Genomic DNA, 57,671 nt, shown 5'->3' with positions numbered 1-57,671 from the left:
TCCGCAACCGATAGTTGATCACAAAAAGGCAAGGCTGCGAACGCTGGCAACGTATGAAGAAGCGAAGAAAGGAGCCTGATAAAACGCAGCGAGCGTCTTATCAGGCATCGGTGCTGGCCTGTTAAGACTCCAGCGCCAGCGCGCGGTTTCTGAACTTAAGCGCCTGATACAGCCAAATCATCAGTACCAGTCCTACACACGCCAGTGCACCCCAGGTGATTTGATCAAACACTTCAATATATGCATTGATGGAGTAGTTGATCGCCCCGGAAGCATCAAACGAAGCTTGCGATGTCTGATCGGCAATCACGCCCGCCAGATAGTTCGCAATCGCGCCAGAAAGCAGCATATAAATACCGGTTAATACGCCGGTCACGCCGGGGATTTCAATGCGCGTAATTTGCGACATGGCAACCGGGTCGATAAACAGTTCGGCAAAGCCCATCACCGCCAGACCTAACACCATCAGTGGCAGAGAAGAGTGACCATACATTGCGGACCAGCGGGCGCTTAAGGTCAGAATGCAGAATCCGGCGCTCATCAGGCCAAGACCAAGAGCAAATTTTCCCCAGATGCGCACGGTACGATTACCCGCGACGCTCTCTTTGACCACCCATGCCAGGAACACACCGCACAGCATGACCGCGAAGGCATTAATCGACTGGAACATAGCGGTCGGAACGGTATAACCAAACATATCGCGGTTAACGAAGCGGTCAATATAAAGGCTAATCGAGCTACCCCCCTGTTGTGCGAAGGCCCAGAACAACATGCTGAAGAAGGTGAGCGTCACAATCAGCCCCAGCTCCTTACGCTGTTTCTGGTTTTCTGCTTTGCGATAAATTTTTGCCAAAACGCCAAGGCCAATGATAGTCGCGACAATCAAGGCGTATACCGACCACTCTTTCCAGAACAGTACGGTAATCAGCGCAGGCGTTGCCACCAGCAGAACCAGCAGCCATCCCCAGTTAGGCAGGAGAAAGTTTGTCGCACGCAGTACGTCTTTGTTAACGCCACGGGTATGAGCAAAATGACGATTGCCACATAAGAAGATAACCAGACCCGCGATCATGCCAACCGCCGCCAGGCCAAAGCCCATCGCCCAACTGTACTCTTCCTGGGCGTAGCCACACGCGATAGGTGCGATAATAGACCCCACGTTACCCGCCGCATACATCAGCGAGAAACCGCCATCACGACGCGGATCGGTTGGCTCATACAGCTCGCCGAGCAGGCAACTGACGTTGGATTTAAACAGACCATAGCCGCAGACGATAATCGCCAGGGACAGATAGAGGAATGACGGATGGATCTCACTGGCACCCAGCACCACATGTCCGATCGCCATCAATAACGCCCCCAGCATCACCGCCATGCGATTGCCGAGAACTTTATCCGCCAAAAAGCCACCGAGGATTGGCGTGACATACACCAGCGAACAGTAGGCGCTAAATAACGCGTACGCGTGGGTGTCGTTGTATTTCAGTTGATTGGTGAGATAGAGAATCAGCAGGGCACGCATGCCGTAAAAGCTAAAATATTCCCAGATTTGCAGCGCAACGACATAGTAAATAGCGCGCGGTTGTGATGCGTGTTTATTCATAATAATTCCACAATTGACTGCAACGTCACGTAATAGTTGCGCGGCGTGCTTGTGTTTCCTTAAAGTTAAAACTTTGATACAGATCTGATTATTTGTGCAATATGCTGTCTGATTGCATAAATATACATTAGCTGAAGCGTGATGATATAAACAATTTGCGTCTTTTGGCGTCGGGTTTGTTTCTTAATATGTCAAAAGATTGGCTATCGACGAACAGGCGAGGTAACGCTATGTTAACGGTATAGCTATCAGAATACGGAAGGCGCGAAGATGAAAAACACCGAACTGGAACAACTGATTAACGAGAAACTGAACAGCGCGGCGATAAGTGATTACGCGCCGAATGGTTTGCAGGTAGAAGGCAAAGAGACGGTGCAAAAAATTGTTACCGGTGTCACCGCCAGCCAGGCGCTGCTCGATGAAGCGGTGCGTCTGGGCGCGGATGCGGTCATTGTGCATCATGGCTACTTCTGGAAAGGCGAATCTCCGGTCATTCGCGGCATGAAGCGTAACCGTTTAAAAACGTTGCTGGCAAATGATATCAACCTGTATGGCTGGCATCTGCCGTTGGACGCGCATCCGGAGCTGGGCAATAACGCACAGCTGGCGGCGTTACTTGGGATTACGGTCTTGGGTGAAATTGAGCCGTTGGTGCCGTGGGGCGAACTGACCATGCCTGTGCCGGGACTGGAGCTGGCTTCCTGGATTGAAGCGCGTCTGGGACGTAAGCCGTTATGGTGTGGCGATACCGGACCTGAGGTGATTCAGCGCGTTGCCTGGTGCACGGGCGGCGGGCAAAGTTTTATCGATAGCGCCGCGCGTTTTGGCGTGGATGCTTTTATTACTGGCGAAGTTTCTGAACAGACCATTCATTCAGCCCGCGAGCAGGGATTGCATTTTTATGCTGCGGGTCACCATGCCACTGAACGCGGTGGTATTCGCGCATTGAGCGAGTGGCTGAATGAAAATACCGATCTTGATGTGACCTTTATTGATATTCCTAATCCTGCATAACGAATAATCAGAGGGATCGAAAGTGCAACGAGCGCGTTGTTATCTGATAGGTGAAACGGCGGTAGTGCTGGAGCTGGAACCGCCGGTGACGCTGGCTAGCCAGAAACGTATCTGGCGACTGGCGCAGCGTCTGGTGGATATGCCGAATGTGGTTGAAGCCATTCCCGGCATGAACAATATCACGGTGATTTTACGTAATCCTGAGTCGCTGGCGCTGGATGCCATAGAGCGTTTGCAACGCTGGTGGGAGGAGAGTGAGGCGCTGGAGCCGGAGTCTCGTTTTATTGAAATTCCGGTGGTTTACGGTGGCGCAGGCGGACCGGATTTGGCGGTGGTCGCGGCGCATTGTGGATTGAGCGAAAAACAGGTTGTTGAATTGCACTCCTCTGTGGAATACGTGGTCTGGTTTTTAGGTTTTCAACCGGGCTTCCCGTATCTCGGGAGTTTGCCGGAACAACTACACACGCCACGGCGCGCTGAACCGCGCTTGCTCGTTCCGGCAGGTTCTGTCGGGATCGGCGGGCCGCAGACCGGTGTTTATCCGCTGGCAACGCCGGGCGGCTGGCAGTTGATTGGTCATACCTCACTCAGCCTGTTTGATCCGGCGCGTGACGAACCCATCTTATTACGTCCGGGAGACAGCGTGCGCTTTGTACCGCAGAAGGAGGGAGTATGCTGAAGATTATTCGTGCGGGCATGTATACCACTGTGCAGGATGGCGGTCGTCACGGTTTTCGCCAGTCGGGTATCAGCCACTGCGGCGCACTGGATATGCCTGCGTTACGCATTGCTAACCTGCTGGTGGGTAATGACGCCAATGCCCCCGCGCTGGAGATAACGCTCGGTCAGTTAACGGTAGAGTTCGAAACTGATGGTTGGTTTGCCCTGACGGGGGCAGGTTGCGAAGCGCGGCTGGATGATAATGCCGTCTGGACTGGCTGGCGATTGCCGATGAAAGCAGGCCAGCGTTTAACGCTTAAACGCCCGCAGCACGGGATGCGCAGTTATCTGGCGGTCGCGGGTGGTATTGATGTTCCGCCGGTAATGGGGTCATGCAGTACCGATCTCAAAGTGGGGATTGGTGGGCTGGAAGGCCGTTTACTGAAGGATGGTGACCGACTCCCGATGGGTAAATCGAAGCGTGATTTTATGGAAGCACAGGGCGTTAAACAGCTGCTGTGGGGCAACCGCATTCGCGCCTTGCCGGGGCCGGAATATCATGAGTTCGATCGCGCCTCGCAGGATGCATTCTGGCGTTCGCCCTGGCAGCTTAGCCCGCAAAGTAACCGGATGGGCTATCGCCTACAGGGGCAAATCTTAAAACGCACCACCGATCGCGAACTGCTATCTCACGGTTTGCTGCCGGGCGTGGTGCAGGTGCCGCATAACGGGCAGCCGATTGTATTGATGAATGATGCGCAAACTACCGGCGGTTATCCGCGTATTGCCTGTATCATTGAGGCTGATATGTACCATCTGGCGCAAATTCCGCTCGGTCAGCCGATTCATTTTGTCCAGTGTTCACTGGAAGAGGCACTGAAAGCGCGGCAAGATCAGCAACGTTATTTCGAACAATTAGCGTGGCGGCTGCACAATGAAAATTGACCTGAACGCCGATCTGGGCGAAGGCTGTGCCAGCGACGCAGAGCTATTATCGCTGGTTTCCTCTGCCAATATTGCTTGTGGATTTCATGCAGGCGATGCACAAACCATGCAGGCTTGCGTGCGTGACGCCATACAAAATGGTGTCGCGATTGGCGCTCATCCGAGTTTTCCCGACAGGGAAAATTTTGGTCGCAGCGCCATGCAATTGCCGCCGGAAACCGTTTACGCCCAGACGCTGTATCAAATTGGCGCGCTGGCCGCTATTGCTCGCGCGCAAGGCGGCGTGATGCGTCACGTCAAACCGCACGGCATGTTATACAACCAGGCGGCGAAAGACGCACAACTGGCAGACGCCATTGCCAGAGCAGTTTACGCTTGCGATCCGGCGTTGATTCTCGTTGGGCTGGCGGGAAGCGAGCTGATTCGTGCAGGCAAGCAATATGGCCTGACAACGCGCGAGGAAGTATTTGCCGATCGCGGATATCAGGCTGACGGCTCACTGGTACCGCGAAGTCAACCTGGCTCGTTGATTGAAAACGAAGAACAGGCGCTGGCACAGACGCTGGAGATGGTGCAACACGGCAGAGTCAAAAGTATCACCGGCGAATGGGCGGCGGTCACGGCGCAGACTGTCTGTCTGCATGGCGACGGCGAGCACGCACTGGCGTTCGCCCGACGACTACGCTCTACATTTGCCGAAAAGGGGATTGTTGTCGCAGCATAACCCCGCTTAATAAAGAATGAAAAAAGGATATCACCATGCCTGAAGGCCCGGAGATCCGCCGTGCAGCGGATAACCTGGAGGCGGCGATCAAGGGCAAACTCCTGACGGATGTCTGGTTTGCCTTCCCGCAGTTAAAACCGTATCAATCACAACTTATCGGTCAACACGTTACCCATGTGGAAACGCGAGGTAAGGCGTTGTTAACTCATTTTTCCAACGGGTTAACGCTCTACAGCCATAATCAGCTTTACGGCGTCTGGCGCGTGGTTGATACCGGCGAAGAGCCGCAGACCACGCGAGTATTGCGGGTAAAACTGCAAACGGCTGACAAAACCATTCTACTTTATAGCGCCTCGGATATTGAGATGTTGACTCCGGAACAACTGACCACGCATCCGTTTTTACAACGCGTTGGCCCCGATGTACTCGACCCGAATCTGACGCCGGAAATGGTGAAAGAACGGTTATTGTCGCCGCGCTTTCGTAACCGTCAGTTTGCTGGATTACTGCTCGATCAGGCATTTCTGGCTGGGCTTGGCAATTATTTGCGGGTGGAGATCCTTTGGCAGGTGGGGTTGACCGGAAATCATAAAGCGAAAGATCTCAATGCGGCGCAACTGGATGCACTCGCACACGCGTTACTGGAGATTCCTCGACTTTCTTACGCTACGCGGGGGCAGGTGGATGAGAATAAACATCATGGGGCGCTGTTTCGCTTTAAGGTTTTTCATCGTGATGGCGAACCGTGCGAACGTTGTGGCAGCATCATTGAGAAAACCACGTTGTCCTCGCGCCCGTTTTACTGGTGTCCAGGCTGCCAGCACTAGGCCGACCGCTTCGGCGCATAGGTTGAAATAAACCGCGCAATGGCTGGCCCCGTCAGCAAAATACTGAACAGGCGTAGGGTTTGCATCGCCATAATAAGCGCCATATCGGCATTGCTCCCTGCGGCGATGACCGCCACGGTATCAAGCCCGCCGGGACTGGTGGCGAGGTAGGCAGTCATAAAATCAATATGCATAAACCGGGTCAGCCCCCACGCCATACCCGCACAAATAGCCAGCAGAGCAAAAATCGACAGCAGGATTTGTGGCAGTGGACGCAATGCTCGCAGTAATATTTGTTTATCGAAACCAAGACCAATCCGCCAGCCAATTGCCATATAGGCTATCGCCAGAAGCCATTCCGGTAGTTCGATGGTTATGTACTCACCAGACTGGAGCAGCGCGCCTGCCAGCATCGGGATGAGCATCGTGCCGGAAGGAAGACGTAGCAAGCATCCCGCCGTACCGGCAGCGACCGCGAGCAAAATCGTAAGCAGGAGATTAATGCTCACTGGCGGGAACCAGACGATCTGCTGGTTAACCGCTTCAGCGTTATCGCCCAGCATCATGCGGGTGACCAGAACAGCGGCCCCCGCGACGAACAGCACTCGCAGATATTGCATAAATGCCACCAGGCGAATATCTGCGCCGTAATCTTGCGCCATAGCGACCATTGCCGCCGCGCCGCCAGGAGAAGAACCCCAGGCACCGGTATTTCCAGGCAGTGAGCTATAGCGCACCAATAACCAACCCACGACGGCGCTGGAAAGCAGCGTCACGAGTAAAATGGCTAGCACAATCGGCCAGTTAACGGCTAGCGTGGTGAGAATCGAACCAGTGAGGTTTTGCGCAATCATGCAGCCAAGAATGGCTTGGGCGGCGAGAAAAGCGGATCGGGGAAGTTGCAGAGTAATTCCGCGCATACTAAAGATGATTCCGGCGATCATTGGCCCAAGTAATAGTGCCGCCGGAAGATGTACCGCGAGGAAGCCAATAGAAAGGAGAAGTGAAAGCACACATAACATTCCCCACTGCAAAACTGGCATCCTTCGCTTCCTCATTATTTTCTCTTTGGTGTATCGATACAGCATAAAGAAAGCCGGGCCAGGAAAAAATAACAGCAATCAAGGAAAAGGGGAAAATCAGCAATTTTCTGAAAGAGATGCCCTTTCGATTGCAAAGGGCATCATGGGAAATTAGTTATAGTTAATCTTAAAAAGCACCACGGTATCGAAGGAGCCAGCCTCAATGGGAGTGCCGGGAATAGACGAAAGTTCAGCCGTATAGGTTTTTTCGTAGATCAGCATGTCACTGGTGAAGTCGGCATATTCGCTGTATTTGTTGAAGGTATAGGGCGAGGCGTTTTCATCCAGTAAACGTAGCTTCAGACCATTACCAATCAGCAATGCTTTATCTTCTTCAACCAACGTTTCTTCGGTATAAAACGAGGAGCTGACTTTGAATCCGTCGGTACATTGATCGTTTTGTGATTTTGTCGTTTTAATACCGAATGTTTTTGTCATGTTGTGTCGCCGGATATCCAGTACATTAAATTTACCAAAATCAATGACCTGGTTGGCTGGGGTAATAGAAAAATTGACGCTGCAATCCAATACCCGAATGTTTTCCAGACCGGTAATATGATATTTCAGGTTTTGGGCGGTTGGGTCCTCATTAACGCTTCCTTCGCCATCAAATTGCACCACAATGTAATCGCTGAGCGTGCTTTGATAATCATGCGGCGGTATCTCTCGTATCTTGACGTATAACCGCATGCGAGCGAGAAACGTACGCGACATATGAATATTATTGGGATCACCAGAGCAAATTTTGTTCTGCCATCCCATCGCGATGATCTGCTCAGGGGTATAAATATTAATGTTTTTGCTGTCGATGCACTGGTTAGTGTCGATGCGGCTTTTTCCCTGGTTAGCATCATAATCAACACCATTGTAAGTTACGCCGAGTTGATAATAGCGATCCTGAATTCCCGGGTACGGGTTTACCCAGGCGTAGACATGCTCGCTCTCAAAGTTGCCGTTGGTATTGTTGTCACAATAGACGGGAATTTTAATATCGTCAGACTCCCAGATCTTATCGCCGGGTTTGGCATTCCCTGGTACAGCAAATGGTTGAATAGATTCCGATTTTTCTACCGAACCACCGGATGAACCAAAGTAACAGTTCAGGGCAAGCGCAGATTTTAACGGTAGAAATAACAAACAGATGATGAGCAACAATCCCTTGCCAGCACTCATTTCTTCGCCTCCACCGCCTGTAAACGGCATTGCCCGTTACAGTTGAGCGTTGTCATGCGTAATGCGCCATAATCATCCATATAACCGAGATAAAACTGGCTGCCACTATAATTTCCAGTGGTTGTGCTTACTGTACTAAAAGGCGCAATCATCACAGTTTTGAAGCCCGGGAGAACGCTTTGCTCATTTCGCCCAAGATACGCGATGGTCAGATAATAGCCAGTAGGGTTTTTTAAGCTAAGCTGATTGCCCTGCTGGCTGACCTGTAACTGCAGTTCGACCTTTTCTCCTGCTTTCTTGCGCAATGCAGACGGTCGCCAGAACACCTTGATACGGCTCTGGATGGCGACTTGCAGAACGGCATGGTCGCTGTTTTTTTCCGGGGCGGGAGGAATTTCACGCATATTGTAGAAAAATAGCGTTTCGCGATCGCCCGGTAATTTCGCGGTCGAGGCTTGCTTGACTATTCGCACCTGCGTTGTTGCTTTCGGTTCCAGACGTTGTATCGGTGGCAGGGCGACCAGAAGATCGTCGCTTTTCTCCCCTTTTTCATTTTCGAGCCAGGAATAAGCGAGGTAGGGGAGTTTATCGCTACGATTATCTACTCGCAGACTGGTAGCTTTATCATTAGCGTTAAACACAATGCGAGTGCGGTCGGGTTGTAGTGCAGCGTGGCTACACAGACTGGTAACCAACAACAAAAGGGGAAGTCCTTTCATAAATGTCATTTTCATTTCCTTAATTAATGACAAGGTAAAATCAGGCGATTTGCGGTGTCTTCCATATGTTCAGGAAGATGGATCGAGCAACGCTGACTATCACCCCAGACCACGGTAAGCTTTTGATTTTCATCGACTCCGCTTAACCAGGCGTGTCCTTCCTCGCCAACCATCCCCACGCTAATGCTGCTGCCATCCTGACGGATATCCGCACCGAGGGGAGGGAACTGACCGCTGGCGTTGCGAATGATGACGTTAATGTCTTTACCGGAACGGGATGCCAGTGATTTGTAACCTATTGCGCCTTCAATCCACGTTTCTTTGATGACGTTTTCTGTCACCGTCACGCCGTCGGGTAAGTCGTTCATGTTCACGGCCACGGTGGAAGGTTGATAACTGGAAACCAGCGGTACCACTGCAATGCCAAAATGGTTGGTGTAGTCGAGATTGCCCTGAATCGGAATATCTGCCACGCCATCGGTGCTGACCATCAGGCGTGGTTCATTGGTGGAGCTGCGGCGATGGAAGGCTGCACCATATTGCGTCGCCGTGAAAGAACCACTCCAGCTGCTGCTAACAGAACTGTAGTCATTGGCAGCATAAGTACCAGAAAGATCCCACTCACCCGCTGAACTCAGGTGCTGATAGTTACCGCTCACCTGGACTCCATTGTCCGGACGGTCGGATTGTAGTCCAGCAGACATCCCCCAGCTATTTCGTTCATCCAGCGTATCGTTCCACGACATGCGGTGTGTGGTGATGTGGCTACTGTTTTGCATGTCATAACCGACCCGACCACCGTTACCGAAGGGAAGCGAAATCGACAGGTAAATCTGGTTGTCGCGATCTTTATCTTCGTAATGGGTTGTATTGAATGACGTCGAGATCGAGATATCTCTCCAGTTACCAATATCAACATTAAAACCCGCCGTGATGTTGGCGGTCGTGGAGGCGTCTGCATTCCACCAGGTTTGATGCAGCAGGTTGGCGTACAGATTGAGGTTCAGTGGGGTAATCGGTTGCCCCACGGATAAGCTGATCGTCTGTTTTTCGTCCTGCGCATCGTTGTCGTTGTATTTGTGATCCAGATAGTTGGCGTAGCTGTGAAAATGACGATCTGAGAAGCGATAAGCGGCGAGCGAAATCGTGCTGTTAGTGGCATCCACTTGTTTGCTGTAATTAAAGCGGTAACTTAAGCCCCGCTCGTCCTGCTGAGTATCAAACTGACTACTGGCCCAGGTGACATCAAACGACAATGCACCAAGCCAGAGCATATTTTGCCCGATACCCATTGCGGCAGAATGGTAGTCGTCACCCGAAATCAGCAGGCCGCCGTACAGCGAGGTATTTGACAGCATCCCCCAGGAAACTTCATTGCTAAAAAAGGTTTCATTTTCAGTTTGATGAGACATAGATGTTCGCGGCTGACCGGCAGCAAGTTTATAGCGAACCTGCCCCTGGCGCGTAAGGAAAGGCGTCGATGCTGCCGAAACCTGGAAATTGTTCACCCGACCATCTTCTTCCGTCACTTTGACATCCAGCGTCCCCTGGACGGACTGATTCAGATCATCAATGATAAACGGGCCTGGCGGGACTTTTTTCTGGTAAATAACTCGCCCTGAGTGACTCACGGTGACGGTGGCATTGGTTTGTGCAATACCGCTAATTTGTGGAGCGTAGCCGCGCAGTTCCCACGGTAACATCCGGTCGTCACTCGCCAGTGCCGCGCCGGTATAAGAAAAACCGTCGAAAATATTGGAACTAAAATCCGTTTCGCCGAGGGTTAATTTTGAACCTAATTGCGGTAGCGGGCGAAAAAGATAGGTACGTGATATTTCGCCTGACTGCTCATGGTTATCATTGCCATCATTTTGATTCAACTGATAGTCACTGCGTAAGCGCCATGCCCCCGCGTTAATTCCGGCTGTTCCGTAGGCGTTAAGATTAGTGCTGCTGCTGCCATCCTGTGGGCGGTAGCTGCTGGCAAACAAGTTGTAATCCATCAGGACACCGGGGACACCTTCTTTCCATGTGGAGGGTGGAGTCCAGTTATCTGACTGCCACGCTAGCCAGGCCTGTGGGATGGTGATATTCAGTTGCTGACTGGCCTGATCAAAATTGAAGAGCATTTCTGGTCGGGTGCTAAAATCGACGCACTGATTAATCAGGGGTAACGACTGACGGACTTCGGGTTTTAAGCCAAACTTATCGACCAATAAATCATTGATGCACGGAATGGTAGTGTCACCCTTTTTTTGCCAGTTAATTTTTTGCCCATTACTGATTTGGTTATTATTTACCGCAACGCTGACAAAATATTCACCGGGAGCAATGACACCTTTTTCCTTTAATAATGAAATATCAATGCGCTCACGCATCGATTTGTCGAGGACATTCAGGTTGAATTCAACCGCCATGGCGGAAGGCATCGCCATGACCAGGCAGGATACAAAAGAGAGTCGATAAATATTCACGGTGTCCATACCAGATAAATATTTTAAGAAAGGCGGCAGTGATGCCGCCCAATAACGCTTATTTATAATCCAGTACGTAGGTTGCATTCGCTGTAACAGCCCCTGCCGTTACTGGTGTCGCTTGATCAATTTGTTCCATCCAGGCAAAGAAGTTCAGTGTTTGTTCACTGGACGTTGGTGCGAGGTCGATATCCGGAGAAGCAGTGCCTAAAATGATATTGCTTTGATCCTTATTCATTAAACGCACGCCGACACCGGTGGCTTCGCCAGTGCTGGTATTGTTGAGTATCGGATCTGCGCCAGTGGTTTTCGCTGAGCTATCGAAGGTGACCGCGACTTTAGAAATCTTGCCACCGGAACCGTTATTAGAGTTTTCCAGGTCGCAGTTGATTAAACGCAGGTCGACAGCAACCGCATCGCTGTGATGAGACTGATTAATGTGGCTGGTGGTCACCTGACCTAGCTCAATTTCTTTATCAATATCATCATGATGTATTTCACATGGTGCTTCTATAACCTCACCTTTAAAGTGAATTTCACCAGAACCTTCATCAGCTGCATAAACCGGTGCAGTGAATAACAGAGATACGGCCAATGCGGCCAATGTTTTTTGTCCTTTAAACATAACTGAGTCCTTTACAGAAATAGAAAAAGTATAGCGATATCAGAATATCTTATTTGATTGTCGAATGTTTTTAGTTTTACTTAAAAATATTATTAATTATATTAAATGCAAGGTTAACTAATTGATGTGATGAATTAATATTTTAATGAATGTTATCGGGGGAATGAGAGAGATATACCTCATTTTCATGAGGTTATAAATGTAACTAAAAGCAGATACCTTAATTAAAACTTATTATTTTGCCGATAAAATGAACAATTCTATTATTTTGCAATATTAATGTCAGCCGGTTAATTAATTTTATTTTTACATTTTTTTGTGTTCAGGTAGATAAAAATTAACCCGCCTTTTAAAGGCGGGTTAACAGAATTTACTGCTTAGGAATCAGCAGTTAACGTTTGATGTCGCTTTTAAAATCGCGTTTTTCATAGCCGGTATACAGCTGACGTGGACGGGCAATCTTCATGCCGTCACTGTGCATTTCGCTCCAGTGGGCGATCCAGCCAACTGTACGTGCCATAGCGAATATGACGGTGAACATGGAAGACGGAATACCCATCGCTTTCAGGATGATACCAGAGTAGAAATCGACGTTAGGGTACAGTTTCTTCTCGATAAAGTACGGGTCGTTCAGCGCGATATTTTCCAGCTCCATAGCCACTTCCAGCAGGTCATCCTTCGTGCCCAGCTCTTTCAGGACTTCGTGGCAGGTTTCACGCATGACGGTGGCGCGTGGGTCGTAGTTTTTGTACACACGGTGACCGAAGCCCATCAGACGGAAAGAGTCATTCTTGTCTTTCGCACGACGAACAAATTCCGGAATGTGTTTAACGGAGCTGATTTCTTCCAGCATTTTCAGCGCTGCTTCGTTAGCACCACCGTGCGCAGGTCCCCACAGTGAAGCAATACCTGCTGCGATACAGGCAAACGGGTTCGCCCCCGAAGAGCCAGCGGTACGCACGGTGGAGGTAGAGGCGTTCTGTTCATGGTCAGCGTGCAGGATCAGAATACGGTCCATAGCACGTTCCAGAATCGGATTAACTTCATACGGTTCGCACGGCGTGGAGAACATCATATTCAGGAAGTTACCGGCATAGGAGAGATCGTTGCGCGGGTAAACGAATGGCTGACCAATGGAATACTTGTAACACATCGCGGCCATGGTCGGCATTTTTGACAGCAGGCGGAACGCGGCAATTTCACGATGACGAGGATTGTTAACATCCAGCGAGTCGTGATAGAACGCCGCCAGCGCGCCGGTAATACCACACATGACTGCCATTGGATGCGAGTCGCGACGGAAAGCATGGAACAGACGGGTAATCTGCTCGTGGATCATGGTATGACGGGTCACCGTTGTTTTAAATTCGTCATACTGTTCCTGAGTTGGTTTTTCACCATTCAGCAGGATGTAACAAACTTCCAGGTAGTTAGAATCGGTCGCCAGCTGATCGATCGGGAAACCGCGGTGCAGCAAAATACCTTCATCACCATCAATAAAAGTAATTTTAGATTCGCAGGATGCGGTTGAAGTGAAGCCTGGGTCAAAGGTGAACACACCTTTTGAACCGAGAGTACGGATATCAATAACGTCTTGACCCAGCGTGCCTTTCAGCACATCCAGTTCAACAGCTGTGTCCCCGTTGAGGGTGAGTTTTGCTTTTGTATCAGCCATTTAAGGTCTCCTTAGCGCCTTATTGCGTAAGACTGCCGGAACTTAAATTTGCCTTCGCACATCAACCTGGCTTTACCCGTTTGTTATTTGGCTCGCCGCTCTGCGGAAGAGGGGAAAACCTGGGTACAGAGCTCTGGGCGCTTGCAGGTAAAGGATCCATTGATGACGAATAAATGGCGAATCAAGTACTTAGCAATCCGAATTATTAAACTTGTCTACCACTAATAACTGTCCCGAATGAATTGGTCAATACTTCCACACTGTTACATAAGTTAATCTTAGGTGAAATACTGACTTCATAACTTTTACGCATTATATGCTTTTCCTAGTGATGTTTGTAACAACTTTGTTGAATGATTGTCAAATTAGATGATTAAAAATTAAATAAATGTTGTTATCGTGACCCAGATCACTGTTCGGGATAAAACCCGACAAACTATATGTAGGTTAATTGTAATGATTTTGTGAACAGCCTATACTGCCGCCAGGTCTCCGGAACACCCTGCAATCCCGAGCCACCCAGCGTTGTAACGTGTCGTTTTCGCATCTGGAAGCAGTGTTTTGCATGACGCGCAGTTATAGAAAGGACGCTGTCTGACCCGCAAGCAGACCGGAGGAAGGAAATCCCGACGTCTCCAGGTAACAGAAAGTTAACCTCTGTGCCCGTAGTCCCCAGGGAATAATAAGAACAGCATGTGGGCGTTATTCATGATAAGAAATGTGAAAAAACAAAGACCTGTTAATCTGGACCTACAGACCATCCGGTTCCCCGTCACGGCGATAGCGTCCATTCTCCATCGCGTTTCCGGTGTGATCACCTTTGTTGCAGTGGGCATCCTGCTGTGGCTTCTGGGTACCAGCCTCTCTTCCCCTGAAGGTTTCGAGCAAGCTTCCGCGATTATGGGCAGCTTCTTCGTCAAATTTATCATGTGGGGCATCCTTACCGCTCTGGCATATCACGTCATCGTAGGTATTCGCCACATGATGATGGATTTTGGCTATCTGGAAGAAACATTCGAAGCGGGTAAACGCTCCGCCAAAATCTCCTTTGTTATTACTGTCGTGCTTTCACTTCTTGCAGGAGTCCTCGTATGGTAAGCAACGCCTCCGCATTAGGACGCAATGGCGTACATGATTTCATCCTCGTTCGCGCTACCGCTATCGTCCTGACGCTTTACATCATTTATATGGTCGGTTTTTTCGCTACCAGTGGCGAGCTGACATATGAAGTCTGGATTGGTTTCTTCGCCTCTGCGTTCACCAAAGTGTTCACCCTGCTGGCGCTGTTTTCTATCTTGATCCATGCCTGGATCGGCATGTGGCAGGTGTTGACCGACTACGTTAAACCACTGGCCTTGCGCCTGATGCTGCAACTGGTGATTGTCGTTGCACTGGTGGTTTACGTGATTTATGGATTCGTTGTGGTGTGGGGTGTGTGATGAAATTGCCAGTCAGAGAATTTGATGCAGTTGTGATTGGTGCCGGTGGCGCAGGTATGCGCGCGGCGCTGCAAATTTCCCAGAGCGGCCAAACCTGTGCGCTGCTCTCCAAAGTCTTCCCGACCCGTTCCCATACCGTTTCTGCGCAAGGCGGCATTACCGTTGCGCTGGGTAATACCCATGAAGATAACTGGGAATGGCATATGTACGACACCGTAAAAGGGTCGGACTATATCGGTGACCAGGACGCGATTGAATATATGTGTAAAACCGGGCCGGAAGCGATTCTGGAACTGGAACACATGGGGCTACCGTTCTCGCGTCTTGATGATGGTCGTATCTATCAACGTCCGTTTGGCGGCCAGTCGAAAAACTTCGGTGGCGAGCAAGCGGCACGTACTGCGGCGGCAGCTGACCGTACCGGTCACGCACTGTTGCACACGCTTTATCAGCAAAACCTGAAAAACCACACCACCATTTTCTCCGAGTGGTATGCGCTGGATCTGGTGAAGAACCAGGATGGCGCGGTAGTTGGTTGTACCGCACTGTGCATCGAAACCGGTGAAGTGGTTTACTTCAAAGCCCGTGCGACTGTGCTGGCAACCGGCGGGGCAGGGCGTATTTATCAGTCCACCACCAACGCCCACATTAACACCGGCGACGGCGTCGGTATGGCTATCCGTGCAGGTGTACCTGTGCAGGATATGGAAATGTGGCAGTTCCACCCGACCGGTATAGCAGGTGCGGGCGTACTGGTCACCGAAGGTTGCCGTGGTGAAGGCGGTTATCTGCTGAACAAACATGGCGAACGCTTTATGGAGCGTTATGCGCCGAACGCCAAAGACCTGGCGGGCCGTGACGTGGTGGCGCGTTCCATCATGATCGAAATCCGTGAAGGTCGCGGCTGTGATGGTCCGTGGGGGCCACATGCAAAACTGAAACTCGACCACCTGGGTAAAGAAGTTCTCGAATCCCGTCTGCCGGGTATCCTTGAACTCTCCCGTACCTTCGCACACGTCGATCCGGTGAAAGAGCCGATTCCGGTTATCCCAACCTGTCACTACATGATGGGCGGTATTCCGACCAAAGTGACCGGTCAGGCGCTGACGGTGAACGAGAAAGGCGAAGATGTGGTTGTTCCGGGGCTGTTCGCGGTAGGTGAAATTGCTTGTGTATCGGTACACGGCGCTAACCGTCTGGGCGGTAACTCGCTGCTGGACCTGGTGGTCTTTGGTCGCGCAGCGGGTCTGCATCTGCAAGAGTCTATTGCCGAGCAGGGCGCACTGCGCGATGCCAGCGAGTCTGATGTAGAAGCGTCTCTGGAGCGTCTGAATCGCTGGAACAACAACCGTAACGGTGAAGATCCGGTGGCGATCCGTAAAGCACTGCAAGAATGTATGCAGCATAACTTCTCGGTCTTCCGTGAAGGTGATGCGATGGCAAAAGGGCTTGAGCAGTTGAAAGTGATCCGTGAGCGTTTGAAAAATGCCCGTCTGGATGACACTTCCAGCGAGTTCAACACCCAGCGCGTTGAATGCCTGGAACTGGATAACCTGATGGAAACGGCGTATGCAACGGCTGTTTCTGCCAACTTCCGTACCGAAAGCCGTGGCGCGCATAGCCGCTTCGACTTCCCGGATCGTGATGATGAAAACTGGCTGTGCCACTCCCTGTATCTGCCAGAGTCGGAATCCATGACGCGCCGAAGCGTCAACATGGAACCGAAACTGCGCCCGGCATTCCCGCCGAAGATTCGTACTTACTAATGCGGAGACAGGAAAATGAGACTCGAGTTTTCAATTTATCGCTATAACCCGGATGTTGATGATGCTCCGCGTATGCAGGATTACACCCTGGAAGCGGAAGAAGGTCGCGACATGATGCTGCTGGATGCGCTTATCCAGTTGAAAGAGAAAGATCCCAGCCTGTCGTTCCGTCGTTCCTGCCGTGAAGGTGTGTGCGGTTCCGACGGTCTGAACATGAATGGCAAGAATGGTCTGGCCTGTATTACCCCGATTTCGGCACTCAACCAGCCGGGCAAGAAGATTGTGATTCGCCCGCTGCCAGGTTTACCGGTGATCCGCGATTTGGTGGTAGACATGGGACAATTCTATGCGCAATATGAGAAAATTAAGCCTTACCTGTTGAATAATGGACAAAATCCGCCAGCTCGCGAGCATTTACAGATGCCAGAGCAGCGCGAAAAAATCGACGGGCTGTATGAATGTATTCTCTGCGCATGTTGTTCAACCTCTTGTCCGTCTTTCTGGTGGAATCCCGATAAGTTTATCGGCCCGGCAGGCTTGTTAGCGGCATATCGTTTCCTGATCGATAGCCGTGATACCGAGACTGACAGCCGCCTCGACGGTTTGAGCGATGCATTCAGCGTATTCCGCTGTCACAGCATCATGAACTGCGTCAGTGTATGTCCGAAGGGGCTGAACCCGACGCGCGCCATCGGCCATATCAAGTCGATGTTGTTGCAGCGTAATGCATAAATTCCAGGCCTGATAAGACGCGCAAGCGTCGCATCAGGCAACCAGGGCCGGATGCGGCGTGAATGCGTTATCCGGCCTACAAAAGAAATGCAGAAACGTAGGCCTGATAAGACGCGCAAGCGTCGCATCAGGCAACCAGTGCCGGATGCGGCGTGAACGCCTTATCCGGCCTACAAAAGAAATGCAGAAACGTAGGCCTGATAAGACGCGCAAGCGTCGCATCAGGCAACCAGGGCCGGATGCGGCGTGAATGCCTTATCCGGCCTACAAAAGAAATGCAGGAAATCTTTAAAAACTGCCCCTGACACTAAGACAGTTTTTAAAGGTTCCTTCGCGAGCCACTACGTAGACAAGAGCTCGCAAGTGAACCCCGGCACGCACATCACTGTGCGTGGTAGTATCCACGGCGAAGTAAGCATAAAAAAGATGCTTAAGGGATCACGATGCAGAACAGCGCTTTGAAAGCCTGGTTGGACTCTTCTTACCTCTCTGGCGCAAACCAGAGCTGGATAGAACAGCTCTATGAAGACTTCTTAACCGATCCTGACTCGGTTGACGCTAACTGGCGTTCGACGTTCCAGCAGTTACCTGGTACGGGAGTCAAACCGGATCAATTCCACTCTCAAACGCGTGAATATTTCCGCCGCCTGGCGAAAGACGCTTCACGTTACTCTTCAACGATCTCCGACCCTGACACCAATGTGAAGCAGGTTAAAGTCCTGCAGCTCATTAACGCATACCGCTTCCGCGGTCACCAGCATGCGAATCTCGATCCGCTGGGACTGTGGCAGCAAGATAAAGTGGCCGATCTGGATCCGTCTTTCCACGATCTGACCGAAGCAGACTTCCAGGAGACCTTCAACGTCGGTTCATTTGCCAGCGGCAAAGAAACCATGAAACTCGGCGAGCTGCTGGAAGCCCTCAAGCAAACCTACTGCGGCCCGATTGGTGCCGAGTACATGCACATTACCAGCACCGAAGAAAAACGCTGGATCCAACAGCGTATTGAGTCTGGTCGCGCGACTTTCAATAGCGAAGAGAAAAAACGCTTCTTAAGCGAACTGACCGCCGCTGAAGGCCTTGAACGTTACCTCGGCGCAAAATTCCCTGGCGCAAAACGCTTCTCGCTGGAAGGCGGTGACGCGTTAATCCCGATGCTTAAAGAGATGATCCGCCATGCTGGCAATAGCGGCACCCGTGAAGTGGTTCTTGGGATGGCGCACCGTGGTCGTCTGAACGTGCTGGTTAACGTGCTGGGTAAAAAACCGCAAGACTTGTTCGACGAGTTTGCCGGTAAACATAAAGAACACCTCGGCACGGGCGACGTGAAATACCACATGGGCTTCTCGTCTGACTTCCAGACCGATGGCGGCCTGGTTCACCTGGCGCTGGCGTTTAACCCGTCTCACCTTGAGATTGTAAGCCCGGTAGTTATCGGTTCTGTTCGTGCCCGTCTGGACAGACTCGATGAGCCGAGCAGCAACAAAGTGCTGCCAATCACCATCCACGGTGACGCCGCAGTGACCGGGCAGGGCGTGGTTCAGGAAACCCTGAACATGTCGAAAGCGCGTGGTTATGAAGTTGGCGGTACGGTACGTATCGTTATCAACAACCAGGTTGGCTTCACCACCTCTAACCCGCTGGATGCCCGTTCTACGCCGTACTGTACTGATATCGGCAAGATGGTACAGGCACCGATTTTCCACGTTAATGCGGATGATCCGGAAGCCGTTGCCTTTGTGACCCGTCTGGCGCTCGATTTCCGTAACACCTTTAAACGTGATGTCTTCATCGACCTGGTGTGCTACCGCCGTCACGGCCACAACGAAGCCGACGAGCCGAGTGCAACTCAGCCGCTGATGTATCAGAAAATCAAAAAACATCCGACGCCGCGCAAAATCTACGCTGACAAGCTGGAGCAGGAAAAAGTCGCGACGCTGGAAGATGCCACCGAGATGGTTAACCTGTACCGCGATGCGCTGGATGCTGGCGATTGCGTGGTAGCAGAGTGGCGTCCGATGAACATGCACTCTTTCACTTGGTCGCCGTACCTCAACCACGAATGGGACGAAGAGTACCCGAACAAAGTTGAGATGAAGCGCCTGCAGGAACTGGCGAAACGTATCAGTACGGTGCCGGAAGCGGTTGAAATGCAGTCTCGCGTTGCCAAGATTTATGGCGATCGCCAGGCAATGGCTGCCGGTGAGAAACTGTTCGACTGGGGCGGCGCGGAAAACCTCGCTTACGCCACGCTGGTTGATGAAGGCATTCCGGTCCGCCTGTCGGGTGAAGACTCCGGTCGCGGTACCTTCTTCCATCGTCATGCGGTGATCCACAACCAGTCCAACGGTTCCACTTACACGCCGCTGCAACATATCCATAATGGTCAGGGCGCGTTCCGCGTCTGGGACTCCGTACTGTCTGAAGAAGCAGTGCTGGCGTTTGAATACGGTTATGCCACCGCAGAGCCGCGCACGCTGACCATCTGGGAAGCGCAGTTTGGTGACTTTGCCAACGGTGCGCAGGTGGTTATCGACCAGTTCATCTCCTCTGGCGAACAAAAATGGGGCCGGATGTGTGGTCTGGTAATGCTGCTGCCGCACGGGTATGAAGGGCAGGGGCCGGAGCACTCCTCCGCGCGTCTGGAACGTTATCTGCAACTTTGTGCTGAACAAAACATGCAGGTGTGCGTACCGTCTACCCCGGCACAGGTTTACCACATGCTGCGTCGTCAGGCGCTGCGCGGGATGCGTCGTCCGCTGGTGGTGATGTCGCCGAAATCCCTGCTGCGTCATCCGCTGGCGGTTTCCAGCCTCGAAGAACTGGCGAACGGTACCTTCCTGCCAGCCATCGGTGAAATCGACGAGCTTGATCCGAAGGGCGTGAAGCGCGTAGTGATGTGTTCTGGTAAGGTTTATTACGATCTGCTGGAACAACGCCGTAAGAACAATCAACACGATGTCGCCATCGTGCGTATCGAGCAACTCTATCCGTTCCCGCATAAAGCGATGCAGGAAGTGTTGCAGCAGTTTGCTCACGTCAAGGATTTTGTCTGGTGCCAGGAAGAGCCGCTCAACCAGGGCGCATGGTACTGCAGCCAGCATCATTTCCGTGAAGTGATTCCGTTTGGGGCTTCTCTGCGTTATGCAGGCCGCCCGGCCTCCGCCTCTCCGGCGGTAGGGTATATGTCCGTTCACCAGAAACAGCAACAAGATCTGGTTAATGACGCGCTGAACGTCGAATAAATAAAGGATACACAATGAGTAGCGTAGATATTCTGGTCCCTGACCTGCCTGAATCCGTAGCCGATGCCACCGTCGCAACCTGGCATAAAAAACCCGGCGACGCAGTCGTACGTGATGAAGTGCTGGTAGAAATCGAAACTGACAAAGTGGTACTGGAAGTACCGGCATCAGCAGACGGCATTCTGGATGCGGTTCTGGAAGATGAAGGTACAACCGTAACGTCTCGTCAGATCCTTGGTCGCCTGCGTGAAGGCAACAGCGCCGGTAAAGAAACCAGCGCCAAATCTGAAGAGAAAGCGTCAACTCCGGCACAACGCCAACAGGCGTCTCTGGAAGAGCAAAACAACGATGCGTTAAGCCCGGCGATCCGTCGCCTATTGGCTGAACACAATCTTGATGCCAGCGCCATTAAAGGCACCGGTGTAGGTGGTCGTCTGACCCGTGAAGATGTGGAAAAACATCTGGCGAAAGCCCCGGCGAAAGAGTCTGCACCGGCAGCAGCTGCTACGGCGGCGCAACCGGCTCTGGCTGCACGTAGCGAAAAACGTGTTCCGATGACTCGCCTGCGTAAGCGTGTGGCAGAGCGTCTGCTGGAAGCGAAAAACTCTACTGCCATGCTGACCACGTTCAACGAAGTCAACATGAAGCCGATTATGGATCTGCGTAAGCAGTATGGTGAAGCGTTTGAAAAACGTCACGGCATCCGTCTGGGCTTTATGTCCTTCTACGTGAAAGCGGTGGTTGAAGCCCTGAAACGTTACCCGGAAGTGAATGCTTCTATCGACGGCGATGATGTGGTTTACCACAACTATTTCGACGTCAGCATGGCGGTATCTACGCCGCGCGGCCTGGTGACGCCGGTTCTGCGTGATGTCGATACCCTCGGCATGGCAGACATCGAGAAGAAAATTAAAGAGCTGGCAGTTAAAGGCCGTGACGGCAAGCTGACGGTTGAAGATCTGACCGGTGGTAACTTCACCATCACCAACGGTGGTGTGTTCGGTTCCCTGATGTCTACGCCTATCATCAACCCGCCGCAGAGCGCAATTCTGGGTATGCACGCTATCAAAGATCGTCCGATGGCAGTGAATGGTCAGGTTGAGATCCTGCCGATGATGTACCTGGCGCTGTCCTACGATCACCGTCTGATCGATGGTCGCGAGTCCGTGGGCTTCCTGGTAACGATCAAAGAGTTGCTGGAAGATCCGACGCGTCTGCTGCTGGACGTGTAGTAGTTTAAGTTTCACCTGCACTGTAGACCGGATGAGGCATTATCGCTTTCTCCGGCAATTGAAGCCTGATGCGACGCTGACGCGTCTTATCAGGCCTACGGGGACCATCAATGTAGGTCGGCTAAGGCGCTCGCGCCGCATCCGACAAGCGATGCCTGATGCGACGCTTAACGCGTCTTATCAGGCCTACGGGTGACCGACAATACCCGGAAGCGATACGAAATATTCGGTCTACGGTTTAAAAGATAACGATTACTGAAGGATGGACAGAACACATGAACTTACATGAATATCAGGCAAAACAACTGTTTGCCCGCTATGGCTTACCAGCACCGGTGGGTTATGCCTGTACTACTCCACGCGAAGCAGAAGAAGCAGCTTCAAAAATCGGTGCCGGTCCGTGGGTAGTGAAATGTCAGGTTCACGCTGGTGGCCGCGGTAAAGCGGGCGGTGTGAAAGTTGTAAACAGCAAAGAAGACATCCGTGCTTTTGCAGAAAACTGGCTGGGCAAGCGTCTGGTAACGTATCAAACAGATGCTAATGGCCAACCGGTTAACCAGATTCTGGTTGAAGCAGCGACCGATATCGCTAAAGAGCTGTATCTTGGTGCCGTTGTAGACCGTAGTTCCCGTCGCGTGGTCTTTATGGCCTCCACCGAAGGCGGCGTGGAAATCGAAAAAGTGGCGGAAGAAACTCCGCACCTGATCCACAAAGTTGCGCTTGATCCGCTGACTGGCCCGATGCCGTATCAGGGGCGTGAGCTGGCGTTCAAACTGGGCCTGGAAGGTAAACTGGTTCAACAGTTCACCAAAATTTTCATGGGGCTGGCGACCATTTTCCTTGAGCGCGACCTTGCTCTTATCGAAATCAACCCGCTGGTCATCACCAAACAGGGCGATCTGATTTGCCTCGACGGCAAACTGGGCGCTGACGGCAACGCACTGTTCCGCCAGCCTGATCTGCGCGAAATGCGTGACCAGTCGCAGGAAGATCCGCGTGAAGCACAGGCTGCACAGTGGGAACTGAACTACGTTGCGCTGGACGGTAACATCGGTTGTATGGTTAACGGCGCAGGTCTGGCGATGGGTACCATGGACATCGTTAAACTGCACGGTGGCGAACCAGCTAACTTCCTGGACGTTGGCGGTGGCGCAACCAAAGAACGTGTAACCGAAGCGTTCAAAATCATCCTCTCTGACGACAAAGTGAAAGCCGTTCTGGTTAACATCTTCGGTGGTATCGTTCGTTGCGACCTGATCGCTGACGGTATCATCGGCGCGGTAGCGGAAGTGGGTGTTAACGTACCGGTCGTGGTACGTCTGGAAGGTAACAACGCCGAACTCGGCGCGAAGAAACTGGCTGACAGCGGCCTGAATATTATTGCAGCAAAAGGTCTGACGGATGCAGCTCAGCAGGTTGTTGCCGCAGTGGAGGGGAAATAATGTCCATTTTAATTGATAAAAACACCAAGGTTATCTGCCAGGGCTTTACTGGTAGCCAGGGGACTTTCCACTCTGAACAGGCCATTGCATACGGCACTAAAATGGTTGGCGGCGTAACCCCTGGTAAAGGCGGTACTACCCACCTCGGTCTGCCGGTGTTCAACACTGTGCGTGAAGCCGTTGCTGCCACCGGCGCTACCGCTTCTGTTATCTACGTACCAGCACCGTTCTGCAAAGACTCCATTCTGGAAGCTATCGATGCAGGCATCAAACTGATTATCACCATCACTGAAGGCATCCCGACGCTGGATATGCTGACCGTGAAAGTGAAACTGGATGAAGCAGGCGTTCGTATGATCGGCCCGAACTGCCCGGGCGTTATCACTCCGGGTGAATGTAAAATCGGCATCCAGCCGGGTCACATTCACAAACCGGGTAAAGTGGGTATCGTTTCCCGTTCCGGTACACTGACCTATGAAGCGGTTAAACAGACCACGGATTACGGTTTCGGTCAGTCGACCTGTGTCGGTATCGGCGGCGACCCGATCCCTGGTTCTAACTTTATCGACATCCTCGAAATGTTCGAAAAAGATCCGCAGACCGAAGCGATCGTGATGATCGGTGAGATCGGCGGTAGCGCTGAAGAAGAAGCGGCTGCGTACATCAAAGAGCACGTTACCAAGCCAGTTGTAGGTTACATCGCTGGTGTGACTGCGCCGAAAGGCAAACGTATGGGCCACGCGGGTGCCATCATTGCCGGTGGGAAAGGGACTGCGGATGAGAAATTCGCTGCTCTGGAAGCCGCAGGCGTGAAAACCGTTCGCAGCCTGGCGGATATCGGTGAAGCACTGAAAACTGTTCTGAAATAAATATCTGTAATAAGAAATAGCCCTCGCCGCTTCCCTCTACAGGAATGGCGAAGGGCTGTCGGTTTCGACATGGTTGGCCATCGTATGATGGCCTTTTTTATGCTTTAAACGTTAACCACGGTCGAAATCTGACCGCTGGCTGAATTAATCCGGCTTCTTGTTGAGCTTCGATAACCGGACCAATATCTTTATAAGCCGCTGGCGCTTCTTCAAGACGTCGTTCTTCGCGCAATGTGACGCATTGCCACGGCAACGTTGACTCTTCAGTCGCGCGTGAGCGCATGGCCTGCCGACGCTGGCTGCGTCCTGCTCCGTGACTGCAAGACCACAGCCACTCCGGGTTGCCGCAACCAACCGCAAGCCAGGAATAATCACCCATGGAACCGGGTATTAACGCCAGATCGCCCGCGCGTGCCGGTGTTGCACCTTTGCGATGAATATTCATTTCATGCTCGCGAAGGATGATGTTATGTGGCACATCCACCACCAGATGCGAATTGTCCTGATGAAAGAGATTGGCAAGACATACGCGCACCATTTCGGCAATTGTCACGCGATTTAACCACGCATAACGCGCCGCCATTCCTATCGCTTGTAGATATTCCTCCGCCAGTCCGCCTGCCAGACCATATAACCCGCTTTGTGGATGTTTATGTCCGGTGGGCCATTCAGCACGGGCGCGATCCATCCAGCGTCTTCCGACGTAAAAGCCAACATCTCGCGATCCACTGTGGATCATCACCACAATATCGCCTGTTTTCAGCCCTTGTTGCCAGGCTACATGGCGATCAACCACGCTATCAACGACCTGAAGTTCAATAAAATGATTACCTGAACCCGACGTACCCAGACAAGGATCGCGGAGTAATGGGCGGTCCGTTACCAGCAGGGCGGGTGGGGCATAACGCGAATGACTGTTATGCTCGTTAAGCCCAATGCAGCGGTCAATCTCTTGCGTCATCCGGGGGATATTTGTACGTGTCCAGAGACCTGCTGATGGCAAGGCTGACATGCACTCTGCCGGTCCGCCATCAAAAAGCGCGGTGAACGCCTGTGCGGATAACGGAACATCGCGCTCATTTTGCAGTAGCACTTGCGTTAACCGCTGAGTGATGATGTCTTTATGCGCTTCGGCTTGCTCAAGTGTTAATCCGGTCGTAAGCAGCCGCATGCCACAAGAAATATCGGTGCCGATGGCGGCGGGAATGACTAAATCCGGCGTTGAGGCCACCACCGCGCCAACGGGGACGCCATTGCCGGGATGAAAATCTGGCGTCGCACAGGTCTGGCGTACGTAACCTGGATGGCCTGGTATCTTCACTTCTGCAAAATCAAGCAGTTGTGTCACTGCTTTTTCTTCCAGCGGCAGTTCGTCCGGCAGCAGTACGCGGGCACTGGCTCCTGATGGACGACATAATGAAACAATATTGTTGGCGCGGGAAAGTTGGATCCCTTTGCGCAGAAAGGCTTTATCAAGCCTTGAAAGATGATGCATAACGCTGTCCTGAAATATAGACGTTAATCAACCCCCTGTATTGCGAGGGTAATTTTGTCTTTCCGGTCAGCAGCCAGCAAAAGGGAAAGAAAACGCGCGTAGTGTATGCAGCAATGACGATCAATACAAGATAAAAAAGACTATTAACAAACGGGGGGGTTATAAAAGGGGTAAGTTATCGACGCCAGATTGTAAAATATGAAAAATGATAATTTCCAGTGGATATATTTTAAGATTTATTTTTACGCCTATTTTTACGTCGGGTAACTATCCATTGTTGCCGTTTTTTAATTATCAAATTGGGATGAAAACAAATGGATTATTAATGATATTAAAACATGTCTTTATGACGAATAATGAAGATCTTATTTTAAATATCATTGTGTTATGCGCACTGTGTGGTGTCGGAATACCTGTTGTTACGCTAATGTCTGGTCGTTATTAACGCATTTCTCAAATAATTAAATTACTGACATCTTGCAATCTCATCATATTCATATGTTCAAATTAGAAAATATTTTGCCAACAATATCACTTTTTCGACAAGTTAAATTAAGCATATTGAATTCGCATACAACGCGTTGGTGGTTTTGAATTTATATTCATAGTGAGTATACCACGACAAACAATATTCACTAAATGAATTAATAATACAAAATGATAAACGGGAATTATAGAAACCGTTTCTATATTCATTCGTTCGTTTTTTCTGACCGATTACAGCGTTTAATTTTATCAAGTAACAGGAGAAGATTCATGAGTAAGCCTTCAGACCCGCGTATTGATACCAGCCGTGTAATCCATGCGCCACACGGTACGCAGCTGCACTGCAAAAACTGGCAAATTGAAGCAGCCTACCGGATGTTGCAGAACAACCTTGATCCCGACGTTGCCGAAAATCCACAGCATCTGGTGGTGTATGGTGGTATTGGTCGTGCGGCACGTAACTGGGAGTGTTTTGACAAGATCCTTGAATCACTGAAAAATCTGGAAGCTGATGAGTCACTGCTGGTTCAGTCCGGTAAACCCGTAGGCGTGTTTAAAACGCATACCGATGCGCCGCGCGTATTGATTGCCAACTCTAACCTGGTACCGCAATGGGCCAACTGGGATCATTTCAATGAACTGGATCGTAAAGGTCTGTTCATGTACGGCCAGATGACCGCTGGCTCGTGGATCTACATCGGTAGTCAGGGCATTGTGCAGGGAACGTTCGAAACCTTTGTTGAAGCGGGTCGTCAGCACTACAACAATTCGCTGAGTGGAAAATGGATCCTGACCGCGGGGCTCGGTGGTATGGGTGGCGCACAACCGCTGGCGGCGACTCTGGCGGGGGCGTGCTCATTAAATATCGAGTGCCAGCAAAGTAGCATCGACTTCCGACTGCGTACCCGTTATGTCGATAAACAAGCGAAAGATCTTGATGATGCACTGGCGCTGATTAAATACCATACCGAGCGCAAAGACGCTGTTTCAATCGCGCTGTTGGGCAATGCGGCGGAAATTGTTCCTGAGCTGGTGAAACGTGCGCATCAGGGGGCGATTAAGCCGGATCTGGTAACCGACCAGACTTCCGCTCACGATCTGGTTTATGGCTACCTACCGATGGGCTGGAGCGTAGAACAATGGCGCGCTGCACAGCAGGATCCACAGCAACACGCCAGATTGCAAAAAGAAGCGGCACAGAGCTGCGTCGCACATGTACAGGGGATGCTGGACTTCCAGGCGATGGGGATCCCGGTTGTCGATTATGGCAACAACATCCGCCAGGTGGCCTTCAACGAAGGTCTGCAAAATGCCTTTGATTTCCCAGGCTTTGTTCCGGCTTATATTCGTCCAATGTTTTGTGAAGGCAAAGGTCCATTCCGTTGGGTGGCGCTGTCTGGCGACCCGGAAGATATCTATAAAACCGATGCCAAAATTAAAGAGTTGTTCCCCAATAACGTACTGACGCATCGCTGGCTGGATATGGCGCGCGAGCGCATTGCCTTCCAGGGACTTCCTTCACGTATTTGCTGGCTGGGGCTTGGTGAGCGTCACCTGGTGGGGCTGGCATTCAACGAAATGGTGCGCAACGGTGAACTAAAAGCACCGATTGTGATTGGGCGCGATCATCTTGATACCGGTTCTGTCGCCAGCCCGAACCGCGAAACCGAAAGCATGCTTGATGGCAGTGATGCGGTTTCTGACTGGCCGTTGCTCAACGGTTTGCTCAACACTGCAGGGGGAGCAACGTGGGTATCCCTGCATCATGGCGGCGGCGTCGGGATGGGGTATTCACAACACGCCGGGATGGTTATTGTTGCCGATGGTAGCGAAGAAGCCGAAAAACGTCTGGCGCGTGTGCTGGTGAATGACTGTGCGTCCGGGGTTATGCGTCATGCGGATGCGGGTTATGAAGCGGCAATTGAATGTGCCAAAAACTATGGTCTGAAATTACCGATGATTCGCTAAATATTAACGCCGTCATTTAATATTTGCGCTAATACAGGCGGAGAATAATTCGCCTGTATAACAATAATTATCAAAAAATATTTTTACATCGTCGAGAGAAATATCTCCCGACCCTCTATTGCTGTTTCAAAAAATGACCTCTCATTTTGCAGGAGACTTTTTCATGGAATCAAGCAGCCCTATCCGCAGTAAAAAGCCAGTATTAGAATCAAATACGATTAACGCCGTTCCTGAGTCTGCTCGCCACGGCGCGCCATCTAGTCAGTTTACTTTATGGCTAAGTGCTAACTTACAAATTACCGCAGTGGTGGACGGCGCGTTAGCGATTATTTTTGGCTCCGAAGCTATGTCAGCAATAATTGGTTTATTAATCGGTAATATTATTGGTGGTGCAGTAATGGCATTGCACTCGTCGCAGGGGGCAAAGCTGGGATTACCCCAGATGATCTCCAGTCGTATCCGCTTTGGCGTTAAAGGAGCGGCGCTACCGTTACTGATGGTGATTATTATGTACCTTGGATTTGCCGCGACGGGTACAGTATTATCCGGTCAGGCGATTAACCGGATATTTGGTTTCGAATCGGCATCGACCGGAATTATTATTTTCGGCATGCTGACCGCGATGATCGCATTGGTCGGTTATAAACTAATTCACGTCGTTGGCCGTGTTGCAGGGATATTAAGTATTCTGGGGTTTATTTACCTGGCCACTCAACTTAGCGGTCACTACGATGTGGCTGCGGCATTTGGTCAAAAGCCATTTAGTCTGTCGGTCTTTTTATTAACGATTGCTCTCTCTGCCGGATGGCAATTAACGTTTGCCCCTTACGCCTCTGATTATTCCCGCTATTTACCCTCTGATACGCCAGCAAAATCAATCTTCTTTGCCACCTTTCTGGGAACCACGCTTGGTGCGCAATGTGCCATGACGTTTGGCGTACTTGTTGCGGCCTGTGGTGCTAACTTCCTGAAGGATCAGGTTGGTTTTATGGGCGAGTTAGCCGGACCCACCTTCGCCATTCTGATTTATATGGTGATTGTTTGCGGCAAACTGACGGTGAACTGTTTGAATGCCTACGGTGGCTTTATGTCGATTCTGGCGACCGTCAGCGCCTTTAATGATCGCAGTCAGGTTTCACAGCGTGTTCGTGCTGCCTACGTTGTAGGGTTCGTGCTGTTGTCGATGGTCGTCGCGCTGGCGGCAAGCGCAGATTTTTTGAATAATTTCAAAAACTTCGTTCTGCTACTGTTGACGGTATTTGTTCCGTGGAGTGCCATTAATCTCATCGATTATTACTTCATCTCACAAGGTAAAACCGATATTCCAGCGCTTTATACCCCGGAAGGGCGTTATGGCGCGTATAACAAAACCGCTTTGACGTGCTATGGCGTAGGCGTGTTGGTGCAGATCCCCTTCCTGAATCAAAAACTGTATCAGGGACCCATTTCTGTCCTGATGGATGGGGCGGATATCTCCTGGATTGTCGGCTTGTTAATTACCGCCGTTATCTATTACCCGTGGGCCAAACGCACCACCTGCGTTCCTGCTTATACGATTTATCCCGAGTCTTAATATGGAACCGATGCTGATTTCTGCAATGGATAAGCCGCTGCAACCGTGGCGCAACGGCGGGGGGTTTACCCGACAGCTGCTTGCCTGGCCCGATGATGAAAACTGGTTGTTGCGCATCAGTATGGCGAATGTCAGTCAGGATGGCCCTTTTTCAGCGTGGCCTGGCGTGGTTCGTGGCCTCGCGATCCTCGACGGGGAAGGGGTGAAGCTAACGTTTGCCGATTCGATCATCAACCTGCAACGTCACGATCCCGCCTTAATTTTCCCTGGAGAAGCAATGCCTGATTGTCAGCTGCTGGGCGGCGGGGTTCGCGATCTGAATATTATGGCGCGGGAAGGCGATGCGGGGATGCGTCGTGTGCAAAGCGTCATTGACTGGCTCCCTCCGGCGCATGCGCAAGCGGGGCTGTTCACGCTGTGTGAAGGGGAGTGGATAAGCGGCGAGAACAGGGTGTTTGTAACGGCGAATACGTTGTTATGGCGGTTTGCGCCTGATGGCAACTCCTGGCGTTTCGTACCACAGCAAAAAGTCTCCGTCGGCGAGCTGGCGGGTTGGTGGATTTATTATCTACGAGGGGAAAAATCCTTATGAGTGCATTTACGCTCTGGCGAAATACCACCCTGACGACGCTTTCGGCTAATGATTGGGGGGTGATTGAAAACGGTGCATTAATCAGCCGCGGTGACTCGATTGTCTGGCTTGGGAAGGCCACGCAGATCCCCCGTGAACTGACGGCTGATATTACAGAAGAACACGATCTACAGGGTAAGTTGCTGACACCCGGTCTGGTAGATTGTCATACACATCTGGTGTATGGCGGCCAGAGGGCGAACGAGTTTGAGATGCGGTTGCAAGGCGTGGCTTATGAAGATATCGCCAGAGCGGGCGGCGGGATCTTATCTACGGTTAATGCCACGCGGGCAGCCAGCGAAACACAGCTGTTTGAACTGGCGGCGCAGCGACTGCGAAACTGGCAACGTGAAGGCGTCAGTACGCTTGAAATCAAATCGGGTTATGGCTTAACGCTGGAAGATGAAGCGCGTTGTTTACGCGTGATCCGCCGCTTGCAGCAATCTACCGGGTTACATATTCAGTCTACGTTTCTCGGGGCGCACAGCCTGCCGCCAGAGTTTGCCGGGCGCAGTGATGATTACATTACGGCGCTTTGCGACTGGATGTGCGTGTTGCATGAACAGGGGCTGATTGATGCAGTTGATGCTTTTTGTGAAAACATCGCCTTTACTCCAGAGCAGGTACGGCGCGTTTTCAGTAAAGCGCAAAGCTATGGATTACCTGTAAAACTGCATGCCGAACAGCTTTCTGACCAGCAAGGCGCGGCGCTGGCAGCGGCGTTTTCTGCACTCTCCTGCGATCATCTGGAGTACCTGAGCGAGTCGGGGATCGCCGCCATGAAAGCGGCTGGAACAGTGGCGGTTTTGCTTCCCGGTGCTTATTACTTCCTGCGCGAAACCCATCTGCCGCCGATTGTCGCTCTGCGGGCCGCAGGTGTGCCGATTGCCATCTCCACGGATCATAACCCCGGAACGTCTCCCAACATGTCATTGCAGTTGATGATCAATATGGCCTGTACGCTGTTTCACATGACCCCGCTGGAAGCTGTTCAGGGCGTTACATGTCATGCGACAAAAGCGCTTGGACTTGTTGATCGAGGTGAACTTGCGCCGGGACTACGGGCGGATATGGCTGTTTGGGATCTTAATCATCCGCGTGAGCTGGCTTACTGGTTTGGACATCAGCCTTGTCTGGGGCTGATTGTCGGCGGAAAAAGGAGTTGGTAATGAAGCAAACATTTATGGCATGGAGTGGACGTGTTGACTCGCAGGAAACTGGCGTCAGCACCCGCTGGCATCAGCATGTAAAACCGTTTACCGAACAAAGTCATGGAGGCAGTACGCTGATTGGTTTTGCCGTCGATGACGGGGTGCAACGTAACGGTGGGCGAGCGGGCGCAGCAGGCGGACCGGGCGCATTACGCAGCATGTTGGGCAATATGCCAGTGCTCCATGAAGGCGCTATTTTTGACATGGGTGACGTGCAAAGCGAAGACCACGCGCTGGAACCCGCACAAAACCGTCTGGCGGAAAACGTGGCTATGGTAATTGCGCGCGGCAGTTTGCCGGTCGTTCTGGGCGGCGGTCATGAAGTGGCATGGGGAACATTTCAGGGGATTATGCAGTCGCGTCCGGATATTCGGCGACTGCTGATAGTCAACCTTGACGCGCATTTTGATTTGCGGATGGCGGAAAAGGCCAATTCGGGTACGCCGTTTCGCCAGATGCAGGAGTGGAATGCGCAGCATGGCAAACCGTTTCATTATCGCGTGCTGGGAATAAGCCGTTATGCCAATACTCAGGCGTTATTTGATCGTGCTGATTGTCTTGGTGTGCGTTATTGGCTGGACGAATCTCTGCAATTTGAACGTGGTTTGCATGAGATTGTTAATGCGCTCTCGGCAGATATTCAGGCGTGTGACGCCATTTATTTAACGATTTGTCTTGATGTCTTACCGGGTTATCAGGCTCCTGGCGTTTCTGCGCCTTCGCCGTTAGGCGTGCCATTAAATATTGCTGAAGCTATTGTGAATTTAATTGCCGGTAGCGAGAAGTTGATTGCTGCGGATATTGCCGAACTAAACCCAGATTTGGACCGCGATAATTTGACCGCGAAGGTTGCCGCTCGCCTGGCTGCCACTATTGTCCGGCGAGGAAAAACAGATAAAACAAATTAAGAGGTTGTCGCAGTAACCCGTTGTTAAACTCATCAAAATAAGGAAACACAATGAAAGGATTGATACGCAGAGTCACTGTCACCGTTGTGCTCTGGAGCGTTTGCTCCATCGCGATGGCAAAATCAACCATTACGCTGGATGGCGAACATCTCTCTATTGACCAGGCCTGGTCAATTGCATTAGGTGATAACGGCGTCAAAATCGCGTCGAACGCCATGGAGCGCATGGAAAAAAGTTATGATCTGGTGATGACTGCCGCGCATTCAGGTACGCCTGTTTATGGCTTAACCGTGGGCGTGGGGCTAAATAAAGATCAGCCCATATTTGATGCCAAAGGAAATTTAACGCCTGAGGTGATTGACGCATCGAAAAAATTTAATGCTGCCGCGCTGCGCGCCCATTCTGCGGGCGTCGGTCCGATGTTGCCGGATTATCTTGCCCGTCTCTCAATGGTGTTACGTTTAAATACTATGTTGCATGGGCAAACCGGCGCGCAGCCTTATATTGCCGAGTTGTATGCCGAGTTTATTAATCGAGGCGTTACGCCGTTAATTCCGGCGCGGGGAAGTATCGGCGCAGCGGATATTATGCTCGCTTCACACGTTGGTCTGGTGATGATGGGCGAGTGGAAAGCGCGGGTTAATGGCGTGGAAATGAGTGGTGGCGATGCTCTGGTGAAAGTAGGGCTTAAACCACTGGTCCCGCAGGGTAAAGATATGCTGGCGATTTTGTCGAACAACAGTGTCGGAACAGCATATGCAATTGAAGCGGTACGGTCGGCACGCCAGGTGCTGAACGTCAGTCCGGTGGTTTTCGCCATGAGCCTCGAAGCGTTGAATGGCAATGTCGCGCCGGTACTGCCGCAGTCGATCGCCGTGCGTCCTTTCCCGCAGTTGGCTGATTCCGCTAAAGAGATTCGCGATGCGTTAAATGGTTCTTATTTATGGCATAAGGATGACAAACGTGCATTGCAGGATCCGTTATCGTTCAGAACGACGGTGTATACCATTTCTGAGGCAATGCGCGCGTTGCGCGATGCTGAAGATACCATTACCGTGCAGATCAACAGTTCCGATGACAACCCGGCAACCGTGCTGAATGCAGACAAAGCGTATCAGGACTCCAGTCAGGTCGCGCAATATTTTGTTAAAGATGGGGCAATCAGCGGTGGGATCTTCCCGACGGCGAATTTCGAATCGTTACCGGTTGCGCTTGCCACCCAGCGTCTGACCGTGGCGTTAGTGCATGTTTCACATAACAGTATGCGCCGCTCGCTGCATCTTGAAGATGATCACTTTACCGGTTTGTCACGCTTCCTGTCGGCAGCAGGTAATAAAGGTCATGGCTTCGGTTCATTACATATCCCGTTTGTTGCGCTGCATGCGGAAAATGTCGATCTCGCTAACCCGGTTTCTTTCGATATTCAACCGGTTGCCGGAGGCATTGAAGATACGGGTGCCAATAACGACCACGCGGCGAGAAGATTGAAACAGGTTGTTGATAATTTGAATGTCATTTATGGCATTGAACTGATGCATTCTGCCCAGGCGATTGATTTGCGCTTGCAAGCCGATCCACAGCTGGCGTTAGGCAAATCAACAAAAGCGATGTTCACCGCTTATCGTCAAGTCGTGCCATTTGTCAGCCAGGATCGGGTCTTTACCCCGGATATTGAAGCATCGCAAAAATTCTTAGAGGGATATGCTATAAATCAAAAATAAAATCTATGTTGATTGTTTATCATTATATCCACAGATATGATAAATGATATCAATTTAATAATTTTCACTTAATGTAATTCCTGATAATCCGAAAGGTGCTGTGCTTTTCGGATTATTATTATCTGATTAAGATAATTGTCACGCCAGGCTTACTGGGTTATAAATGTTAATCATGATTCTTATAAATTATTTATTGCTGCTTTGGTTACCATTACTTCGTAATAAGTAATGTATTTTTGATGGTTTAAACTATTTTTAAGGGACGGCATTATGCGAGGAAAAATACCTAAAACGGAGTTGCTGGTGACTTTTGAGGTCGTCGCACGACATGAAAGTTATACCAGAGCGGCAGAGGAGTTAGCGTTAACCCAAAGTGCTGTATTCAGACAAGTAAGTGCGCTGGAGGAATTTTTACATACTCCGTTATTTTCACACTCTAAAAAACGCATTTTTCTTAATGATGCAGGGAAGTATTACCTGGGGATAGTAAAAGAAACATTAAATAAGCTGGAACGCGATACCAATACGATTATGACCTGGCAGCCTACGGTTCAGGTTATTGAACTTGCCGTTAATCCTACGTTTAGTACCCACTGGTTAATCCCAAATTTACATGAATTCACAAAGTTACATCCCGATATTATTGTTAATATTCATTCTTTAGCTAATAACGGCGATTTTCTTAATCGGGAGTACGATGCTGTCATTATGCGCGAAAATTTTTGCGCGCCCTGGGCGGAAGTAGAATATCTCTTTGAAGAGGAGATTTTGCCGGTATGCAGCGGCAGTTTGCTTGCAATGTCCGATCAAAAACTGTCAGTGGCAGAACTGCTTACTGAGTTACCACTTCTGCATCAAAGCACCCGTATTACTGGCTGGGAAGAGTGGTTTGCTTTATCTGGCGTTAGCAGTCCGCTGGTCAATAACGGACCACGTTTCGATTTGCTTTCAATGCTGATTGCCGCCGTGCGCTCTAATCTCGGCGTGGCTCTGTTACCACGGTTCGCTATTCAACATGATTTGGATAGTGGCGATATGGTGATTCCCTGTGATGTGCCTATTCGTACCGGTAATCGTTTTATTATGACGTGGCAGGAAGAGAAGTCTGACTCGCCGCACTTGCAGCAATTTCGTGAATGGTTGCTGGCGAAATCGGTCGTACCGCAGGAGATGTAAAACCTGCGCCTGGCGGGATGCCAGGCGCAGTTATTACCAGTCGATACCCGGCTGCGCCTGAATGCCGTTATCAAAAGCATGTTTGACGGGGCGGATTTCGCTAACCGTATCCGCCATTTTTAATATCTGACTGTGGCAACCGCGTCCGGTGACAATGACACTTTGTTGTGCCGGACGGTTTTGCAGAGAAGTGATCACTTCTTCTGTATCCAGATAATGGTAAGCCAGCATATAGGTGAGCTCATCAAGCACCACTAAGTCGTAACGCTTGTCAGCCAGCATCCGTTTGCTTTCCGACCAGACCTCTTTCGCCGCGTCGATATCCGCTTGCCGGTTCTGTGTCTCCCAGGTAAAACCGGTTCCCATAATATGAAACTCCACTCCCAGCGGCTGGAGAAGGTTGTATTCGCCGTTGTCCCATTGCCCCTTGATGTACTGCGCAACCCCCACCGTTTTGCCATGGCCCACCGCGCGCGTTACAGTACCAAACGCGGCAGTGGATTTCCCTTTGCCGTTGCCGGTGAAAACAATCAAGATCCCTTTTTTCTCTATCGCCGCCGCGACGCGTGTATCGACCTGTTCCTTCAATTTCTGCTGGCGCTGCACATGCCGTTCAGTTGAAATTCGCGCTTCCATTCATTTTCCTTAATGTCCCGCAGGGCAACTGGCGCAGCGGTGTTGCTGCTCAAACTGGCTAAAGAAATTATTGCCTTTATCATCAACCAGGATGAATGCAGGCAGATTTTCCACTTCCATCATCCACACCGCCTCCATACCCAGCTCCGGGTATTCCAGGCAACGCAGACTTTTGACATATTCTTGCGCCAGTAACGCAGCTGCACCGCCAATACTTCCCAGATTGAAGCCGCCATGTTTGTGACAGGCATCGGTGACCTGCTGGCTGCGGTTACCTTTCGATAACATTACCAGACTGCCGCCAGCCGCCTGGAAGGTTTCGACATAACCGTCCATTCGACCGCCCGTGGTTGGACCCAGTGAACCGCAGGCCATGTTCTCCGGTGTTTTCGCCGGGCCAGCGTAATAGACAATATGATGCTTCAGGTAATCCGGCATCGATTCGCCGCTATCCAGCCGCGCTTTTATTTTTGCGTGGGCGATATCGCGCGCCACTACGATGGGACCACTTAACGACACGCGGGTACCTACCGGTAATCTGGCGAGATCCTGCATCACGTCACGCAACGGACGGTTTAGATCCAGGTGTACATGTTGCGCGTGATTTTCTTCCCGCAATGAGGCTGGAATATATTGCCCCGGATTGTGTTCGAGTTTTTCCAGCCAGATACCGTGCTTGTTAATTTTGGCTTTGATATTGCGATCGGCAGAACAGGAGAGCGCCATAGCTATCGGGCAGGAGCCACCGTGACGCGGCAGACGAATGACGCGAATATCATGAGCGAAATATTTACCCCCAAATTGCGCACCAATACCAAATTGCTGACTGGCTTCGAGCAACGCTTTTTCCAGCTCAATATCACGGAATGCTTGTCCCTGCTCGTTTCCGCTGGTGGGCAAATTGTCGTAATATTTCGTAGAGGCCAGCTTGGCAACTTTTAAGGTTTGATCGGCTGAAAGCCCTCCGACGACAAAGGCGATGTGGTAGGGCGGGCAGGCGGCCGTGCCCAACGATTTCATTTTGTCGATTAAAAACGCGGTCAGTTTTTCTGGTTGCAATAAGGATTTGGTTTCCTGATAAAGCGCGGCTTTATTGGCGGAGCCGCCCCCTTTATTAACACAGAGAAAATGGTACTCATTACCAGCGACAGCGCTGATATCAATCTGCGCCGGGAGATTGGTTTGCGTATTGACTTCGGTATACATATCCAGCGGCGCATTTTGTGAAAAGCGCAGATTATTTTCCTGGAAAGTACTGTAAATGCCTTTGCTTAAGGCTTCAGCGTCGTTACCTCCCGTCCATATCTGTTGCCCTTTACTGGCAACAATAGTTGCGGTGCCGGTATCCTGACAGTTGGGTAATACCCCTTTTGCTGAGACTTCAGCATTACGTAATAACTGCAACGCAACGTATTTATCATTACTACTGGCCTGCGGATCGTTAAGAATGCTGGCGACCTGTTGCAAATGAGCGGAACGTAAGAAAAAAGAGGCTTCATAAAATGCCTGCCGGGCAAGCAGCGTTAATGCTTCAGGAGCGATTTTTATCACTTCTTCGCCGTCTAATTCCGTTACTGTAATATGTTGATCGCTAATTAATGTATATTCTGTACCGTCTTTATTTTGTAGAAACGGTTCTTGCCAGATAAATGGTTTGGACATATTTCACTTTTCACCTTAAACGTTAGTGTTACTTAATTGCCGTCTAACTTCATGATCCGGCTTATAAAAATGCGTAGTCATTAGCTTCTGATTGCTTAAGATCCCCCTCAGGGCAGAGCAACGTTCGATTCATTGGGTTTTAATGCTTTACCCCGACAACCCTCGCCGAAATGTTCGCCTTCCCACCGACTCACCATCGCAGCGCCCATTGCGTTGCTCATGACGTTTGTCGCGGAACGCCCCATATCAAGGAACGGATCAACGCCCATCAGCAAGATCAGCCCCGCTTCCGGAATATTGAACTGGTTGAGCGTGGCGGCGATAACCACCATTGAGGCGCGTGGTACGCCAGCCATTCCTTTCGAGGTCAACATCAGGATCAACAGCATGGTGATTTGCTCACCGATGGATAAATGGATATTGCAGGCCTGGGCGATGAAAACTGTGGCGAAGGAGCAGTAGGCCATTGATCCAACGAGATTAAATGAGTAGCCAATGGGTAAGACAAAGCTGGCAATTTTGGGGGAAACGCCAAATTGCTCCAGTTTTTCAAGCGTTCCCGGAAAAGCAGCTTCAGAACTGGATGTGGTAAATGCCAGCAGGGCGGGTTCTGAAAGGGCGCGGGTCAGGCGTCTGATGCAGGGGCCGACATAAACGATGGCCAGACCGATAAGCAGCACCCAAAGTAATAACATGGTGAAATAAAATTCACCCATAAAGATCCCGGCGCTCACCATAACTGCCAGTCCTCGTTCAGCAATCAATGCTGAAATAGCGGCGAATACGGTCAGGGGAGCGAAGAGCATGACGTAGCCAGTGAGCTTTAACATGGCATGTGCCAGCGAATCTAAGGCGTGAACGATGGCGCTGCCTTTCTCACCAATCGCCGTCAGGCTACAGCCGAGGAAAATTGAGAACACCACGATTTGCAAAATTTCATTGTGCGCCATGGCATCGACAATGCTGGTGGGGAAAGCATGCGAAATAAATACTTTTAGTGTAAAGGGTTCTGACGCGACCACTCCGGTGGTTTCGGCACCGTGTGCAACAAAATTAATTCCTGTGCCTGGCATGAAGAAATTTACCGTTATCAAGCCTAAGGCAATGGACAGCAATGAGGCGCAAATAAATAAAAAGAGTGTTTTAGAAAAAATACGACCAAGGGCTTTGGCATCGCCCATTTTAGCAATACCTACCACCAGGGTAGAGACCACTAACGGAGCGATAATCATTTTTATCAGTCGTAAGAAAATCGTCGTGAATATCGATATTTCTTGCGCATAGAGTTTTGCTGTTTCCGGTGAAGCAGTGTTATTGAGCACTACGCCGATAATCATTCCAAGTACCAGCGCCAAAAGAATCATCGTGGTTAAACTTATTTTCTTCATTTTTTCCTCCATCAGGTGCACGGCGATAAATCAGAATCAGGAGAAGTGGATGCCTGAATAGAGATTCAGGCATCTACCTGCTATAACAACCTTACAAATAGCTGAAGTGTTGAGCTGCAATAAGTGACGGGATGTCAGTTGGCTAAAAGTGTTCGGATTTTTACAAATCGAAACTCATATTTAATAAAGGTGCATGTTGCTGTGCGCCATAGACATCATTGTCACCTACATTCCCGGAGATAATATCTCGTGGCATGACAATTTTTACTGCGTTAGAAGGATCAAACCAGACAATACGATGAATAAAGTCAGGTTCAACATGATATAAGCGCGCAATCAGTTCTGGGGTTAATTGCCCTGATGATTTTACTCGCTCATAGTTTTCTTTCGTTTTAAATAAAATATCTAAAACCAGTTCGTAAGGTCCGGCATTTTTCGAACGAATGACTTGCGCCAGTGAGACAATTGACTGTTTCATGCCTGAACTCCTTCTGGCGTCACCTGTTCAATATGGAAATCAAAACGCAGAGCGTCGTTGGCTTCAATCAGGTGATATATGGAAAATTCGTATACCGGCCCGCCCTGGATATCAGAAGGGGAGAACGGGAACGCCAGGTTGCCTGCGGTAGCGATGCGGTTTTCATAGCCGTAGTGCAGCATGGTAGAGCGCACCAGCGAGCAAACGCTGTTGGCAATATCCTGGGTCGGTGCAACTACATCAAGGACAATCCCCAGCTCATGCCCGGCAGTTTGCATCGGTTCATGGTCGCCCATCACCCCGTTTTTGCCGTACAGGTGGAAATTGATGCGAATGCTGTCATCGTCTAAGGACAGATTACGCGAAACGCTGGTTTTGACTTCATCGATGATGTTATCGATCCCGGCGATCATGATCGGGTCGCGCGTTCCGGCGATGGTCAAACAGCGGAAACCCACCCGCCGCGCACCTTCCAGTTTCAGGGCATAGGGCGTTTCTTCATGCTTAGAACCGCTGACGTAAACTTCGCCATCATTGATCGCTTTAAATGTGCAACCTTTCAGGTTCAACACGCCGCCAGGTCCTGGCAGGAAGTAGGGATCGGATTTCTCATACAGTGTGTGTGCAGCAGCTGACGTTTCGGTAAATTTACGCTTCGGATTAAACGTTTTCAGCGTAAAGCCGTTGTCATCAATGATGCCCATCGCACAGTCAGAGCCTGAGCCGGGTGTTGCAGCGATTGCCGCACATTCAAGGATTTTCCCACAATGCAGTGCCAGACCTTCATCAAAGCCTTGCATGATCGGTAGCGCAGCAAAGCAGGCCGGGTCGTAAGCGCGCCCGCCCAGCACCACTTGCGCGCCTTCTTTCAGCGCCTGCTGGAAGGGTTCGATGCCCATTTGCGCGACGATATACGTACTTTCGTCAATCGCGTCGTGGGTTAACGGCGGGACAAAATCCAGCGCCGTGATTTTGCCGTTATCCAGCGCCTGGTGGACGATGGCTTTGTCAACGTCTGCCGGGATCAGCGCCATCGAGAACGCGAGGTGCTCTTCCCGGGCAATCTCATGAATTATTTCTCGGCACCACTCCAGGTGTGGAGCGGCACCAGAACCGCCGGCCGTTCCGATCACCACCGGTATATTATTTTGCACGCCTGCGGTGATCATATAGCGTAGATCGCGCTTGACCCCTGCGCGATCGGTAAACGGTTTGCCCGCCCCGAGGTAGTGGGGGCCAGGATCGGAAGAGCCTGCATCAACGGCGATCAGATCGGGCGATTCTGCCATCGCTTTGCGGAAGCTCTCTTCCGGGAATCCATACCCGAGGATTGCCGTTGGCGATAAGACTTTAAAAGAACGAGCCATTTGTTAATCCTTAGCCTGCAACAGCGCGATAGTACGATTCATTTCGTTGAAGACGATATCGAGGCCTTCGTCAAAGCCCATCCCTGGTTTTACCAGCATACGCATGGGGCGAGCAGCAAGGGCGACGTGGACACAGGTGCGGGCACTGACATCAGTTTCATTGCAGGTGCCGCCCTGGTACGCTTCCATGCTGTGGCTGTTGCAATAAAGAACTGCATCGACGATGTTGTGAATACTGCCCAGATCCGGGGTTTTGATTTGCACCATGTGGCAACTGGCGGCATCAGTGAAATCAACAATATCCTGGTAGGTGTTACACCATTCATCGGCCACAATTTTCACGCCGGAACCGAGGCGCGTCAGCTCTTTGGTAATCGCGGTCAGCAGGCGAATTTGATCGGGCTTGTTACCGGCATCGACCGGCCCCTCAATGTAGAGCGGCAGGCCTTGCGCCTCTTTTTCCAGACTGGCGATGTATTGCGCACAGCGAAGCGGATCCATATCGAAGATCAGACCAATAGTGCCGTATACATCGATGTGCAGGGTAGGGTGGTAGCGTGCGCTGGTGCGTTTGCTTAGAATCCGATCGGATAGCCAACGGACATATTCGCGCAGTTTTTCTCCTTTAAAGCCCAGTTTCTCTTCGACGTTATTAATCAGCGCATGAGGTAGCACGTCGATGCCCTTAAGGATCATCTTATCGACAGCGATATATCGATCGTCGCCGCTCTGACCAAATAATGGAATGGATTCCGCCACGCGTGGCAACTGCCATTCATCACAGACCACTTCAGTTTTTAGACGGCCGGTTGCCAGCGCGGTAGCATCAAGCAGCGCCTGTGATAATCCGTAACGTACGGCGGTATGCAGCAAGTTGCCGTCAATACGCAATTTGTCGAAGAAACGGGCATTCGGCAGGAAAGCATCCACATCGCGGCCTACCAGTAATGGCTTGATATGGTCGTTGAGGAACGGAATAAAGTGCTCTGCGAGGAACAGTGGATCGCGACCGCCTGCCCCGGAATACTGTACGGCAGCACAGTCGCCTACGGCGACCGCACCGTTTTCCAGAATCAACTGAACCGAAACGCACTCCCCGGCCTGACGTACGGCGTTAAACCCCTGTGTTACCGGCTCTCCGGTGTAGAAAAAGCCGTCGTGACCCGCTCCGTTTTTTATCGCCTGCTGATCATCGAAATAGAATGAGGAGTAGCCAGCGGTAAAAAGGGCCTGTTTTATTTTCATTATGGTCTTCCTATTAATTTACTGTGGGATACAGCATTGATGTCATCTACAACCATCTGGAATGTCGGTTGGCGTCCTTCAAAGCGCGCGCGTTCAGCAACGTAATCGTGGTGGAGGTCGAGAATATCTTTTGGCAATGGAACGGCTCCGGCCTCCAGTACGCGAATCGCGCCGGTGTTGTCACGGACCGGAAGAATTTTGCCTGCGTTGCAGGCGGCTGGCGCAAACGGCACATCCAGTACGCCCGCTTCAAATGCCAGCACCGTACCCCGCGCAATATCACCATTACCCAGTTCGAACACTTTGTTCAGTACAGCGCGAACCTCGCTCTTAATCAGTTCAATTTCTAGTTCAACCGCCGGGCACGGCGGGAATTTCTGCTCGTTGACCATGTTGAGCATCTGGCGGGAGGCTTTTAGCCCCTGAATGTTGGCAGCAGCAGTCGGGATGCCCCAGGCTTCGTGCGGACTTTTGGTGATGACTTTGGTAGCACCAGACATCCCCGCGACGGCAGCACCCCAGGAGATAATGGCGAACGCTTTCGATTCGTCCTCCGGAAAGCCTCCCATCCACTGGTGAAACACGGTACTTAATTCGTAGTCGGTATAGCCATAGCTCTGAAAATATTCGTGTGCAAGTTCCCGCAGAGACTGGATCGCCGCAACATCCTGCGTCAGGCTACCGACCTGACCATAACCAACGGTGATAGACTTCACACCCTGTTCCAGTGCCAGCAAGCCTTCGATTATTGCGATAGAGTGCGAGATAAACGGCGGGATCAGCGTACCCGTTAGTGGGCCAAACGGTTCGCGGTTGATGCGGATCCCGTGTTCTTCGTACATCCCCATTAAACGATCGCAGTACTGCCAGTCGCGGATCGATTTTTCCAGCGTTACGCGCTTGGCATACGGAATATTGTAGGAAATGCCGCCGCCTTCATAACTGGTAAAGCCGCTGGCCATCGAGATTTCAGCCAGCAGACGCGCATCTGGCGTGCCGTGGCGGATCTGTAGCGGTTTTTGCAGAGTTTCGGTGAGGCGACGGCAAGCTGCGACGCCGTGGTTAACTACCGGTAAACCGTTCAGTTTAGAGGTTCCGGCTTCGATGGATTTTTTAATCCCTACAGCCGCTTCTTCGTACCGATTCAGACGGGTATATGCATCGATAGTGCTCGGCAGCAGATCGCACTCTTCTTGTAGTGTTTTCAGTAGTTCGATGTGTTCGTCCATCAGCGCCACGCCTGCGCGCGGTTGGCTAAGGGTTTTACCTTCCTTGTCTGCTTTCAGCAGGGCAAGAGAGAAGCGTTTATGCTCAGGAATGGTTTGTTGGTATTTAACGCCATCTTCAAAGTTTTCAACATCCTTGCCGGTTTCCCAGGTTTTCAATACCTGTTGCCGCTCGGTCATGAATTCGTCATGGGTTAATTTCTTATTTCGAAGTTCCATTGATTGCAGCCTTAATTGTTATAGGGTTAAGCATTGAATACTGGTGCGCGCGGCGGCCAGCGGATCGACTCTGGCGACGTTTGCCAGCAGTGGTAATAGCCCCCGGGAATCGCGGTAATATTCAAATTCGGTCGGTAAGAGAATGCGTTTACCGTCGTCGTTTAACTCGCGGTATTTCAACCAGTGATGCATATCGAACTGACTGGCACGCGAGAGCCATCCGCCGGAACCCACGACTTTACGCACGGTTGTCAGGTCACGTCCCATCTGTAAATCGACATTGCCGACGCAGGTGCAGACCTCTTTTTTGGTGCCCGCATGTCTTTCGGTGGCATAACCCACACACAGTCCGGCCAGGACGGTATCGAAATATTTTTCATCTGCATTCGCGGGTAAGTAGTCGGGATGAGCGACTAGATGACGGAGGTAATGATAAAAAGCGTCCAACTGTGCGGGTTGCTGAGCAAAATTCACACTGACTAACTCTTTCGCACTTTCACCAACCACCATTGCCGAGACGCGCATTCCCAGATCGCCTTCCACCGTCCGTTTTACGAAGGGTTCCGGTACGCCATGTAAAACAGTGTCGGGCGAGAGCGTGTTGGCACAGGCGGAATAGACATCGGTGGTTGCGCCGCCCATGTCGATCAGCATGAACTCTTTCCAGCTGTGATCGACGTTACTGATTGCCTTAACCAGTTCAAAGACCGTCCATGGTGTCGGCATTGGTTTTTCGCCTGTTTTATCAACAATGACATCCAGCCCTTTCCCTTTAACGATGCGTTTAAGGAATATGTCGCAGATAGCCTGGCGTGCAGCTAAAGGGTTCGGATGGTCAAGATCGGGCAGAACGTTGTCGACGATGGTCAGGTCTTTATGCCCGAGGATCTCCTGCACCTTGTCCTGAATATCCCGATTTCCGGCATAAATAATGGCGCAGTCGAGTTTGGATTCTGCCAGCACACGGGCGTTATTCAGTCCGTAGCTTTCTTCTCCGCCGTCGGTGCCGCCGGTGAACAAGAGAATATCGGGCTGCGTTTCTTCCAGTGCCTGGATATCACGGCGGTTCAGCTTGTAGGCGTAATATTGCGCAATTTTAGCACCCGCAGAGTGAGCGGTTACTTTCGCGGTTTCCAGAGTGATAGAAGGCACTATTCCCATTGCGGCAACCGCCAGCCCACCTTTGGCAGAAGAGGAATACTTCAATGCAACCTCACCGCGGTTTAACAGGGGGAGGGCATTATCTACGTTTAACACCTGGTTAAGGCTGGAGAAAAATCCCTCTGCCAGATGATGGATGGTGGTTGGGGTCAGAACGTGGTTAACCAACGTTAACGCGTCCCCCTCCCGGGTGAAGAGGGCTGCTTTGGTCCACGTCGATCCAATATCGACAGAGACGATTTGCATCAGATTGCCTCTTCAAGAATGCGAGTATCAACGTCATGACGTTGGTTGATATCGTGGGCCATCAGCTGACAAACATCTTCTAAGTCATGACTTGGGGAAAAGACGCGATCAAATCCCATCTCTTTGAACTTGGTTTCCACGTCAGCGAAGTCATGTTTTCCGACCACCAGGTTACCGCCCACATAGAGCAGGATGTTACCCAGCCCACGCTCGATGCAGCGTTCGCGCATGCCCAGACAATCGATATCGCCATGCCCATAGATAGAGGAGACGACAATCGCGTCAGCGCCAGTTTCAATGGCAGCATCAATATATTCGTCCTGGCTGACCATTACGCCCAGATTAATGACTCTGAAGTCATGGTTGCTAAAAACGCGGTCCAGAACTTTATTGCCTACTGCATGGCAGTCCGCGCCAATAACGCCAATCACAAGTGTTGCTTTCTTCATGGGTAATCCTTTGTAAGACAGAGAGTAAATTAAGTTACACACGTCGTATTTATGGCCGTTCATAACGGCACAGGTTTAATATCAGAGGAGTGTCTTTATCTGACCGTAATGTTGCAATTGATCTATTTTCAAAATGTCTTTCGGGAAATGATTGTTTAAAGTGTGTTTTTAAATTCTCATTTTAATTCAGCGTGTTATGTCAACTAATGTCATGAATGTTAAATTTTTAAAATTAACTTGATTTGATGTATTGAGATAATTGTGATCAACTTCTAATTTGCATTTTTGTGACGTGGCTTTAGCCATGAGTAAATGCATTTCATAAAAGTTAACTCGAATTTCACTGCAATTCATATATGCTTAATGTAAAAATAATGTTGAAAATAACAAATAATTAATGATTCATGCGAAGAATGACTTTTGTTAGCTCTTTTGATTTTTCGTAAAAAAGAGAGGCACATGAAGGTGCTACTGTATGAGTAACGTTAAGCAAAGATTCTAATACTTCTGGCATAAATGCAGGACAGGTTCGTACAGAGTGGATTTAATCAGTATAATCCTCATAAAATAGTTCAGAATTATTTGAATCGTTAACGGGGATTTGATGTCGATGTTCAGAAATAGCTGAGTCAATCAATGAAGACAGTATCGAAAAAATGACTGTATCAGAACTAATTTCGATTAATTCTTCTCTTTTTTGACCCAAAAAGATATTTATCTTGATTTCATTTGTACTACGGCAATCTATATAAAGTAATTTTTGATCGCTGAGATTTTCCGTTTCATAAATGTTTTTGGCGAGTGTCGGGTGTAATGATGCCAGACATCTGCTCAGATAAGCCAGATCCTTTAGGGAATACCCCACTGAGTAGAGGATGTCAGAGAATTTTTGTGTGTTTACTGTTATCTCTGAAGTGCATGTTGCATTGACAGGAAGAGTATTAAAAGAGAGCTGAGATGGTGTCATGATTTAAATATCACCGTGAGGAATAAAAATCAACCCCGGGCACTGTTTAGCAATATTTTACACAGGGCTGTATAGAAAATTAAAGTATTTGATTGGCGTCGGTTAACTGATCAATAACTAGTGCTAAATTGGTAAACATTTTGAAATGTCGATACTGGCTCGGAATATCATTTTCAAAGACGAAGGATTCAAGGTTATTGTCTGAAAAATAAAGGACAAGTGTTGCTGATTCGTCAGGGGAAATATGGAAATAAATCTGGTTACCAGACGGAGGATTGTCCAGAAGAAGAGCATCTTTGCCCGTCACATACCTGTTATGGTCGTGGACACTACGCTCACACTTCATCAGAGGTGTCATGATACTCATGTATTCATCTGATGTTAATATATTAAAATCGCCATTCATTTTAAAGAAACGATAAAGTATCAGTACATCCTCTAGCGTAACCGGTTGGTTTGTTTTCAGAGGGAAATAAGTGGGAACCAGAAGATGAGGTTCTAATCTATTTTGTTGGGCGCTATAACTGAATTTAAACATAAATTCCGGATCGCTCATCAATTTAGAAACATAATTATGCCTGGCTTCAAAGGTTTTAATTTTTACCAGGTTAAATAAATCTGGTTCTTCATCCTGTATTAAAAGACATTGGCCATAACAGAAAGGTTTTTTTTCATTATAAGCAGAAACGGTTATTCTGTCAGGAGTGTCAACGTTATATCCAAAAGCCAGATAGTTACCCTCCTCATCGCGATCTGTTTCCAGGTTATTTAAATTCATCACATTAAGTGTTTTCAATGCTGATTCAATGAGTTGTTGACCCTCTGAGGTAAATGTTTTGCGCTGCGTTGTATAAAGTGTATCGATACCAACGACTATCCGATGTGGGTCAAGGATGGCGGCAATCAACTTTATTACCTGCACAGTCACGGGTGATGTCATTGATTCGTTATCTTTTTTTAGAGGATCATTTGATGGCCAACCAGAGAAGCGATTGACAACAGAACCTATATTATCAAGACCCATGGCAGCAACCTCATTGTAATCAAGCGAGGCGCTCAGCGTACCCGGCTATAGAAAAACTAACTTGCAAAAATCGCTCATTTTTCGTTTATCAGGCGAAAGTTGCCTGTGTTCATGCAGACACAGTCGCCTCTGTTAAGCGATATCTCTCTCATCAATACTTATTGGTGATTATTACAAATGAAACAATAACATGGCGGTCTTACGGAGATGCTCATAAAGGCAACAATCAATTAACTTTGATAAAAATATGTTATGTAAAATAGCAACAAATTGGCTACTCTAATCAATTGGTATTATAAAAAGTTGATAAGGCGATTCTGTTAAATAAAACACTGGTTTTTTATCTATGTCTTTTTATTGTAATAATTGTGTTACATAAATATTTCACAATAAATTAACAATAAAATTACCAATGGTCTATGGTTTATACATAATTAACATATTTGACTGGTTTTGATATAAATCAATTTTTAATTCTTGAAAAAAATCTGCAAAACACGATAAATTGTCGTAGATCAAATTGGTGAGGTCGTGACAATTTCGCTATAAATTGATCACTGTCGAAAAATGCAAATTTGCTCAATAAAAACCTGTTTATTGTAAGGATTTTGCGGCGTAATATAATTACGGGATCAATTTGGTTTATTCATTAACATATTTGTAACTTTTTTATCATTGTCTTTTCCACTTTTGAGGAAAAGACAGCGATAGAGGCGAGCAAATAATTTTGTATTGGGGCATGCGTGTGACCCTTTCTAACGGGGTTCACTCTCGGAGTCTTCATGCGATGAGCAAGGAGTCATGATGTTAGATATAGTCGAACTGTCGCGCTTACAGTTTGCCTTGACCGCGATGTACCACTTCCTTTTTGTGCCACTGACGCTCGGTATGGCGTTCCTGCTGGCCATTATGGAAACGGTCTACGTCCTTTCCGGCAAACAGATTTATAAAGATATGACCAAGTTCTGGGGCAAGTTGTTTGGTATCAACTTCGCTCTGGGGGTGGCAACCGGTCTGACCATGGAGTTCCAGTTCGGGACTAACTGGTCTTACTATTCCCACTATGTAGGGGATATCTTCGGTGCGCCGCTGGCAATCGAAGGTCTGATGGCCTTCTTCCTCGAATCCACCTTTGTAGGTCTGTTCTTCTTCGGTTGGGATCGTCTGGGTAAAGTTCAGCATATGTGTGTCACCTGGCTGGTGGCGCTCGGTTCAAACCTGTCCGCGCTGTGGATTCTGGTTGCGAACGGCTGGATGCAAAACCCAATCGCGTCCGATTTCAACTTTGAAACTATGCGTATGGAGATGGTGAGCTTCTCCGAGCTGGTGCTTAACCCGGTTGCTCAGGTGAAATTCGTTCACACTGTAGCGTCTGGTTATGTGACTGGCGCGATGTTCATCCTCGGTATCAGCGCATGGTATATGTTGAAAGGTCGTGACTTCGCCTTTGCTAAACGCTCCTTTGCTATCGCTGCCAGCTTCGGTATGGCTGCCGTTCTGTCTGTTATTGTTCTGGGTGATGAATCTGGTTATGAAATGGGCGACGTGCAGAAAACCAAACTGGCTGCTATTGAAGCCGAGTGGGAAACGCAACCTGCACCTGCTGCCTTTACTCTGTTCGGCATTCCTGATCAGGAAGAGGAGACGAACAAATTTGCGATCCAGATCCCTTACGCGCTGGGCATCATTGCAACGCGTTCCGTGGATACCCCGGTTATCGGCCTGAAAGAGCTGATGGTGCAGCATGAAGAACGCATCCGTAACGGGATGAAGGCGTACTCTCTGCTCGAGCAACTGCGTTCTGGTTCTACTGACCAGGCGGTTCGTGACCAGTTCAATAGCATGAAGAAAGACCTCGGTTACGGTCTGCTGCTGAAACGCTATACGCCAAACGTGGCGGATGCAACTGAAGCGCAGATTCAACAGGCAACCAAAGACTCCATTCCACGTGTAGCGCCGCTGTACTTCGCGTTCCGTATCATGGTGGCGTGTGGCTTCCTGCTGCTGGCAATCATCGCGCTCTCTTTCTGGAGTGTCATCCGCAACCGTATTGGCGAGAAAAAATGGCTGCTGCGCGCTGCATTGTACGGTATTCCGTTGCCGTGGATTGCTGTAGAAGCGGGCTGGTTCGTGGCTGAATATGGTCGCCAACCTTGGGCTATCGGTGAAGTGCTGCCGACAGCTGTAGCGAACTCGTCACTGACCGCAGGCGACCTCATCTTCTCGATGGTGCTGATTTGTGGCCTGTATACCCTGTTCCTGGTGGCAGAATTGTTCTTAATGTTCAAGTTTGCACGCCTCGGCCCAAGCAGCCTGAAAACCGGTCGCTATCACTTTGAGCAGTCTTCCACGACTACTCAGCCGGCACGCTAAGACAGGAGTCGTCAAATGATCGATTATGAAGTATTGCGTTTTATCTGGTGGCTGCTGGTTGGCGTTCTGCTGATTGGTTTTGCAGTCACTGACGGTTTCGACATGGGGGTGGGCATGCTCACCCGTTTCCTCGGTCGTAACGACACCGAGCGTCGAATTATGATTAACTCCATCGCACCACACTGGGACGGTAACCAGGTATGGCTGATCACTGCGGGTGGCGCTCTGTTTGCTGCCTGGCCGATGGTCTATGCCGCTGCGTTCTCCGGCTTCTATGTGGCGATGATCCTCGTGCTGGCGTCTTTGTTCTTCCGTCCGGTCGGTTTTGACTACCGCTCCAAGATTGAAGAAACCCGCTGGCGTAACATGTGGGACTGGGGCATCTTCATTGGTAGCTTCGTTCCGCCGCTGGTGATTGGTGTGGCGTTCGGTAACCTGTTGCAGGGCGTACCGTTTAACGTTGATGAATACCTGCGTCTGTACTACACCGGTAACTTCTTCCAGCTGCTTAACCCGTTCGGCCTGCTGGCTGGCGTGGTGAGCGTAGGGATGATCATTACTCAGGGCGCAACCTATCTGCAGATGCGTACCGTGGGCGAACTGCACCTGCGTACCCGTGCAACGGCTCAGGTGGCGGCACTGGTGACACTGGTCTGCTTCGCACTGGCTGGCGTATGGGTGATGTACGGTATCGATGGTTATGTTGTGAAATCAACAATGGACCATTACGCGGCATCTAACCCACTGAATAAAGAAGTGGTTCGTGAAGCTGGCGCATGGTTGGTGAACTTCAACAACACGCCGATTCTGTGGGCTATTCCGGTACTGGGTGTGGTTCTGCCTCTGCTGACCATTCTGACTGCACGTATGGATAAAGCGGCGTGGGCGTTTGTGTTCTCCTCCCTGACGCTGGCCTGCATCATCCTGACTGCCGGTATTGCAATGTTCCCGTTTGTGATGCCGTCCAGCACCATGATGAACGCAAGTCTGACAATGTGGGATGCAACTTCCAGCCAGCTGACGCTTAACGTCATGACCTGGGTTGCGGTGGTTCTGGTACCGATCATTCTGCTCTACACCGCCTGGTGCTACTGGAAAATGTTCGGTCGTATCACCAAAGAAGATATTGAACGTAACACCCACTCTCTGTACTAAGTAAGGAGCTAAAAATGTGGTATTTCGCATGGATTCTGGGAACGCTTCTTGCCTGTTCGTTTGGGGTAATCACCGCGCTGGCGCTTGAGCACGTCGAATCAGGCAAAGCCGGTCAAGAAGACATCTGATGAGTAAGATTATCGCAACCTTGTATGCGGTAATGGACAAGCGCCCCCTGCGGGCGCTTTCCTTCGTGATGGCGCTTCTGTTAGCAGGATGTATGTTTTGGGACCCGTCACGTTTCGCCGCGAAGACCAGTGAACTGGAAATCTGGCATGGTTTATTGCTGATGTGGGCCGTCTGTGCTGGTGTTATTCACGGCGTGGGCTTTCGTCCGAAGAAGGTTCTCTGGCAAGGGATTTTTTGCCCTTTGCTTGCCGATATCGTTCTCATTGTCGGGCTGATTTTCTTCTTCTTTTAAATCAGAATTCTCTTTAAAAATTTATGGGCCGCTTCAGGCCCATAAATTTTTACGCTCCCTTAACTTGCCCTCATTCCCAAACCTCAATCGCGCGCGTATAGTAGCAGCGTTTAAAAGCTCTAACTTTTGTTGCATTACCGGGATGTAAAGTGAATACAACGCTGTTTCGATGGCCGGTTCGCGTCTACTATGAAGATACCGATGCCGGTGGTGTGGTGTACCACGCCAGTTACGTCGCTTTTTATGAAAGAGCACGCACAGAGATGCTGCGTCATCATCACTTCAGTCAGCAGGCGCTGATGGCTGAACGCGTTGCCTTTGTGGTGCGTAAAATGACGGTGGAATATTATGCACCTGCGCGGCTCGACGATATGCTCGAAATACAGACTGAAATAACATCAATGCGTGGCACCTCTTTGGTTTTCACGCAACGTATTGTCAACGCCGAGAATACTTTGCTGAATGAAGCAGAGGTTCTGGTTGTTTGCGTTGACCCACTCAAAATGAAGCCTCGTGCGCTTCCCAAGTCTATTGTCGCGGAGTTTAAGCAGTGACTGACATGAATATCCTTGATTTGTTCCTGAAGGCTAGCCTTCTGGTTAAACTTATCATGTTGATTTTGATTGGTTTTTCAATCGCATCCTGGGCCATTATTATCCAGCGGACCCGTATTCTTAACGCAGCGGCGCGCGAAGCCGAAGCGTTTGAAGATAAATTCTGGTCTGGAATCGAACTTTCTCGCCTCTATCAAGAGAGCCAGGGGAAACGGGATAATCTGACCGGTTCGGAACAAATCTTTTACAGCGGGTTCAAAGAGTTTGTGCGCCTACATCGTGCCAATAGCCATGCGCCGGAAGCCGTAGTGGAAGGGGCGTCGCGAGCGATGCGTATTTCCATGAACCGTGAACTTGAAAATCTGGAAACGCACATTCCGTTCCTCGGTACGGTTGGCTCCATCAGCCCGTATATTGGTCTGTTTGGTACGGTCTGGGGGATCATGCACGCCTTTATCGCCCTCGGGGCGGTAAAACAAGCAACACTGCAAATGGTTGCGCCCGGTATCGCAGAAGCGTTGATTGCGACGGCAATTGGTCTGTTCGCCGCAATTCCGGCGGTAATGGCTTATAACCGCCTCAACCAGCGCGTAAACAAACTGGAACTGAATTACGACAACTTTATGGAAGAGTTTACCGCGATTCTGCACCGCCAGGCGTTTACCGTTAGCGAGAGCAACAAGGGGTAAGCCATGGCCAGAGCGCGTGGACGAGGTCGTCGCGATCTCAAGTCCGAAATCAACATTGTACCGTTGCTGGACGTACTGCTGGTGCTGTTGCTGATCTTTATGGCGACAGCGCCCATCATCACCCAGAGCGTGGAGGTCGATCTGCCAGACGCTACTGAATCACAGGCGGTGAGCAGTAACGATAATCCGCCAGTGATTGTTGAAGTGTCTGGTATTGGTCAGTACACCGTGGTGGTTGAGAAAGATCGCCTGGAGCGTTTACCACCAGAGCAGGTGGTGGCGGAAGTGTCCAGCCGTTTCAAGGCCAACCCGAAAACGGTCTTTCTGATCGGTGGCGCAAAAGATGTGCCTTACGATGAAATAATTAAAGCACTGAACTTGTTACATAGTGCGGGTGTGAAATCGGTTGGTTTAATGACGCAGCCTATCTAAACATCTGCGTTTCCCTAGCTTGAAAGAGAGCGGGTAACAGGCGAACAGTTTTTGGAAACCGAGAGTGTCAAAGGCAACCGAACAAAACGACAAGCTCAAGCGGGCGATAATTATTTCAGCAGTGCTGCATGTCATCTTATTTGCGGCGCTGATCTGGAGTTCGTTCGATGAGAATATAGAAGCTTCAGCCGGAGGCGGCGGTGGTTCGTCCATCGACGCTGTAATGGTTGATTCAGGTGCGGTAGTTGAGCAGTACAAACGCATGCAAAGCCAGGAATCAAGCGCGAAGCGTTCTGATGAGCAGCGCAAGATGAAGGAACAGCAGGCTGCGGAAGAACTGCGTGAGAAACAAGCGGCTGAACAGGAACGCCTGAAGCAACTTGAGAAAGAGCGGTTAGCGGCTCAGGAGCAGAAAAAGCAGGCTGAAGAAGCCGCAAAACAGGCCGAGTTAAAGCAGAAGCAAGCGGAAGAGGCGGCAGCGAAAGCGGCGGCAGATGCTAAAGCGAAGGCTGAAGCGGATGCAAAAGCTGCGGAAGAAGCAGCGAAGAAAGCGGCTGCAGACGCGAAGAAAAAAGCAGAAGCAGAAGCCGCCAAAGCCGCAGCCGAAGCGCAGAAAAAAGCCGAAGCAGCCGCTGCGGCGCTGAAGAAGAAAGCGGAAGCGGCAGAAGCAGCTGCAGCTGAAGCAAGAAAAAAAGCGGCAACTGAAGCTGCTGAAAAAACCAAGGCAGAAGCTGAGAAGAAAGCGGCTGCTGAAAAGGCTGCAGCTGATAAGAAAGCAGCGGCAGAGAAAGCTGCAGCCGACAAAAAAGCAGCAGAAAAAGCGGCTGCTGAAAAGGCAGCAGCTGATAAGAAAGCAGCGGCAGAAAAAGCCGCCGCAGACAAAAAAGCGGCAGCGGCAAAAGCTGCAGCTGAAAAAGCCGCTGCAGCAAAAGCGGCCGCAGAGGCAGATGATATTTTCGGTGAGCTAAGCTCTGGTAAGAATGCACCGAAAACGGGGGGAGGGGCGAAAGGGAACAATGCTTCGCCTGCCGGGAGTGGTAATACTAAAAACAATGGCGCATCAGGGGCCGATATCAATAACTATGCCGGGCAGATTAAATCTGCTATCGAAAGTAAGTTCTATGACGCATCGTCCTATGCAGGCAAGACCTGTACGCTGCGCATAAAACTGGCACCCGATGGTATGTTACTGGATATCAAACCTGAAGGTGGCGATCCCGCACTTTGTCAGGCTGCGTTGGCAGCAGCTAAACTTGCGAAGATCCCGAAACCACCAAGCCAGGCAGTATATGAAGTGTTCAAAAACGCGCCATTGGACTTCAAACCGTAATCGCGATGCTGACTGTTCCGACGGTCAACATCAGACACCGGTTGCCACGGGGTTCTGGTAGTTTTGTGTATTTTAGTTTGTTAACATTCTGCTAAATTATCGTGGGCCATCGGTCCAGATAAGGGAGATATGATGAAGCAGGCATTACGAGTAGCATTTGGTTTTCTCATACTGTGGGCATCAGTTCTGCATGCTGAAGTCCGCATTGTGATCGACAGCGGTGTAGATTCCGGTCGTCCTATTGGCGTTGTTCCTTTCCAGTGGGCGGGTCCTGGTGCAGCACCTGAAGATATTGGCGGCATCGTTGCTGCTGACTTGCGTAACAGCGGTAAATTTAATCCATTAGATCGCGCTCGTCTGCCACAGCAGCCGGGTAGTGCACAGGAAGTACAACCAGCAGCATGGTCTGCGCTGGGCATTGACGCTGTGGTTGTCGGCCAGGTCACTCCGAATCCGGACGGCTCTTACAATGTTGCTTATCAGCTGGTTGACACTGGCGGCGCACCGGGTACTGTACTTGCTCAGAACTCGTACAAAGTGAACAAGCAGTGGCTGCGTTATGCTGGTCATACCGCCAGTGATGAAGTGTTTGAAAAACTGACCGGCATTAAAGGTGCGTTCCGTACCCGTATTGCCTACGTTGTTCAGACCAACGGCGGTCAGTTCCCGTATGAACTGCGCGTATCTGACTATGACGGTTACAACCAGTTTGTCGTTCACCGTTCTCCGCAGCCGCTGATGTCTCCGGCGTGGTCACCAGACGGTTCTAAACTGGCTTATGTGACCTTCGAAAGCGGTCGTTCCGCGCTGGTCATCCAAACGCTGGCAAATGGCGCTGTACGTCAGGTGGCTTCATTCCCGCGTCACAACGGTGCACCTGCATTCTCGCCAGACGGCAGCAAACTGGCATTCGCCTTGTCGAAAACCGGTAGCCTGAACCTGTACGTAATGGATTTGGCTTCTGGTCAGATCCGCCAGGTGACTGATGGTCGCAGTAACAATACCGAACCGACCTGGTTCCCGGACAGCCAGAACCTGGCATTTACTTCTGACCAGGCCGGTCGTCCGCAGGTTTATAAAGTGAATATCAACGGCGGTGCGCCACAACGTATTACCTGGGAAGGTTCGCAGAACCAGGATGCGGATGTCAGCAGCGACGGTAAATTTATGGTAATGGTCAGCTCCAATGGTGGGCAGCAGCACATTGCCAAACAAGATCTGGCAACGGGAGGCGTACAAGTTCTGTCGTCCACGTTCCTGGATGAAACGCCAAGTCTGGCACCTAACGGCACTATGGTAATCTACAGCTCTTCTCAGGGGATGGGATCCGTGCTGAATTTGGTTTCTACAGATGGGCGTTTCAAAGCGCGTCTTCCGGCAACTGATGGACAGGTCAAATTCCCTGCCTGGTCGCCGTATCTGTGATAATAATTAATTGAATAGTAAAGGAATCATTGAAATGCAACTGAACAAAGTGCTGAAAGGGCTGATGATTGCTCTGCCTGTTATGGCAATTGCGGCATGTTCTTCCAACAAGAACGCCAGCAATGACGGCAGCGAAGGCATGCTGGGTGCCGGCACTGGTATGGATGCGAACGGCGGCAATGGCAACATGTCTTCCGAAGAGCAGGCTCGTCTGCAAATGCAACAGCTGCAGCAGAACAACATCGTTTACTTCGATCTGGACAAGTACGATATCCGTTCTGACTTCGCTCAAATGCTGGATGCACACGCAAACTTCCTGCGTAGCAACCCGTCTTACAAAGTCACCGTAGAAGGTCACGCGGACGAACGTGGTACTCCGGAATACAACATCTCCCTGGGTGAACGTCGTGCGAACGCCGTTAAGATGTACCTGCAGGGTAAAGGCGTTTCTGCAGACCAGATCTCCATCGTTTCTTACGGTAAAGAAAAACCTGCAGTACTGGGTCATGACGAAGCGGCATACTCCAAAAACCGTCGTGCGGTACTGGTTTACTAAGAGAATTGCATGAGCAGTAACTTCAGACATCAACTATTGAGTCTGTCGTTACTGGTTGGTATAGCGGCCCCCTGGGCCGCTTTTGCTCAGGCACCAATCAGTAGTGTCGGCTCAGGCTCGGTCGAAGACCGCGTCACTCAACTTGAGCGTATTTCTAATGCTCACAGCCAGCTTTTAACCCAACTCCAGCAACAACTCTCTGATAATCAATCCGATATTGATTCCCTGCGTGGTCAGATTCAGGAAAATCAGTATCAACTGAATCAGGTCGTGGAGCGGCAAAAGCAGATCCTGTTGCAGATCGATAGCCTCAGCAGCGGTGGTGCAGCGGCGCAATCAACCAGCGGCGATCAAAGCGGTGCGGCGGCATCAACGACGCCGACAGCTGATGCTGGTACTGCGAATGCTGGCGCGCCGGTGAAAAGCGGTGATGCAAACACGGATTACAATGCAGCTATTGCGCTGGTGCAGGATAAATCCCGCCAGGATGACGCAATGGTGGCATTTCAGAATTTCATCAAAAATTACCCTGATTCAACTTACCTGCCAAACGCCAATTATTGGCTGGGTCAGTTAAACTACAACAAGGGTAAAAAAGATGATGCGGCGTATTATTTTGCTTCGGTAGTGAAAAACTATCCGAAGTCACCGAAGGCTGCAGATGCGATGTTTAAAGTCGGCGTCATCATGCAGGACAAAGGTGACACCGCAAAAGCGAAAGCTGTATATCAGCAGGTTATCAGTAAATACCCTGGGACTGATGGCGCAAAACAGGCGCAAAAACGTCTGAACGCGATGTAATGCATAACACACGACCAGAAGTCGCATTATTTCTGGTCGTGTCGTGCGAATCATAAGCAGTTGAGTGATCTACATCGAAATTTTTGTTGCGCTCAAGTCTGAAATCAGTAATATATGCCGCCGTTGCCACGGGATATCAAACAAACCGAAAGCAACGAAAAAGTGGGTCGTTAGCTCAGTTGGTAGAGCAGTTGACTTTTAATCAATTGGTCGCAGGTTCGAATCCTGCACGACCCACCAATCGCTAAGGTGGAAGCGGTAGTAAAACGTGAAGGATAACGTTGCGTCAGCAACGGCCCGAAGGGCGAGACGAAGTCGAGTCATCCTGCACGACCCACCACTAACCTAGTTAGTTGTAGTATCCAGCGTAGTATCGGGTGATTAGCTCAGCTGGGAGAGCACCTCCCTTACAAGGAGGGGGTCGGCGGTTCGATCCCGTCATCACCCACCAC

52 protein-coding genes and 2 tRNA genes (1 of these 54 running past the window's edge) are annotated in these 57,671 nt (G+C 50.3%); 34 read left to right on the top strand and 20 right to left on the bottom strand.

The genetic code is table 11. The annotated features are described in order from the left end of the window. Positions 1-79: the 3' portion of a deoxyribodipyrimidine photo-lyase gene (phrB, locus tag ATB02_RS20015; protein WP_105272145.1), read on the top strand. The gene continues 1,340 nt to the left of window position 1, outside the view; only the last 79 of its 1,419 coding nucleotides appear in the window; the start codon falls outside the window, past its left edge; its stop codon occupies positions 77-79. 42 nt (positions 80-121) lie between these two features. On the opposite strand, the gene dtpD is transcribed toward phrB, so the two are convergent. After that, complete coding sequence (gene dtpD / locus ATB02_RS20010) at positions 122-1,603, bottom strand: dipeptide permease DtpD (protein WP_001032670.1); 1,482 nt, start codon at positions 1,601-1,603, stop codon at positions 122-124. A gap of 270 nt (positions 1,604-1,873) precedes the next feature. Between dtpD and ybgI the strand changes: the two genes are divergently transcribed. The 5 genes from ybgI to nei are packed head-to-tail and all read left to right on the top strand — an operon-like array spanning position 1,874 to position 5,773. Then, positions 1,874-2,617, top strand: a complete 744-nt coding sequence (gene ybgI / locus ATB02_RS20005) for a radiation resistance protein YbgI (protein WP_000798863.1) — start codon at positions 1,874-1,876, stop codon at positions 2,615-2,617. Between the two features lie 22 nt (positions 2,618-2,639). Continuing rightward, positions 2,640-3,296, top strand: coding sequence for a 5-oxoprolinase subunit PxpB (gene pxpB, locus ATB02_RS20000; RefSeq protein WP_001188343.1), 657 nt, complete (start codon positions 2,640-2,642; stop codon positions 3,294-3,296). Next, positions 3,290-4,222 carry a 5-oxoprolinase subunit PxpC gene (gene pxpC, locus ATB02_RS19995; RefSeq protein ID WP_000912727.1) on the top strand — a complete coding sequence of 311 codons (933 nt, stop codon included), beginning with the start codon at positions 3,290-3,292 and terminating at the stop codon, positions 4,220-4,222. The genes pxpB and pxpC overlap by 7 nt, the downstream gene beginning before the upstream one ends. After that, a complete protein-coding gene (gene pxpA, locus ATB02_RS19990) occupies positions 4,212-4,946 on the top strand; it encodes a 5-oxoprolinase subunit PxpA (protein WP_105272144.1) in 735 nt (244 codons plus the stop codon). The genes pxpC and pxpA overlap by 11 nt, the downstream gene beginning before the upstream one ends. Positions 4,947-4,981: 35 nt before the next feature. Beyond that, positions 4,982-5,773, top strand: a complete 792-nt coding sequence (gene nei / locus ATB02_RS19985; protein ID WP_105272143.1) for an endonuclease VIII — start codon at positions 4,982-4,984, stop codon at positions 5,771-5,773. Here nei and ATB02_RS19980 read toward each other — a convergent pair. The 7 genes from ATB02_RS19980 to ATB02_RS26215 form a co-directional block, all read right to left on the bottom strand. Then, positions 5,770-6,816 carry an AbrB family transcriptional regulator gene (locus tag ATB02_RS19980; RefSeq protein ID WP_088541578.1) on the bottom strand — a complete coding sequence of 349 codons (1,047 nt, stop codon included), beginning with the start codon at positions 6,814-6,816 and terminating at the stop codon, positions 5,770-5,772. The genes nei and ATB02_RS19980 overlap by 4 nt on opposite strands. Positions 6,817-6,966: 150 nt before the next feature. Beyond that, positions 6,967-8,028, bottom strand: a complete 1,062-nt coding sequence (locus ATB02_RS19975) for a fimbrial protein (RefSeq protein ID WP_088541579.1) — start codon at positions 8,026-8,028, stop codon at positions 6,967-6,969. Beyond that, complete coding sequence (locus ATB02_RS19970) at positions 8,025-8,756, bottom strand: fimbrial biogenesis chaperone (RefSeq protein WP_000143540.1); 732 nt, start codon at positions 8,754-8,756, stop codon at positions 8,025-8,027. The genes ATB02_RS19975 and ATB02_RS19970 overlap by 4 nt, the downstream gene beginning before the upstream one ends. A gap of 14 nt (positions 8,757-8,770) precedes the next feature. Continuing rightward, the gene (locus ATB02_RS19965) at positions 8,771-11,230 is read right to left on the bottom strand and encodes a fimbria/pilus outer membrane usher protein (protein ID WP_198600590.1); all 2,460 of its coding nucleotides are present in this window, start codon (positions 11,228-11,230) and stop codon (positions 8,771-8,773) included. A 49-nt stretch (positions 11,231-11,279) separates the two neighbouring features. After that, positions 11,280-11,846, bottom strand: a complete 567-nt coding sequence (locus ATB02_RS19960) for a fimbrial protein (RefSeq protein WP_000472411.1) — start codon at positions 11,844-11,846, stop codon at positions 11,280-11,282. Between the two features lie 391 nt (positions 11,847-12,237). After that, positions 12,238-13,521 (bottom strand): citrate synthase, encoded by a 1,284-nt coding sequence (gene gltA, locus ATB02_RS19955; RefSeq protein WP_000785834.1) that lies wholly within the window; start codon positions 13,519-13,521, stop codon positions 12,238-12,240. Between the two features lie 205 nt (positions 13,522-13,726). Continuing rightward, on the bottom strand, positions 13,727-13,834 hold the full coding sequence (locus ATB02_RS26215; RefSeq protein WP_123057340.1) for a hypothetical protein: 108 nt from the start codon (positions 13,832-13,834) through the stop codon (positions 13,727-13,729). A gap of 380 nt (positions 13,835-14,214) precedes the next feature. Between ATB02_RS26215 and sdhC the strand changes: the two genes are divergently transcribed. The 8 genes from sdhC to sucD all read left to right on the top strand — a co-directional run bounded on the left by sdhC (position 14,215) and on the right by sucD (position 24,246). Beyond that, on the top strand, positions 14,215-14,619 hold the full coding sequence (gene sdhC / locus ATB02_RS19940; RefSeq protein ID WP_198600589.1) for a succinate dehydrogenase cytochrome b556 subunit: 405 nt from the start codon (positions 14,215-14,217) through the stop codon (positions 14,617-14,619). After that, a complete protein-coding gene (gene sdhD, locus ATB02_RS19935; RefSeq protein WP_000254365.1) occupies positions 14,613-14,960 on the top strand; it encodes a succinate dehydrogenase membrane anchor subunit in 348 nt (115 codons plus the stop codon). The genes sdhC and sdhD overlap by 7 nt, the downstream gene beginning before the upstream one ends. After that, on the top strand, positions 14,960-16,726 hold the full coding sequence (gene sdhA / locus ATB02_RS19930) for a succinate dehydrogenase flavoprotein subunit (protein ID WP_000775547.1): 1,767 nt from the start codon (positions 14,960-14,962) through the stop codon (positions 16,724-16,726). Before sdhD ends, sdhA begins: the two co-directional genes overlap by 1 nt. A gap of 15 nt (positions 16,727-16,741) precedes the next feature. Further along, the gene (gene sdhB / locus ATB02_RS19925; RefSeq protein ID WP_001235259.1) at positions 16,742-17,458 is read left to right on the top strand and encodes a succinate dehydrogenase iron-sulfur subunit SdhB; all 717 of its coding nucleotides are present in this window, start codon (positions 16,742-16,744) and stop codon (positions 17,456-17,458) included. 443 nt (positions 17,459-17,901) lie between these two features. Continuing rightward, entirely contained in the window at positions 17,902-20,703 is a 2,802-nt protein-coding gene (sucA, locus tag ATB02_RS19920; RefSeq protein ID WP_001181473.1) for a 2-oxoglutarate dehydrogenase E1 component, read from the top strand. Between the two features lie 14 nt (positions 20,704-20,717). Further along, positions 20,718-21,935: a 2-oxoglutarate dehydrogenase complex dihydrolipoyllysine-residue succinyltransferase gene (odhB, locus tag ATB02_RS19915; protein ID WP_000099832.1), complete on the top strand. Its 1,218-nt coding sequence runs from the start codon at positions 20,718-20,720 to the stop codon at positions 21,933-21,935. Positions 21,936-22,210: 275 nt separating this feature from the next. Beyond that, positions 22,211-23,377, top strand: coding sequence for an ADP-forming succinate--CoA ligase subunit beta (sucC, locus tag ATB02_RS19910; protein WP_001048602.1), 1,167 nt, complete (start codon positions 22,211-22,213; stop codon positions 23,375-23,377). Further along, positions 23,377-24,246: a succinate--CoA ligase subunit alpha gene (gene sucD / locus ATB02_RS19905; protein ID WP_000025458.1), complete on the top strand. Its 870-nt coding sequence runs from the start codon at positions 23,377-23,379 to the stop codon at positions 24,244-24,246. Before sucC ends, sucD begins: the two co-directional genes overlap by 1 nt. A 97-nt stretch (positions 24,247-24,343) precedes the next feature. Here sucD and ATB02_RS19900 read toward each other — a convergent pair whose 3' ends face one another. Continuing rightward, entirely contained in the window at positions 24,344-25,741 is a 1,398-nt protein-coding gene (locus ATB02_RS19900; RefSeq protein ID WP_105272142.1) for an RtcB family protein, read from the bottom strand. Positions 25,742-26,497: 756 nt separating this feature from the next. On the opposite strand from ATB02_RS19900, the gene hutU reads away from it, so the two are divergent. From hutU to ATB02_RS19860, 7 genes are all read left to right on the top strand, one after another. Continuing rightward, positions 26,498-28,195, top strand: coding sequence for a urocanate hydratase (gene hutU, locus ATB02_RS19890; protein WP_105272140.1), 1,698 nt, complete (start codon positions 26,498-26,500; stop codon positions 28,193-28,195). A 163-nt stretch (positions 28,196-28,358) separates the two neighbouring features. After that, positions 28,359-29,768: a cytosine permease gene (locus ATB02_RS19885; RefSeq protein ID WP_088541583.1), complete on the top strand. Its 1,410-nt coding sequence runs from the start codon at positions 28,359-28,361 to the stop codon at positions 29,766-29,768. 10 nt (positions 29,769-29,778) lie between these two features. Then, a complete protein-coding gene (locus ATB02_RS19880) occupies positions 29,779-30,360 on the top strand; it encodes a HutD/Ves family protein (RefSeq protein WP_231347637.1) in 582 nt (193 codons plus the stop codon). Continuing rightward, the gene (hutI, locus tag ATB02_RS19875) at positions 30,357-31,568 is read left to right on the top strand and encodes an imidazolonepropionase (protein WP_105272139.1); all 1,212 of its coding nucleotides are present in this window, start codon (positions 30,357-30,359) and stop codon (positions 31,566-31,568) included. The genes ATB02_RS19880 and hutI overlap by 4 nt, the downstream gene beginning before the upstream one ends. Further along, positions 31,568-32,518, top strand: coding sequence for a formimidoylglutamase (gene hutG, locus ATB02_RS19870; protein ID WP_105272138.1), 951 nt, complete (start codon positions 31,568-31,570; stop codon positions 32,516-32,518). Before hutI ends, hutG begins: the two co-directional genes overlap by 1 nt. Positions 32,519-32,568: 50 nt before the next feature. Next, entirely contained in the window at positions 32,569-34,239 is a 1,671-nt protein-coding gene (locus ATB02_RS19865; RefSeq protein ID WP_032183696.1) for an HAL/PAL/TAL family ammonia-lyase, read from the top strand. Positions 34,240-34,509: 270 nt separating this feature from the next. Beyond that, positions 34,510-35,415 carry a LysR substrate-binding domain-containing protein gene (locus ATB02_RS19860; protein WP_001214260.1) on the top strand — a complete coding sequence of 302 codons (906 nt, stop codon included), beginning with the start codon at positions 34,510-34,512 and terminating at the stop codon, positions 35,413-35,415. A gap of 33 nt (positions 35,416-35,448) precedes the next feature. Here ATB02_RS19860 and cobO read toward each other — a convergent pair whose 3' ends face one another. The 11 genes from cobO to ATB02_RS19800 form a co-directional block, all read right to left on the bottom strand. Then, entirely contained in the window at positions 35,449-36,051 is a 603-nt protein-coding gene (gene cobO, locus ATB02_RS19855; protein WP_000388209.1) for a cob(I)yrinic acid a,c-diamide adenosyltransferase, read from the bottom strand. A 9-nt stretch (positions 36,052-36,060) separates the two neighbouring features. Then, a complete protein-coding gene (locus tag ATB02_RS19850) occupies positions 36,061-37,713 on the bottom strand; it encodes a class I fumarate hydratase (protein WP_105272137.1) in 1,653 nt (550 codons plus the stop codon). 107 nt (positions 37,714-37,820) lie between these two features. After that, a complete protein-coding gene (locus ATB02_RS19845; protein ID WP_000724204.1) occupies positions 37,821-39,101 on the bottom strand; it encodes a dicarboxylate/amino acid:cation symporter in 1,281 nt (426 codons plus the stop codon). Between the two features lie 160 nt (positions 39,102-39,261). After that, the gene (locus tag ATB02_RS19840; protein WP_000813947.1) at positions 39,262-39,579 is read right to left on the bottom strand and encodes a DUF4387 domain-containing protein; all 318 of its coding nucleotides are present in this window, start codon (positions 39,577-39,579) and stop codon (positions 39,262-39,264) included. After that, on the bottom strand, positions 39,576-40,946 hold the full coding sequence (locus tag ATB02_RS19835) for an acyclic terpene utilization AtuA family protein (protein ID WP_032302707.1): 1,371 nt from the start codon (positions 40,944-40,946) through the stop codon (positions 39,576-39,578). Before ATB02_RS19835 ends, ATB02_RS19840 begins: the two co-directional genes overlap by 4 nt. Before the next feature lie 3 nt (positions 40,947-40,949). Further along, positions 40,950-42,191, bottom strand: coding sequence for a methylaspartate ammonia-lyase (locus ATB02_RS19830; protein WP_000695027.1), 1,242 nt, complete (start codon positions 42,189-42,191; stop codon positions 40,950-40,952). Continuing rightward, positions 42,191-43,636 carry a methylaspartate mutase subunit E gene (locus ATB02_RS19825; RefSeq protein ID WP_000423321.1) on the bottom strand — a complete coding sequence of 482 codons (1,446 nt, stop codon included), beginning with the start codon at positions 43,634-43,636 and terminating at the stop codon, positions 42,191-42,193. The genes ATB02_RS19830 and ATB02_RS19825 overlap by 1 nt, the downstream gene beginning before the upstream one ends. Positions 43,637-43,654: 18 nt before the next feature. Next, on the bottom strand, positions 43,655-45,043 hold the full coding sequence (gene glmL / locus ATB02_RS19820) for a methylaspartate mutase accessory protein GlmL (protein WP_105272136.1): 1,389 nt from the start codon (positions 45,041-45,043) through the stop codon (positions 43,655-43,657). After that, positions 45,043-45,492 (bottom strand): methylaspartate mutase subunit S, encoded by a 450-nt coding sequence (glmS, locus tag ATB02_RS19815; protein WP_000710393.1) that lies wholly within the window; start codon positions 45,490-45,492, stop codon positions 45,043-45,045. The genes glmL and glmS overlap by 1 nt, the downstream gene beginning before the upstream one ends. 544 nt (positions 45,493-46,036) lie before the next feature. Beyond that, complete coding sequence (locus tag ATB02_RS19805; protein ID WP_105272134.1) at positions 46,037-46,459, bottom strand: hypothetical protein; 423 nt, start codon at positions 46,457-46,459, stop codon at positions 46,037-46,039. A 79-nt stretch (positions 46,460-46,538) separates the two neighbouring features. Then, entirely contained in the window at positions 46,539-47,483 is a 945-nt protein-coding gene (locus ATB02_RS19800; protein WP_105272133.1) for a hypothetical protein, read from the bottom strand. 804 nt (positions 47,484-48,287) lie between these two features. On the opposite strand from ATB02_RS19800, the gene cydA reads away from it, so the two are divergent. From cydA to ATB02_RS19735, 13 genes are all read left to right on the top strand, one after another. Then, positions 48,288-49,856 carry a cytochrome ubiquinol oxidase subunit I gene (gene cydA, locus ATB02_RS19795; RefSeq protein ID WP_000884361.1) on the top strand — a complete coding sequence of 523 codons (1,569 nt, stop codon included), beginning with the start codon at positions 48,288-48,290 and terminating at the stop codon, positions 49,854-49,856. Positions 49,857-49,871: 15 nt separating this feature from the next. Continuing rightward, positions 49,872-51,011 carry a cytochrome d ubiquinol oxidase subunit II gene (gene cydB / locus ATB02_RS19790; protein ID WP_000568277.1) on the top strand — a complete coding sequence of 380 codons (1,140 nt, stop codon included), beginning with the start codon at positions 49,872-49,874 and terminating at the stop codon, positions 51,009-51,011. Between the two features lie 14 nt (positions 51,012-51,025). Continuing rightward, entirely contained in the window at positions 51,026-51,139 is a 114-nt protein-coding gene (gene cydX, locus ATB02_RS19785; protein WP_000270282.1) for a cytochrome bd-I oxidase subunit CydX, read from the top strand. Then, entirely contained in the window at positions 51,139-51,432 is a 294-nt protein-coding gene (gene ybgE, locus ATB02_RS19780) for a cyd operon protein YbgE (protein WP_105272132.1), read from the top strand. The genes cydX and ybgE overlap by 1 nt, the downstream gene beginning before the upstream one ends. A 149-nt stretch (positions 51,433-51,581) precedes the next feature. Then, positions 51,582-51,986, top strand: a complete 405-nt coding sequence (ybgC, locus tag ATB02_RS19775; protein ID WP_001098384.1) for a tol-pal system-associated acyl-CoA thioesterase — start codon at positions 51,582-51,584, stop codon at positions 51,984-51,986. Continuing rightward, positions 51,983-52,675 carry a Tol-Pal system protein TolQ gene (tolQ, locus tag ATB02_RS19770; RefSeq protein WP_000131314.1) on the top strand — a complete coding sequence of 231 codons (693 nt, stop codon included), beginning with the start codon at positions 51,983-51,985 and terminating at the stop codon, positions 52,673-52,675. Before ybgC ends, tolQ begins: the two co-directional genes overlap by 4 nt. Positions 52,676-52,678: 3 nt before the next feature. Then, positions 52,679-53,107: a colicin uptake protein TolR gene (tolR, locus tag ATB02_RS19765; protein ID WP_000090097.1), complete on the top strand. Its 429-nt coding sequence runs from the start codon at positions 52,679-52,681 to the stop codon at positions 53,105-53,107. Between the two features lie 64 nt (positions 53,108-53,171). Beyond that, the gene (tolA, locus tag ATB02_RS19760) at positions 53,172-54,437 is read left to right on the top strand and encodes a cell envelope integrity protein TolA (RefSeq protein WP_032302713.1); all 1,266 of its coding nucleotides are present in this window, start codon (positions 53,172-53,174) and stop codon (positions 54,435-54,437) included. 132 nt (positions 54,438-54,569) lie between these two features. After that, positions 54,570-55,862, top strand: a complete 1,293-nt coding sequence (gene tolB / locus ATB02_RS19755) for a Tol-Pal system beta propeller repeat protein TolB (protein WP_001295307.1) — start codon at positions 54,570-54,572, stop codon at positions 55,860-55,862. Between the two features lie 34 nt (positions 55,863-55,896). Further along, on the top strand, positions 55,897-56,418 hold the full coding sequence (gene pal, locus ATB02_RS19750; protein ID WP_001295306.1) for a peptidoglycan-associated lipoprotein Pal: 522 nt from the start codon (positions 55,897-55,899) through the stop codon (positions 56,416-56,418). Positions 56,419-56,427: 9 nt separating this feature from the next. Beyond that, positions 56,428-57,219 carry a cell division protein CpoB gene (gene cpoB / locus ATB02_RS19745; protein WP_000097569.1) on the top strand — a complete coding sequence of 264 codons (792 nt, stop codon included), beginning with the start codon at positions 56,428-56,430 and terminating at the stop codon, positions 57,217-57,219. Positions 57,220-57,383: 164 nt separating this feature from the next. Next, positions 57,384-57,459: transfer RNA gene (locus ATB02_RS19740), tRNA-Lys, on the top strand. A 135-nt stretch (positions 57,460-57,594) separates the two neighbouring features. Further along, positions 57,595-57,670: transfer RNA gene (locus tag ATB02_RS19735), tRNA-Val, on the top strand. Position 57,671: the final 1 nt, after the last annotated feature.

The sequence above is a fragment of the Escherichia sp. MOD1-EC5189 genome, from assembly GCF_002966045.1.
In the GTDB taxonomy this organism is placed as follows: Bacteria; Pseudomonadota; Gammaproteobacteria; order Enterobacterales; family Enterobacteriaceae; genus Escherichia; species Escherichia coli_F.
Note: the sequence above shows the minus strand (reverse complement) of the source record. Positions and strands in the feature narration are given on the sequence as shown.

What these genes read in the sequence shown, in the direction of transcription:
- dtpD (WP_001032670.1), bottom strand. Translation starts at nt 1,603, where the DNA reads ATGAATAAACACGCATCACAACCGCGCGCTATTTACTATGTCGTTGCG.
- ybgI (WP_000798863.1), top strand. Translation starts at nt 1,874, where the DNA reads ATGAAAAACACCGAACTGGAACAACTGATTAACGAGAAACTGAACAGC.
- pxpC (WP_000912727.1), top strand. Translation starts at nt 3,290, where the DNA reads ATGCTGAAGATTATTCGTGCGGGCATGTATACCACTGTGCAGGATGGC.
- pxpA (WP_105272144.1), top strand. Translation starts at nt 4,212, where the DNA reads ATGAAAATTGACCTGAACGCCGATCTGGGCGAAGGCTGTGCCAGCGAC.
- nei (WP_105272143.1), top strand. Translation starts at nt 4,982, where the DNA reads ATGCCTGAAGGCCCGGAGATCCGCCGTGCAGCGGATAACCTGGAGGCG.
- ATB02_RS19980 (WP_088541578.1), bottom strand. Translation starts at nt 6,816, where the DNA reads ATGCCAGTTTTGCAGTGGGGAATGTTATGTGTGCTTTCACTTCTCCTT.
- ATB02_RS19975 (WP_088541579.1), bottom strand. Translation starts at nt 8,028, where the DNA reads ATGAGTGCTGGCAAGGGATTGTTGCTCATCATCTGTTTGTTATTTCTA.
- ATB02_RS19970 (WP_000143540.1), bottom strand. Translation starts at nt 8,756, where the DNA reads ATGACATTTATGAAAGGACTTCCCCTTTTGTTGTTGGTTACCAGTCTG.
- ATB02_RS19965 (WP_198600590.1), bottom strand. Translation starts at nt 11,230, where the DNA reads ATGGACACCGTGAATATTTATCGACTCTCTTTTGTATCCTGCCTGGTC.
- ATB02_RS19960 (WP_000472411.1), bottom strand. Translation starts at nt 11,846, where the DNA reads ATGTTTAAAGGACAAAAAACATTGGCCGCATTGGCCGTATCTCTGTTA.
- gltA (WP_000785834.1), bottom strand. Translation starts at nt 13,521, where the DNA reads ATGGCTGATACAAAAGCAAAACTCACCCTCAACGGGGACACAGCTGTT.
- ATB02_RS26215 (WP_123057340.1), bottom strand. Translation starts at nt 13,834, where the DNA reads ATGCGTAAAAGTTATGAAGTCAGTATTTCACCTAAGATTAACTTATGT.
- sdhC (WP_198600589.1), top strand. Translation starts at nt 14,215, where the DNA reads ATGTGGGCGTTATTCATGATAAGAAATGTGAAAAAACAAAGACCTGTT.
- sdhD (WP_000254365.1), top strand. Translation starts at nt 14,613, where the DNA reads ATGGTAAGCAACGCCTCCGCATTAGGACGCAATGGCGTACATGATTTC.
- sdhA (WP_000775547.1), top strand. Translation starts at nt 14,960, where the DNA reads ATGAAATTGCCAGTCAGAGAATTTGATGCAGTTGTGATTGGTGCCGGT.
- sdhB (WP_001235259.1), top strand. Translation starts at nt 16,742, where the DNA reads ATGAGACTCGAGTTTTCAATTTATCGCTATAACCCGGATGTTGATGAT.
- sucA (WP_001181473.1), top strand. Translation starts at nt 17,902, where the DNA reads ATGCAGAACAGCGCTTTGAAAGCCTGGTTGGACTCTTCTTACCTCTCT.
- odhB (WP_000099832.1), top strand. Translation starts at nt 20,718, where the DNA reads ATGAGTAGCGTAGATATTCTGGTCCCTGACCTGCCTGAATCCGTAGCC.
- sucC (WP_001048602.1), top strand. Translation starts at nt 22,211, where the DNA reads ATGAACTTACATGAATATCAGGCAAAACAACTGTTTGCCCGCTATGGC.
- sucD (WP_000025458.1), top strand. Translation starts at nt 23,377, where the DNA reads ATGTCCATTTTAATTGATAAAAACACCAAGGTTATCTGCCAGGGCTTT.
- ATB02_RS19900 (WP_105272142.1), bottom strand. Translation starts at nt 25,741, where the DNA reads ATGCATCATCTTTCAAGGCTTGATAAAGCCTTTCTGCGCAAAGGGATC.
- hutU (WP_105272140.1), top strand. Translation starts at nt 26,498, where the DNA reads ATGAGTAAGCCTTCAGACCCGCGTATTGATACCAGCCGTGTAATCCAT.
- ATB02_RS19885 (WP_088541583.1), top strand. Translation starts at nt 28,359, where the DNA reads ATGGAATCAAGCAGCCCTATCCGCAGTAAAAAGCCAGTATTAGAATCA.
- ATB02_RS19880 (WP_231347637.1), top strand. Translation starts at nt 29,779, where the DNA reads ATGCTGATTTCTGCAATGGATAAGCCGCTGCAACCGTGGCGCAACGGC.
- hutI (WP_105272139.1), top strand. Translation starts at nt 30,357, where the DNA reads ATGAGTGCATTTACGCTCTGGCGAAATACCACCCTGACGACGCTTTCG.
- hutG (WP_105272138.1), top strand. Translation starts at nt 31,568, where the DNA reads ATGAAGCAAACATTTATGGCATGGAGTGGACGTGTTGACTCGCAGGAA.
- ATB02_RS19865 (WP_032183696.1), top strand. Translation starts at nt 32,569, where the DNA reads ATGAAAGGATTGATACGCAGAGTCACTGTCACCGTTGTGCTCTGGAGC.
- ATB02_RS19860 (WP_001214260.1), top strand. Translation starts at nt 34,510, where the DNA reads ATGCGAGGAAAAATACCTAAAACGGAGTTGCTGGTGACTTTTGAGGTC.
- cobO (WP_000388209.1), bottom strand. Translation starts at nt 36,051, where the DNA reads ATGGAAGCGCGAATTTCAACTGAACGGCATGTGCAGCGCCAGCAGAAA.
- ATB02_RS19850 (WP_105272137.1), bottom strand. Translation starts at nt 37,713, where the DNA reads ATGTCCAAACCATTTATCTGGCAAGAACCGTTTCTACAAAATAAAGAC.
- ATB02_RS19845 (WP_000724204.1), bottom strand. Translation starts at nt 39,101, where the DNA reads ATGAAGAAAATAAGTTTAACCACGATGATTCTTTTGGCGCTGGTACTT.
- ATB02_RS19840 (WP_000813947.1), bottom strand. Translation starts at nt 39,579, where the DNA reads ATGAAACAGTCAATTGTCTCACTGGCGCAAGTCATTCGTTCGAAAAAT.
- ATB02_RS19835 (WP_032302707.1), bottom strand. Translation starts at nt 40,946, where the DNA reads ATGGCTCGTTCTTTTAAAGTCTTATCGCCAACGGCAATCCTCGGGTAT.
- ATB02_RS19830 (WP_000695027.1), bottom strand. Translation starts at nt 42,191, where the DNA reads ATGAAAATAAAACAGGCCCTTTTTACCGCTGGCTACTCCTCATTCTAT.
- ATB02_RS19825 (WP_000423321.1), bottom strand. Translation starts at nt 43,636, where the DNA reads ATGGAACTTCGAAATAAGAAATTAACCCATGACGAATTCATGACCGAG.
- glmL (WP_105272136.1), bottom strand. Translation starts at nt 45,043, where the DNA reads ATGCAAATCGTCTCTGTCGATATTGGATCGACGTGGACCAAAGCAGCC.
- glmS (WP_000710393.1), bottom strand. Translation starts at nt 45,492, where the DNA reads ATGAAGAAAGCAACACTTGTGATTGGCGTTATTGGCGCGGACTGCCAT.
- ATB02_RS19805 (WP_105272134.1), bottom strand. Translation starts at nt 46,459, where the DNA reads ATGACACCATCTCAGCTCTCTTTTAATACTCTTCCTGTCAATGCAACA.
- ATB02_RS19800 (WP_105272133.1), bottom strand. Translation starts at nt 47,483, where the DNA reads ATGGGTCTTGATAATATAGGTTCTGTTGTCAATCGCTTCTCTGGTTGG.
- cydA (WP_000884361.1), top strand. Translation starts at nt 48,288, where the DNA reads ATGTTAGATATAGTCGAACTGTCGCGCTTACAGTTTGCCTTGACCGCG.
- cydB (WP_000568277.1), top strand. Translation starts at nt 49,872, where the DNA reads ATGATCGATTATGAAGTATTGCGTTTTATCTGGTGGCTGCTGGTTGGC.
- cydX (WP_000270282.1), top strand. Translation starts at nt 51,026, where the DNA reads ATGTGGTATTTCGCATGGATTCTGGGAACGCTTCTTGCCTGTTCGTTT.
- ybgE (WP_105272132.1), top strand. Translation starts at nt 51,139, where the DNA reads ATGAGTAAGATTATCGCAACCTTGTATGCGGTAATGGACAAGCGCCCC.
- tolR (WP_000090097.1), top strand. Translation starts at nt 52,679, where the DNA reads ATGGCCAGAGCGCGTGGACGAGGTCGTCGCGATCTCAAGTCCGAAATC.
- tolB (WP_001295307.1), top strand. Translation starts at nt 54,570, where the DNA reads ATGAAGCAGGCATTACGAGTAGCATTTGGTTTTCTCATACTGTGGGCA.
- pal (WP_001295306.1), top strand. Translation starts at nt 55,897, where the DNA reads ATGCAACTGAACAAAGTGCTGAAAGGGCTGATGATTGCTCTGCCTGTT.
- cpoB (WP_000097569.1), top strand. Translation starts at nt 56,428, where the DNA reads ATGAGCAGTAACTTCAGACATCAACTATTGAGTCTGTCGTTACTGGTT.